Below are 55262 nucleotides of genomic sequence, written 5' to 3' on the forward strand. Positions count from 1 at the left end.
CGAGGCAGGTCCCCTTGGCCGGAAAGCGGCTTTCCGTTTTGGAGAAGCCGAGATCGTGCCGGATGAGGTTCATCAGATCGGCGCTGTCTTCGCGGTCGTGAATGGTGAAATCGGCATCGAGGCCGATCTGCTGGGCGTAATCGCGCAGCAGCCGCGCGCCGATGCCGTGGAATGTGCCGGACCAGTTGAGCGCATCGGCCATGATGCCGGCATTCGAACCCAGCACATCACGGCAGATGCGCTCGACGCGCCGCGCCATCTCGGCGGCTGCCCGACGCGAGAAGGTCATCAGCAGGATGCGGCGCGGATCGGCGCCCTTGACGATCAGATGGGCGACGCGATGCGCCAGCGTATTCGTCTTGCCGGAGCCGGCGCCGGCAATGACCAGCAGCGGCCCGGCAATATGGCTGCCGTCAGTGAGCGTGCCGTGCTCGACGGCCATGCGCTGCTGCGGATTGAGCTTTTCGAGATACATCCAGCCGTCCGGTCGGGCTCCCGCAGAATCACTCCGGGAAGATTAGATGTTCCTTGAATGTTCGCGATTTTAGCCGCTGTCAAGCGGTTCGAGACCTTAATCGGGGAAATCCGGGCCGATCACGCGCCGCACCAGTTTCAGGCTGCGGTCGGGCTGGAGGATATAGGTTTCCTCCACGCGCTGGCCCGTCTCGTTGTAGAATTGATGATGGACGGCGCTGCCGATCGGCGACTTGGTGAGCTTGGTTCGCGGCTGGCCGCCATAGGTGATGCTGCCGGGGATGGGTTCGAGCGCGGCCGTATCGGCCGAGGAGCAGCCGGCCAGCAATGCCCCTGCAAACAAGGCGGGCAGAAACCCTTTCATCATCGTCGTCCTTCTCAGCTGATATGGAACGCGCAGCCTCTTTCGCCAAGAGCTGCTGCCCGTCACGTTCTCGAATGTTTCGTGCGCCGGCGCAGCGATGTCGACGGGGGCCGAGATCGCGGAAAGCATCGCCGGCTGAGGCTATGTTGCAGCGCCTGCTGCGGCGCTGAGGGAACCAAAGCACTCTCCAGGTGTTGAAATGCCGGACCCGAAACGCTGGAGACCATCATGCAGACGCTTCTTCGCCTCTGGGCGTCCACCTTGATCATCGGCTGCGGCGTCTTTGTCGGCTCAGCCTATGCCTCGCTCGAGACGGGCATGGATTATTCCGCCTTGCCGAAGGATCAGATCGCCCTCAACGAATATACCGGCAGTGTCGCTTGTGAGCCGGCAGAGCCGCACTACCTGCCGTCCTTCATCCGCGCGGCCGACGGCACGATCATCGGTGTGGGATATATCGAGATGGAGAATGAGGCCGGTGCGGATTGCTGAAGCCGATCCGCTCGAACGAGGCTCGCCTGCGTTTCCGGATGACGAGCCTCTGACCGTCATCATGACGGCTGGATGTTTTCTATCGAAACAGCTGGCTCAGGCGCAACGCCCTTTGCGCCAAAACCCGGCACCTGCTCGATGCAGGGTTAAGTGAAAATTAAACAATGTATCGTTCCGGCACGGTTTGCTGACCAAACCGGAAACGGCCGGACGTCTGCTGCATCAATGCAGCTTCAGCTTCGCCTCTTCGGCGGCCGCCAGGAACTCGGCTCTAGCCTCCTCCATGCTTTTGCGACCGTCCAACGCAGCCCGGCAGGTGCTGCGGGCCTTGATGTAACGAAGCCCGCGCGAACTCGGCCAGAGATCTGCCAGGCATTTCAAGGCATCGAACGGCCCGTTGACCGTTCGCGCATCGGCTCCCTCGAAACCGACCGTGACCGGGCTGTTCCATCGTTCAGTTGCCATCGATTCTCCTCCACGATTGTCGACAGAAACAGGGTGCAGCGCCTCCCATTCTCAGGACGGACGCCGCTATGATAGGCATTCTAGCGCGATTTTTGCCGTCAACAATGGTGAATCGTTCGTTGCTGATGAGGCGAAATGCCAGCTTGGGTGAGGCGGATCGCCGGGGGTGCGCACGCCAGGGGAATGTTGAGCAGTCGCAGATAAGTTTTATGGAACTTGCGCGCTGGAGCCGCTAGGCACGGGGAGAGGTCGCGGCTTGGTCTCTTCGCCCCGTTCATGGGGAGAAGGTGGCGGCGGCCGGATCAGGGGTAGCCGGGCGCGTGAGAAATGATGTCCGGGAGAAAACTGGTGCTGCCGAGTGGGATTGAACCACCGACCTCACCCTTACCAAGGGTGTGCTCTACCACTGAGCTACGGCAGCATTACCAGATCCGCATGGAGCCGGGCGGCTCAATTGCAGGAACGGGGCGGCTATTGCCACAGCTTGACGACAAGCGCAAGCCGCAAAATCCAACTTCGCGTGGATAGAGATGCAAGGGCCTTTTGGATCGGTGCGAATTCGGCTAATTCTGTTGACATGAACGACAAGACCGAAACCGGCCAGAAGAGCCGTAAAGAGGCGATCGAGGCACAGGCGAAACTGCGCCGCGAGCGCGCCGCCGAAAAGCTCAGGGAAAATCTCTCGAGACGCAAACAGCAGGTGCGTGCCCGCCGTTGCGGCCAGGCCGACGAAACAAACGGGCTGCCCGCCGCAAAAATGGACGAATCGTAATGTTCCGTCCCGGACGAATTGAAGCCTCTGCATAAATCCCCTAAACACCTCACTCCTTCTTTCAAGGCAGAACTTTCAGGAAGTAAGCGCACATGGATCGTATCAGAATTGTCGGCGGTAATGAGCTGAATGGCATCATTCCGATTTCCGGCGCCAAGAATGCCGCACTGCCGCTCATGATCGCCTCGCTTCTGACCAGTGACACGCTGACGCTGGAAAACGTGCCGCATCTGGCAGACGTCGAGCTTCTGATGCGCATTCTCGGCAATCACGGCGTCGACGTCGCCGTCAACGGCCGCCGCGAGCGCCAGGAGGATTCCTACGCCCGCACGATCCACTTCACCTGCCGCACCATCGTCGATACCACCGCTTCTTACGAACTGGTCTCCAAGATGCGCGCCTCCTTCTGGGTCATCGGGCCACTCTTGGCGCGTGAGGGCCATTGCCGCGTGTCGTTGCCGGGCGGCTGCGCCATCGGCACGCGCCCCGTCGATCTTTTCATCGACGGCCTGACGGCGCTTGGCGCGACGATGGAGATCGATGCCGGTTATATCAACGCCAGGGCGCCGGATGGCGGCCTGATCGGCGCGCGTTACACCTTCCCGAAAGTCTCCGTCGGCGCCACCCATGTGTTGATGATGGCCGCGACCCTTGCCCGCGGCACGACTGTCATCGGCAACGCCGCCCGCGAACCTGAAGTCGCCGACCTCGCCAACTGCCTGAACGCCATGGGCGCCAAGATATCAGGCGCCGGCACCTCGACCATTACCATCGAAGGCGTCACCTCGCTCTCGGGCGCCCGTCATCGCGTCCTGCCGGACCGCATCGAGACCGGCACCTACGCCATGGCCGTCGCCATGGCCGGCGGTGACGTCGTGCTCGAAAATACCGATGTGTCGCTGCTCGAAACCGCACTGGAAACCCTGCGCCGGGCCGGCGCTGATATCTCGGCGACCAATAACGGCATGCGCGTCAGGCGCAACGGCGCCGGCATCAAGCCGGTCGATATCGTCACCGATCCTTTCCCGGGCTTCCCCACCGATCTGCAGGCACAGTTCATGGCGCTGATGACCCGCTCCTCCGGCATCTCGCATGTCACCGAGACCATCTTCGAAAACCGCTTCATGCACGTGCAGGAGCTTGCCCGACTCGGCGCCAGGATTTCGCTCTCCGGCCAGACCGCGAAGATCGAAGGTGTCCAGCGCCTGCGCGGCGCGCCCGTCATGGCGACCGATTTGCGCGCCTCCGTCTCGCTCGTCATCGCCGGCCTCGCCGCCGAGGGTGAAACCACGGTCTCCCGTGTCTACCACCTCGACCGCGGCTTCGAGCGGCTCGAAGCGAAGCTGACCCGCTGCGGCGCCGTCGTCGAGCGCATCAGCGAGTAAGAGAGACCTTCATTCCGGTTGCGTAATCGGTCGCAGCATCTTATTTGCCTTGTCTGACGCATCGCCATTCCGGCGATGCCTGTTAAATAGCAAGAGCATGATGTCGTCCGAAAATCGCTCGCACTTTCGGCATCCTGCTCTGGGGATTGAGCCTGAATGACCGACCTGAAGCTTGTTGCGCTTGATGACGAGGACCTCGCGATCATTTCTGCGCATATGCAGGATAGCGTCTTCAAGGTCGGCGATATCGACTGGTCGCCGCGCGGCGCCCAGTTCGCGCTTGCCGCCAATCGCTTCGTCTGGGAAAGTGCCGCGCGCAAGCGCAGAGGTTTCGAGCGCCGCCGTGCCGTTCTGGCCTTCAAGCGCGTGCTTGCCGTCCGTTCGCTCGGCGTCGATCGCGGCAATCGTGATCAGGTATTGTCGCTGCTGGCGCTGCGTTTCGACAGGAAGGGCGAGGGGCCGGATGGCACGATCGAGCTGGCGCTGTCGGGCACTGCCTCGATTGCGCTCGACGTCGAATGCATTGAGGTCCAGATGGCCGATATCGGCGGCGCATGGCAGGCGGCTTCCAAACCCCGCCACCCCTGAATGGCTTGACGCCTGAAGTTTGAACATCGCGGTTCGAGTTGAGAAGGAATATAGGTCTTGGCAATCTGGCTGGATCAGGCACTGGAAGGTTTCGAGCAGCATTTTGCCGCCTTTCTGACGACGAAGCGCGAAGTGTCCGAGGATGTGAATGCCGTCGCCCGCTCTATCATCGATAATGTCAGGGCGCGCGGCGATGTGGCGCTGGCCGAATATTCGCTGAAATTCGACGGCATCGATTTTGCCGTGGTACCGATGCGCGTGACGGCGGAGGAGATCGACGCGGCGATCGAGGCGGTGCCCGCCGAAGTGCTGGGTGCGCTGAAGCTCGCGGCGCTGCGCATCGAAAGCCATCATCGCCGGCAGCTGCCGAAGGACGATATCTACGAGGACGATCTCGGCGTCCGTCTCGGCTCGCGCTGGACGGCAATCGAGGCGGTCGGGCTCTATGTTCCGGGCGGCACCGCGAGTTACCCGAGCTCGGTGCTGATGAATGCCGTCCCGGCCAAGGTCGCCGGCGTCGATCGCGTCGTCATCGCCGTTCCTGCCACCGGCGGCGCCGTCAATCCGGCGGTGCTCGCCGCCGCCAGGCTGGCCGGCGTGACCGAGATCTATCGCGTCGGCGGCGCCCAGGCGATCGCCGCTCTCGCCTACGGCACCGAGACGATCGCTCCTGTCGCCAAGATCACCGGTCCCGGCAACGCCTATGTCGCCGCCGCCAAGCGCCACGTCTTCGGCACCGTCGGCATCGATATGATCGCCGGCCCCTCCGAGGTGCTGGTGATTGCCGACAAAGACAACAATCCTGATTGGATCGCCGCCGATCTTTTGGCGCAGGCCGAGCACGATGTCAGCGCCCAGGCGATCCTCATCACCGACGATGCCGAATTCGGCAAGGCGGTGGAGCAGGCGGTCGAACGCCAGCTGAAGACGCTGAACCGCGCCGACACGGCAGCGGCAAGCTGGCGCGATTTCGGCGCCGTCATCCTGGTTGCCGATCTGAAGCAGGCCATCCCGCTTGCCAATCGCATCGCTGCCGAGCATCTGGAGCTTGCCGTTGCCGATCCCGACCGGCTGCTCGACGGCATCCGCAATGCCGGCGCTATCTTCATTGGCGCTCATACGCCTGAGGTTATCGGCGATTATGTCGGCGGCTCGAACCATGTGCTGCCGACGGCGCGTTCGGCGCGCTTTTCCTCCGGCCTGTCTGTGCTCGATTTCGTCAAGCGTACCTCGATCCTGCGCCTGGGGCCGGGTGAGTTGCGCACCCTCGGCCCGGCGGCGATCGCGCTTGCGGTCTCCGAAGGCCTCGATGCCCATGCGCGGTCGGTCGCGATCCGCCTCAACCTCGATTAGGTGTGAGGGGATGGCGGCGGGCGATTTCCGGCTTTGCGACGTCGTCCTCGACGATACGATCGGCCGTTCGACGCCCGATGTCGAACATGAGCGTGCCGTCGCCATCTTCGATCTGATCGAGGAGAACAGGTTCGAGCCGCTCGGCCATGCCGGCGGTCCCTACCGGCTGAACATCTCGCTGATGGATTCGAAGCTGGTGTTCGCCATCAAGACCGAAGAAGGCGGCGATGTTGCCACCCATATCCTGTCGCTCACCCCCTTCCGGCGGATCGTCAAGGATTACTTCATGATCTGCGAAAGCTATTACGAAGCGATCCGATCGGCCACGCCAAGCCGCATCGAAGCGATCGACATGGGCCGGCGTGGCATCCACAACGAAGGCTCGCAGACGCTGAAAGACCGGCTGGCCGGCAAGATCGAGGTCGATTTCGACACCGCCCGGCGCCTTTTCACGCTGGTCTGTGTGCTCTACTGGCGCGGATGACGGCGATGGAGCTTGCCGCCGACGTCGAGGACGCAAAGAGGCCGGGCGCCATTCTTTTCATGTGCGGGCTGAACGCCATCCGCTCGCCGATGGCCGAAGCGATCGCCCGTAGCATTCTGCCTGCCAATACCTATATAAGGTCCGCCGGCGTTCGCGCCGGCGAGCGCGATCCTTTCGTCGATGTCGTGCTCGAGGAAATCGGGCTGTCCCTCGGGCGCCGCCAGCCGCAGACGCTTGATGAACTCGAGGACGATTATTTCGATCTGATCATCACGCTGTCGCCGCAGGCCCATCACGCCGCACTCGAGCTGACGCGGTCGAACGCGATCGACGTCGTCTACTGGCCGACCATGGATCCGACGGTCGTCAGCGGCACGAGGGAGCAGATACTGCACAGCTATCGCGAGGTCCGCGATCACCTGGCCGGCCTCATCGAAAGCCGGTTGCTCAAACGAAATGGCATCGCCGCGCAATCGGCATGAAAACAAATAAAGGAAAGCCTGATCAACAAGGTTCACAAACCTGCCTTGATTGTGTAGTTTCCGCCCAAATTTAAAGGCGCGCGTTGCGCTGCCTCTGCAACCCACAGGAAGAAAACCACTATATGCCGAAAGAAGAAGTCCTCGAATTCCCGGGAATCGTCACCGAACTTCTGCCGAATGCGACGTTCCGCGTGAAGCTTGAAAACGAACACGAGATCATCGCCCATACCGCCGGCCGCATGCGCAAGAACCGCATCCGCGTTCTCGCCGGCGACAAGGTGCTGGTGGAGATGACGCCCTACGATCTGACGAAGGGCCGCATCACCTACCGTTTCAAGTAAGTCTGCCCGCTCCCGTCCGCCGATGGTCGAGGTTTCATGGCGCTGAAATACAAGCTCATTCTGGCCTCGGGCTCGCCCCGTCGCGTCGACCTCCTCAACCAGGCCGGCATCGAGCCTTCGCGCCTGATGCCGATGGATATCGACGAGACGCCGAAGAAGTCGGAGCATCCGCGTTCGCTCGCCCGAAGGCTATCGGCCGAGAAGGCCGAGGCCGCACTTGCCGCCATCAAGGGCGATATCACCTGGAAGGGCAGCTATATCCTCTCCGCCGATACGGTGGTCGCCGTCGGCCGGCGCATTCTCGGCAAGGCTGAATTCGCCGACGAGGCGCTGAGCTCGCTACATCTCTTGTCGGGACGCAACCATCTCGTCTATACCGGCATTTGCCTGGTGACGCCCGATCGCAAGATCCGCCAGAAGATCGTCGAGACCAAGGTGCGCTTCAAGCGGTTGTCCGGTTTCGAGATCGAGAATTATCTCGCCTCCGGCCAGTGGCGCGGCAAGGCTGGCGCTTACGGCATCCAGGGCATTGCCGGCACTTTCGTGCAGAAGATGGTGGGTTCCTACACCAATGTCGTCGGCCTGCCGCTCTATGAAACCATTCTGCTTCTGACCGGCGAGGGCTTCGATGTGCATAGCCGGTGGCCTGAGGGCTGACCGACGGCCGATGCTTAAAGCGCGTCACGATCTTTCAGATCCGCGCGTCGCGCTTTAAGGCTTTTTTCTCGCATGTCGTTGTTGCAACACCGCTGACACTGTTGCGCGCCATGCTCTAGGACGGACCGATCATGCCCGAAGACAAGAAAGCCGCCGCCAAGGTCGAACCGCTGCGCAAGACGCGCCCTTGCCCGGAATGCGGCAAACCATCGAACCGCGAACATTACCCCTTCTGCTCCAACCGCTGCCGCGAGGTCGATCTCTCCCGCTGGCTGACCGGCTCCTACGCCATTCCGGTGGCCGACGACGAAACGAAGGCCGATTACCCGGATGAGGAAAACTAGGAGATTTCCTCCCCGAAGCTCTTATTTTTCCACATGAATCCGCAAAATTGGCAAGACCGTCAAAAAAGAGTCATTTGACGCTTGCCATGGCCGAACAAGATGCTATAACCCCGCTCGCTTCCGGGGCGAACCAAGGCCCCGCAGTTCTTTTCATCAAGAACACCCTCGCGAAGCAGGTTGGCCCAGGTAGCTCAGTTGGTAGAGCAGCGGATTGAAAATCCGCGTGTCGGTGGTTCGATTCCGCCCCTGGGCACCATTCAGTCTTCGGCCCATTCTAAAAAACAGCCTCCATGCGTGGTTAATTTGATCTGCCCACCCGCTTCCCGTCGCCTTTCGGTCAGCACCTGATCGTTCGCGACCTGTGTAATCTTCGCTATCCAGTGCAAGGTGGTTCCGAGATCGGTGTTGATCGCCGACAGCCGGCGCGCCTCAAAGCGTCTGCGTGGTCGAGAATTCACGAGGTCGACTGTTCACGCGACCAATCCTGCGATGCGTGGAACAAGCCACAACATCGCCGCGGTTCCGATAATGTAGGCGCCGACCTGGCGGGCTTGTGCGGGTTGGACGGTCACCAGTGCTCCTGCCAATCCGAGCAAGACCGAAGCCGCGGCCACGAAGATCAGTTGTCCCGCCTCGACGCCCAGGTTGAAGGTTAGCAGGCTCAGCGGCACGTCGGATTGTGGCAATCCCATTTCCATCAGGGCGCCGGCAAAGCCGAAGCCATGCAGCAGACCGAATACGAAGGCTACCACCCATGGAAGCCTTTCGGAAAGCCGTGTCTCACCTGGCTTCATTCTAACAAGTTCGCTCGCAACGAAAGCGATGCTGAGAGCAATTGTCGCTTCGACCGGCTTCTGCGGCAGACTGAAATAGCCGAGCGAGGCCCCAGCCAAGGTGATGCTATGGGCAATCGTGAAGGCGGTGATGGTCTTGATCAGCATCCCGCGCTCTCGAATGAGCAGCAGAAGGGCGAGAACGAAGAGCAAATGATCGAGACCGGAAAGGATGTGTTCGACTCCCAGCAAGAAATAGATTCGAGCGATGTCGAGGCTGCTCTTTGCACCTGCCACGGCGAAAGAGGGTGCAGCCGGCATGAGGCGCACGACCTCTGTGTCGCCGTTTTGATATGCGATGCGAACGAGCGCTTCCGTCATGGTCGACCTGAGTCCATCGATGGTGATCTCGCCGCCTTTCAGTCCGCCTGCACAGATGACCGTCCAGCGCTGGAGATAGGCGCTGCCGCCGATCGATCTTGCTCGGTCTGTTTTTTCGACGCATGGCTTCGGCAGTATTGCATTGAGACTGAGGCGCATGTTGCCCTGCGCCGGCACCTTCCAGATGACCGCGAACTCGTCGCGTGCCGTTTCGCGCAGGTCGAGATAGGCAGGCCTGATTTCGTGAGCAATACCTGAGGTGGCCAGGAACAGCGGGACAAGCACCGCCAGCAATGCGCCGAACCGCATCATCGGCCGGCTTCCGCACTGACAGGGAATTCGATGCTTACCATATAGTGCTTGAGCAACTCGGCAAATCGCCCGTCTTCCAAGGCCCGCCGCTTGGCGTTCGTCCATTCCCGCGCAACGGCATCCCGCACCTCGTCGAGCGCTGGCACTCGGCCGGGCATGCGTCTGGACACCCGGACCAGATGGAGCCCGAAACTGCTGGCGATGGGGCCTGTCCATTGATCCAGGGGGGCCTTGTCGAGTTTCTCGGGGAATTCGACGCCGAAGGTTTGCCCGATCGCCGTCTTGCTCGAAAGCGGTAGGTCGGAAGGAAGCAGCGTCGGGTCGCCCAATAGGCTAGGATCCGCGGCGGGATTGGCCTGCAGCGCTTCGAGGATGGAGGCTGCGTCCCGAGCGGTGCTGTCGCCGTGCCGCTGCGGGTTGAGATATACTTGCTGGAAGGCAAGCATCGGATCAATCTCGAACGTGGCTGCGTTGATCTGCAGATAGGCTTGGAGGTCTGCGTCGGTCGGCGTCAGAACGTCGGCGGCGGCGTCGACGAATTCCATTTTCTGACGCAAACGGCGGCGAACGACCGTGTCGTCTCTGTCGAGCCCGAGCGCCAGCGCCTCGCGCACCAGGACTTCTTCTTTCACATAGTCGTCGATCAGGCCCTTCAATTCCTCCGAGGTCGGCGGCCGCTGCCAGGTCTTGGTGAATAGAATGGCCATCTGCTCGATCTTCGGCGCCGTGACGACGATGCTGCCCGGCTTGTTTTGGATATCCGCGCCAATGAGCCGGTAACCGGCGAAGATCACCAATGCGAGCAGCAGGAAATGAACCAGCGGCTCCCTTAGCATGGATTTCAGCCAGATCGTTCCTGTTCGTTGGCTGGAGGGTGGAGCGGTCGGTCCGGCGGCCTGTTCAGCCGCGGTCATGGCGTATACCAGATCGGCGAGGTGTAGGCGCGCTCGGTCACCGTCATCCGCGTTCCCTCGAGCGGCTTCGTTCCGTACCGTTTGGCATCATAGGCAGTCCATCGCGGCGTCGGAATTTCGATGACGCGCCCGTAGTAAAAAGCCTTCTGCTTGGGATCGAAGCTGGGATCCTTCCAGATGGCGATCAGTTCCGGAGCGCCGATCGTATTGGTCCATGTCGCGTTTTCGACGTTCACGGTGCTGCCGACCGGCGGCAGCTTGCCGTCGGCGCCTGGTTTGCGGTCCCCGCTCCAGGCGACATCGTACACCTGCTCATGCGTCTCGCCCTTGTCGTCCAGCCAGCCCTTGACGATCTGGTAGCGGTCGAGATTGGCCCCGATCGGGTCCCGCAGCGCGGCGACGAGGAACGACGGTGCCTTTCCTTCCGGCGCTGCTCTGAGATCGCCACCCATGGGAACGCCCTTGGCGTAGCCGATTTCACCGGGGTTGCGGGTCTCGGCGTCGGCTTGTTCGAAATTCCAGCCGCCGAAGAAGCGTACGGCCATGCGCGATCCCGTTGTGGCATAGGTCTCCTTGCGTTGCATGGCGTCCCATATCGACTCGCGCGTATTTTCAACCGCCCAGACAGCCGCGTATCCCGACGCGCCGACTTCCCAGTCCATCACCGTGATGCCGGTCTTGTCGTCCTTGACAAAGGTTGCAGTCAGACGCTCGGGGCTCGGCTCCTGCGGCGTGGTCTTGCCGAAGAAATTTTCCTCCTCCATCGCCGAAAGGCCCGTGTGTGCATCGGAGCTGCCGACCAATCCGAACTTGTAAGGGTTCGTACCGAGCTCGGCTTCGAGTTTGAGGCCGTTCTTCAATGCAGACCGTGCATATTCGAACTCGAGCATAGCAGGCGTCTTGCGTTCGCTGGCATCGAGATTGCCGAAATCCCAGATCTCGAAATCAGCAAACTCATCGTTCGGCGACAGCAACGGGTGTGCCTCTCCGGTCCCCTTCGTCTGGGTCGTTTCGTAGAGGCGTTCCCACCTGGCGCGCTGCTCGACATAGGTCTTGTCGACCGGCTTGCCGGTGAAGGATTCGATCAGCGGGAACATGCGCCCATTGGAGAGATTGCCGTTGTGCGCAATCGCCAGCACGTTGCCGCCGGTCTTGTCCTCATAGGCCTGCATCCACTGCCATAGATCGCGCGGGTTGTCGCTGCCCAGTGGTTTCAGCGTGGTATAGGGTACGACCTGGGCGGCCTTGTCGGCATTGTCGCGGAAGATGACGTTGCGATGGAGGTTGTTACCTGCCGTATTGGACGTCCATTCATAGCCGATGAAAGCCGTGAACCGCCCCGGATCGTTATATTCCTCGGCAGCCTTTATCGTGTCCTGCCATGCGTTCTTGTAGGGACGCGTGTCCGGCCCATAGATCATGCTCTGTGGAAGCGTTCCCTTGCCGAAGCTGAAGATGATTTGAAGCGCCGCGGTAGCGCCCTGGCCTGACTTGATCATATCGTACCAGGTCTTCGCCTGCGGATCGGCGATCACTTCGGCCTTGCCGGCGAACAGATCGGGGAACATGCCCATGTTGTCGGAGTGATCGGCCACGACCAGAAAGTCGAGCGGCCGTGACAGCTTCGCAGGCTGGCCGCTTGAGGCCATGACCTCCTCGCCACGGGCGAAGCGGTAAGCGTCACGTGGCGTCAACCTCGCGCCGAACGCGCCGGCGTCGAAGGAGGCTCCCGTATGCAAATGCGTGTCGCCAAAAAGCGGGCGGGTCGGAAAATTTCGTCCCGCATAGGGCGAGTAGAGAGGTTTACTGGTGAATACCCGTCCAGCCGCCCCGCTGTCCAGAGTGCCGATATCGGTGGCCTGCTGAGCCACGGTCGGTAAAGCAGAACCGAGGCTTATCAGCCCGGCAATCAAGAGTTTCCCAGGTGTCCGTTTCATGGCTCTCCCCCTCCACTGTGCGAACATTACACTATCGAAGCGGCGCGCTCCTTGATTAGCATCAATGACCGGAGCCCCTGTCCCGGCGAAATCAGCCTTGATATCCTCTGAGGCCGGCCCTGGCGTGCCGACCGCATACATGCCGGTCGGCAGGGTGATGGAGGTCCGACTGGGCTCCCCTTACGGGCGTTCAGTCCTTCGTTGAAACTTGCTGGTGCGACTCTTGCGCCTCGGCTAATATGCAATGGTGAAGCGCGGCAAGGGGGAAATAAGAAGAGCAGATTTGCTTCAACAATAAAGGTCAATCCGGATGATACCGGTGATCACTGCAACCGTTGAAAGAAGGTTCTCGAAGTACTGGAGGGGGAAGATGAAACGTAGAACTGCGCTTACCACGGCGTTCATTGGGGGGTTTCTATTCAGCGCTGGCGCCATGGCCGCTGACATCAAATCGCCGCTGACGCCGGAAGCTCATCAAGCTGAAACCGAAACGGGATGGACATTCGCATTCGCGCCCTACTTCTGGGCGGCAGGATTATCCGGCGATGTCGCGCAATTCGGACTGCCGACTGTCGATGTCGACATGAGCTTCAGCGATATTTTTGACCATCTCGACTTCGGGGCCATGGCTATTGGCGAGGCCCGCTACGACCGCTACAGCATTTTCGGCGACATCATATACACCAAAATTTCCGGCTCAGCAGGTACGCCCAGAGGGTTCATTGCCTCCGACGTAGAAGTTTCGACGGAGACATTCGCAGGCTTGCTCGGCGTCGGCTACTCGGTCATCGATGACAACACCTCGCGACTTGATGTCGTCGGAGCGGCGAGGGTCTGGTCTGTCGACACCGATATTTCGTTCAGCGGTGGCGTTCTGGATGGGGTGACGCGAAGCGATGGCGAGACATGGGTGGACGCGATGGCCGGCTTTCGCGGAAACTACTCCATCACGCGCGAGATCTATCTGACCGGATGGGGCCTGATCGGCGCCGGCCAGGCCGACCTCGATTGGGACGTCGCTGCTGCGATCGGCTACCGTTTCGGCGAGACCGTTTCAGCAGTCGTCGGCTACCGTGCCCTGGGCGTCGATTTCAGCAATGACGGCTTCGTCTTCGATGTAGTGCAACAGGGCCCGATTCTGGGATTGGTCATGCATTTTTGACCTGGTTTCAGGCAGACTTTCGAGCCAATGTCGAGGGCTAAGCCCATGCCGAGCCCCGCGCGGAAGTCCATCGTAGCCTTCAGCGGGCGGAGTGGCTGGCGCTGCGCGCAAAAACGAAAATTTGACGAACCGGCCCGGCAACTTCAGAATCGCTTCACAACCACGCATCTACCCGATGCTCGCCAAAACTTCGGATATAACGGAGAATTTCGTAGCCTGCCACCGTCTGTAGTCGAGGACGAATTTTGCGGAAATCCAGCAATCTCCGGTCATTTGGGCAGCCTCCCACCCGAGTAGTCCTTGATTTTGCGCGGCCGCCAACAATCTGCCGGCATGACTGCGGGAAATGACATATTCGGCCGCCGTCAATCGTGCGGAGACATCGCCCACCCAGGTGCGTTCACCTACGACCGGCGCGAGTGGCACACGCGACATGAGGTCATGCAATATATTGCTTCCGGATTCGGACCTCACGAACAGCGCGATGCTTTCTGGCGGACTGTACCAATCCGGATTGTTAAACAGCCGGCGGGCGATACGCGGCTGAGCGCGATAGAGAATTGTCTCATCCGCCTCCGACCGGCTACAGCGGTCTCCCGCGTCCATGCCGTCCAGGGAACGAAGGTGCCCTTCGAACCATTGTCGGATCAAGGCTTCAGCATAGGCGCTTGCCTGTAACGGGTTGGCGCGCCGATCCGTCGTCGCCACGGGCTCGAATAGTTTGTAATAGGCCATCTCCTTCAGATGGGCGACCGCGGTGTTATGGCTGGCGACGTGATTCTCGACCAGAAACTTTGCAAGGTTGGAAGCGGTCAAAGGAGGACGGGACGGGTCGAGCTTCCGCTCAAAATGCAATGCCAATGCCGCCTGGCTGAGCAGCCACTTCTGCAGATCGGCAACGTAACGCACTATTCTGGGCGCACTGCGATGGATTGCCAGCAGCTCGGAGGCGGATTCGCGCAGAGCCGCGGCAAAGGCGGCGTCCGCCATGAGATCTTCAACACTGTAGCTGCGGCATCTGGTCTGCAGTGAGGCTGAACATAAAGATATCGACATTTTGAAACCGAAGTGCATGCGATGCTGGCGCGAGATAATAAAAACCGCGGATGGTCAAAAGTCACTGCGAGAGTCAGTAACTGGCAAGCTAATTGCCGGTCGAGTGCGCGGCACCGTCGACGGAAGCTGCAGCGTCTCTGGCCCCGCTGCGTCACGATCGCCGGTTGAATGTTGCGAGCATCGCCGCGCCGACCAGACCGGACAGCAGAGATCCCAGCAGGATGCCCATCTTCACATGGTCTTGGACGGTGGGGTCGTTGAATGCCAGCAACCCGATGAAGAGGCTCATGGTAAAGCCTATGCCGCAGAGGGCGGCCACGCCGATCATTTGCCCCCAGCTCGCCTTCGCGGGAAGGTCGGCCAGGCCGAGTTTGACGAGCAGAAAGACCGTGCTGAGAACGCCGGCCAGTTTTCCAAGTAGCAGGCCCGCCGCCACGCCGAGCGTCAATGGTTCTGTCAGCGTGGCTGCCGAGGCGCCGATGAAGGAGACGCCGGCATTGGCAAAGCCGAAGATCGGAACGACGATGAATGCGACTGGCCTGTGGAGGATGTGCTCGAGGTGGTGCAACGGCGACTGGTCGTGGCTTGCCTCGGGCGTACCAGGCGTCACCTTCAGCGGAATCGTCAGAGCGAGAAGAACGCCGGCCAGCGTCGCGTGGATGCCGGATGCGAAAACGAGCACCCACAGCACGGCGCCGAGCAGCAGATACGGCCAGAGCTTCAAAATCCTGGCGCGGTTCATGCCGTAGAGCGCCGCAAGCACTGCCGCAGCCCCTGCAAGCGCCAGGAGGTTGAGATCGTTCGTGTAGAACAGCGCAATGATCACGACCGCCCCCAAGTCATCGATGATCGCGAGTGCCGCCAGGAAGATCTTCAACGAGGCAGGCACCCGTGGGCCGAACAGCGAGATGACGCCGAGCGCGAATGCGATGTCCGTCGCGGTTGGGATCGCCCAGCCGCGCAGGGCGGCCGGGTTTTCCCAGTTGAACAGGATGTAGAAGAGGGCGGGGAAGAGCATGCCTCCCATTGCCGCCGCGCCCGGCAGGATGCGGCGGCTCCAGCTGGAGAGCTGGCCATCGAGCATTTCGCGCTTGATCTCGAGCCCGACGAGGAGAAAGAAAAGCGCCATCAGCGCGTCATTGATCCAGTGCAGCAGGCTGAGCGGCCCCAGATGGATGTGAAGCGCGTGGAAGTAAGCCTCTGCGAGTGGTGAGTTCGCCGTCACGATCGCCGCCAAGGCGACTGCCATCAGCACGAGACCGCCCGACGCTTCGCTGTCGAGGAACTGACGAAGGGTGGATCGGATGAGGCCTGGAGAGATTGGCGACGACACCGGTCAGCGCTCCCTTTGTTTTGGAAGGTTGATCTTCAGTCTCCGTCGATTTCGGGAAAGCCCGCGGCGCACGCAGCACACGCCATCCCCTGCAGGATAAAGGGGCCGCATCGCCATTTCCAGCGAAATCGACCCGATCCGGAAAGATCATGGAGAGGCGCAGGGTTCGTTGGACCTGCCATTCGCTTCATTTTCACTGAAACGAGTAACCAGCCGGCACCATCTGCGTTTCTATCGTGAAGGTGACGATGTCGCCGAGTTCGGGGATTGCGAAATCCAGCCCCCAATCGCTGCGACGGATGCTGCCGGTCGCCGAGAAGCCGATCTTCGGGACGCCCATCATCGGGTGCTCCGCCATTGAGCCGTTGAAGGTCACGTCGAGCGTTGCCGGGTGCGTCACGCCGCGCACGGTCAGGAGGCCTTCGACGGTGCCGGTCTTCTCGCCCGTCACGTGGATCGTCCTGGAAACGAAGGTGATCGGCTTGGCTGCAAGGAAGTTCTCGTCTCCGCCGATCTCCGCATCGAAGTTGACCTTCTCAGGCCAGGGATAGTCGGTGCGGACCGAAAGCGGATCGATCGTGACCGAAAGCGTGGAGGTTTCCGGCTTTTGCGGCTTCCAGTCGAGCCGCGCATCGACTCCGGTAAAGCGGGCCGTGTAGTGGGACAGGCCGGAATGGTCGAAGGACCAATTGAAACTCGAATGCGAAGGATCGGTCTTGTAGGCACCGCCCGGTGCAGGATCGGCGGCGGCGGCAGAGGTGAAGGCCGTGCTCAAGGCCAGAGCAAGGGTGCATGCGGTTGTACGAAGCATTGATAGTTCCTCGGATGTGAAATGATGTGGCTGTCGGCTCAGGCCGCCTTGTCGCGGTGGATCGTCTGGAGGCGCTCCCAGACGCGGCCGGGCTGGGGGATGTCGAGATCGAATACTGCCTGGAATGTGTCGCCGAGATGGCTCGCGCTCGTAATGCGCTCCTCGCTGAGGCTGTTCGCCGTCACACGGCGCAGACGGTCGTTCTGGAGGGCGACGTAGCCGTCCGCCGTGTGCCGCAACACCGCGAGCGCCTGGGTGAACGGCGAGCCGGGATCTTGCATCAGCCAGCCTTGTGTTGCGGCCATCGCGGCTTCGTCGCTGTGGTCGAGCCGGAAATCGAAGCTTTTCGCGATGCCGAGCACCTGATTATTGAAGCGCAGCCAGCTCCCGTCGGCCGGCATGATGGAGAAGTCAAAGCCGCGTTGGCTGATCGGCCCGGCCACAAGCGGCACCGGCTCGATGATGGCGTCGGCTACGCCGACCTCGGCGAGATAGGAACGGTCGAGGTCGACCCGCAGCGTCAGATGATTGCCGATGGCGATGTCGCCGAGCTTTTCGCGATCGACGGCGCCGCAAAGGCGGGTCACACGGAAACCCAGGGCTGCAAGCGCGGCGCCGAAGAGGCCGTTCATCTCATAACACCAGCCGCCGCGCCGCCCCTCGACCATCTTGGCGAATGCCGCAGCCGGGGTGATCTGGGAAGGCCATCCCATGAAGGCGTCCAGTGCCTCCCATGTAAAGCTCATGAGATGGGCGCGGTGCAACTGCGACAAGCTGTCGATGTCGAGGCGCGACGGCCGCTCGACTCCGATCCGGGCCAGATAGGCATCTATCTGTTGGGCTGTCAGGGGCATTGCGTTTTCATTTGAACGTGCATGTGTCATCGTTCGGTCTCCTTTCATTGGACCGTTGCTCAGGTCCGGCGGTGCGACTCCGTTGGTTCAGGCGACCTTGCGGCCGTCCTCAGGTGGGAAGGTCAGCCCGAAACTTTTGGCGACCGAGGCGACCTGCTCAGGTGTTTCGGGCTTGCAGAGTTCTACGATCGAAAAGAAACTTTCGAACCCGCCCGGTGTGACCACGACCATGAGGCGGCCCTCCGTTTTCCCCACATTGCGGAAACGGTGTGGCACACCACGCGGCAATGCGATGCAGCCGCCTTCCGCAAGTTCGACATAATCTCCGGCGCACCAGAAGCCGAAGCGCCCGGCAAGCACGCGGAAGAACTCGTCCTCGCGCTCGTGTACGTGCAGCGGCGGTCCTTCGCCGGCCGGCACGAAAGCTTCGAACATGCCGAGCGAACCGCCAGTATTGGCCGCCATTATGCGGATGACATGCTTGCCGAACGCCATTGCCGGCGTCCCACGCCCGGACGGCGAGACCGCAGCTTGGGTGAATGTCATCATGTCGGGTCTCCTTTGCTTGAGTACGCCCCACCGATTACTTTGCGCCCTCTCCTATGATAAGAGGGATTAACTGACATCATTGTATGGATAATTGTACTCATGAAAACGCTTGATCCGCTTGACGGGATTGCCGCATTCCTAACGGTTTCCACGCATCTGAGCTTCACGAAGGCGGCCGAGGAACTGAGCATGGCGCGGGCGACGGTCGGCGCCCAGGTCAGGCAGCTCGAGGATCGCCTTGGCATCCGCCTCTTTCAAAGATCGACGCGCAAGATCGTCCTGACGGAGGCCGGGGCAGCCTACAGGGAAGCGCTTTCGGGAATTCTGCCGCAGATAAGAGAGGCCGAACGGGCCGCAATCTCGTTTCAGAAGGAAGCTGTCGGGCGATTGCGGGTGTCGGCGCCACCCGACCTCGGGCAGCTCGTGATCGTGCCGGCAGTTTCGGAGTTCCTCAAACTCAATACGGCTGTGTCTATCGAACTCGACCTGTCACATCGGCCCGTGAACTTGGTCGAGGATGGCTTCGACCTTGCAATTCGAGGCCGCCTTGAGGTCGATATCAATCTCATCACCCGACAACTGGCGACATCGTCAATCGTAATTTCCGCTTCACCGGCCTATATTGCCGAACACGGGGCACCAATGACGCCGCACGACCTCGCTCACCACGCCTGCCTCCACTTCGCCGAACTAAGATGGGGGCGGATTTGGCCGTTCAGCAGGGACGGTGAGGAGTTTCGCATCCCCATCGTACCCCGCCTGGAACTTAATCACAGTCTTGGTCTGCGCGACGCCGCCGTGCTCGGACTCGGCATTGTCCTTCTGCCCGACTTTATCGTCGGGGAAGACCTCAGGCAGGGCCGGTTGGTCCGTCTTCTCCCCGATTGGGATATCAGTACGATACAGTTGCAAGCGGTCTATCCGGCCAATCGCCATATCGCGGTAAAGGTCCGACGCTTCGTCTCGTTCCTGGCAGGCAAACTGCGACTATAGACGAGGTCCCAATCACCTATGGCATACAGCCTATCGAGACGCTGCTGAGCCCGTTCCCTGTCTCGAAGTATGCGGCTACTCCACCGGAATTTCGACCCCGATCGCGCCGATCATTCATCACCGCGGCGACGAACGAGCTTTACATCGTGAAGGGTGTTGCCGGCATTCCGCTGCGCCTGATGCTCGACTGGCATCTGAGCGATGGCAGAAGCGAGTTCACGAACCGGGAAACGCGGTTGACCGCCGGCGCACGCATGCCGGAGATCAAGGACAATCTCGAAACCCGGCTCTTGCTGTTGCGCCGCCGGCTTGAAGAAAAGCAGGCGCCCATCCGCCTCGCCCGCATCGGCAGGGGCCGCGTCAGGCTGGAGGCGGAAGGACCGCTGTTCCTGGAAGCCGTCGCAGGGGAATCCCCCTAAGCTGAGTGCCGGCGCAATCCTCCGGCGGCGCCTGCGCCAAACGAGCACCACCACTGCCCCACGAGCAAAGCCGTACCATCGTGCGAAGGCCGATCACCAATTCGTGTTCGTCATGCCTGTAACAAGCGGGATCGTCGGCTCGAAAGAGGGATTACGCGGCCGATGACCGGTGCGCGGATATTTGCAAGAGGAGACCATCCATGAACCGTTCCACTCTCACCCTCGCCCTCGCAGGCTCGCTCGCCACTGCGATTTCATCCGCTGCCTTCGCCGCGCCGCTGCCGGCGGAGAAAATGGTGGGCAACGAGAAATGCTATGGCATCGCGCTCAAGGGTCACAATGATTGTGCCGCCGGTGCCGGCACGACCTGCGCCGGGACATCGACGATGGATTATCAGGGGAACGCCTGGAAGGCCGTCCCGGCCGGCACCTGTGTCAGCATGAATGTCAACGGCCACATGGGTAAGCTCGAGCCGACCAAAGGCTGACCCGAAAGCGGAGGCCCGACACCCGGGCCTCCATCTTTTCTGGCCAAATCGGGAGAATTGCGATGACCGCTTCAACAAACCGACCTGTCCTCCTGCCTGCGCGGGCCGGCCTCGGCTTAAAACCCGAGCATTACGACACTATTCTGGCCGATCTGCCGGATGTCGGCTTCTTTGAGGTCCATGCCGAGAACTACATGGGCGCAGGTGGGCCGCCGCATTGCTATCTCCAAGCCATCACGGAACACTATCCGCTGTCGCTGCACGGTGTCGGCTTGTCGATCGGCGCGGCGCGCGGGCTCGACACGGCGCATCTGAATCGACTTCGCAGCTTGATCGACTGCTATCGGCCGCAGAGCTTTTCCGAACATCTGGCCTGGTCGACGCATGAAACGGGATTTCTCAACGATTTGTTGCCGCTACCCTACACGGAAGAAACGCTGGCACGCGTCGTCGACCATGTCGATGAAACGCAACAGGCGCTCGGGCGACAATTGCTGCTGGAAAACCCTTCCACCTATACACTATTCGCCGACAGTACGATCGATGAAGTGGATTTTCTGGGGGCGATCGCGCAGCGGACGGGCTGTGGCCTTCTGCTCGACGTCAACAATGTGATGGTCTCGGCGGTGAACCACCGGCTCGATGCCGCCACCTATATAGATCGTTTTCCGGTCGAGCTCGTCGGCGAGATTCACCTTGCCGGCTACGACGAAACCGTCGACTCCACCGGCGACCGGCTGCTGATTGACGCGCACGCGACGGCCGTGAAGAGCGATGTATTGGCGCTCTACGAACATACCCTCGCGCGCACCGGCGCACTCCCGACGCTGATTGAATGGGACAATAATGTTCCGGATTTCGCCACACTGTATTCAGAGGCGAAACGTGTGGATGCGATGCTCGCCGCCGAAACGTTTCGCCGCGGCGGGCACCGGACCCGGGCGGCGTGACGATGGATTTCCCAACTTGCCAAACCGCCTTCGCCGATGCCTTGCTGCATGCCGAGCGGCCGGTGCCGGACGGCGTGATCAATGCACGCGGCAAGCCCGACGCGGCGCGGTTTGCCGTATACCGCAACAATGTATTCGTCGGGCTGACAAAGGCGCTGGCGCAACGCTTTCCGGTGACGGAGAGGCTCGTCGGTTCGGAATTCTTTGCGGCCATGGCGCGGGCCTACGCCCAGAATCATAAGCCGGCCTCGCCGCTGATCATGGAATATGGCGACGATTTCCCCGACTTCATCACAGCTTTCGAGCCTGCAGGCACGCTTGTCTACCTGCCTGACGTCGCCCGGCTCGAGGCCGCTTGGACGGAGGCTTACCACGCCGCAGACAGCGCGTCTCTCGATCCTGCGGCACTGAGAGCCGTGGCGCCCGAGATTCTTTCGGATTTGCGGCTCGTCCCGCACCCCTCGGCGCACCTGATCCTATCGAATTTTCCGGTTGGTTCGATCTGGAGCGCACATCAAGAGGAGATGGTTTCGCCGGTCTCCGACTGGGGCGGCCAAGCGGTCCTGGTCGTGCGACCGGAGATGTCGGTGAATGTTCATATCCTGCCGCCGCGGGACGCCGTTTTTGCAGCCGCCTTGTTCAATGCCGCCACTCTTGGCGAGGCGGCAGAGGCGGCATTTGCGGCTGCCCCCGAATTCGATTTCGGAACGGCGCTGGTCGGCCTTGCCGGTCTCGGCGCGTTCAGCACCCTTCAACAGTATAAAGGAAACTCCACATGAAAACCGAAATGGTCCCTTCGTACGGCTTTGGTGCTGCCGCTGCCTCCCTCGTCACGCGTGCGGAAGGCCTGCTCGCCTCCGTTCCCAGGTCGCTGCCGCTCTTGGCATTGCGTTTTGCGCTGGCTATTCCCTTCTTCAAGTCGGGGCTGACGAAATGGGACGGCTTCCTGACGCTTTCATCGGGCGCAAGATATCTTTTCGAGCAGGAGTTCAAGCTTCATGTCTTCGGCAGCGCAGTCGCCTACCCGTTTCCTCTGACGATGGCGACGGCCGCCGGAATCGGAGAATTGGCCCTGCCAATTCTGCTGATCCTCGGCCTGGCCACACGCTTCGCTGCTCTCGGTCTGCTTCTGATGACGGCGATCATCCAGCTCACCATCCCGGATGGCTGGGCGAATTTTCACTTGCCCTGGGCGGCAATGGCGCTGGCATTGGTCGTGTTCGGTGGGGGCAAGATCGCGGTTGATCCGTTTGTCTTTGCAGCGCCGCAAATGACGCGGCGGCCACACGCGTCATCTCCCCGAGGCGGCGCTCAGCCGGGATGAAGCCTTGCGCCGGACCGGAAAGATGCTGGCGTAGAACTGTCCGGCGTCAATGGCGTCGGCGGCTGCCACGCTCTCGACCATCTCATGGTCCTGCGATCCTGCCGCAGTGCTGGCATCCAACACGCTAGCGGCCGGTGCTGTGATCAACGTCAGCAATGGAAGGAACTCGAAGCGCAGCCGGAACCGACCAGCGTTTCGATCTCAGCCCCAGCCTGGGCCTTGCCCCGTCCACCGGATTGGCCGGGCCGAGGCGCTCCGGTTTTCGAAGCGAAGTGTCTCCGCCGCTCCCCCGAGCGCGGCGGAGACACGCAGCGCGCCAGCTATGCTGCGGACTGGTCCCGCGCTGCGAAGATGCTCGCCTCTCCTGCGATATCGAGCACTGTGCGGCCCTCGATCGTTCCCGCTTTGAGATCGGCAAAGATATCGTTGATGTTGTCGAGTGGCGCCTTGGAGATTTCGGCGCGAACCTTGCCTTCGATAGCGAAAGCCAGCGCCTCATCGAGATCGCGGCGCGTGCCGACGATCGAGCCGCGTACGGTGATGCGCTTCAGCACGACATCGAAGATCGGTGTCGGGAAGTTGCCCGGCGGCAGGCCGACGAGGCTGACGGTGCCTTTGCGACGCACCATGCCGAGCGCCTGCGAGAAAGCGGGCGGCGAGACGGCGGTGACGAGAACACCATGCGCACCGCCGCTTGTTGCCTTCAGCACCTTCTCGACGGTGTCTTCAGCGCGTGCGTTGAGCGCGAGATCGGCGCCGACCTGGCGGGCAAGGTCGAGTTTGGCGGCAGCGACATCGAGAGCAACCACCTTGAGACCCATCGCTTTGGCATATTGGATCGCAACATGGCCGAGGCCGCCGACGCCCGATATCGCCACCCATTCGCCGGGCCGCGCTTCGGTTTCCTTCAGCCCCTTATAGGTCGTGACACCGGCGCAGAGGATTGGCGCGATCTCCGCGAAATCGACACCGGCAGGAAGGCGGGCGGCGAAAGCGGCCGAGGCAATGACATATTCGGCAAAGCCGCCATTGCAGCTGTAGCCGGTATTGTGCTGGTGTTCGCAGAGGGTTTCCCAACCGGTTTCGCAATATTCGCAGCGCAAGCAGGCATCGTGCAGCCAGGCGACGCCGACGGCGTCGCCTTCCTTGAATTCGGTGACGCCGGGACCGAGAGCAGCAACGACCCCGGCCGCTTCGTGACCGGGAATGAAGGGCGGCAACGGTCTGACCGGCCAATCGCCCTCGGCGGCATGCAGATCGGTATGGCATACTCCGCAGGCAGCGACCTTCACCAGGATTTCACCTGGGCCCGGAACAGGCACTGGCACGCATTCGATTGCGAGCGGCTTGCCGAACTCCCGAACCACTGCCGCCTTCATCATCTTGCTCGTCATGATCTTCGTCCCTTCACGATGATTATCCGGCTCGGATAATGCAGGCATCGCACACTCGCCACATTGACCCATCGCAAAGAGCGGCCCCGTTGACCCAGAGGGAAGGGGGGAGACTGTTCTGGCAGCCATCAATAAGAGAGGCCGGATACGAAACCGGCATGTCTGGAGGCACCACGGGAATGGGAGCGGCCATGAGATGTCTCCTGCACGAAAGTGCCGGCAGCCTGGCGCACATCACCCGGGAAGGCCTTAGCCGGCCTCGTCGAGGGACCTTGCCGCTTCAAGCAGAAGCTGCTTCATTTTCTCGCGAACCGTCTGAGCGCCAATCGCGGCGTCTGCGCTTCCAAAAAGCTGAACCGCTCTCGGTAACGCAGGCGCAGCGCCTGTAGGCAATCAAAACAGAAGGAGCGATGCCAGAGACAGAATGAGCGCGGGGAACATGACGACGGTTCCGAGTTTTAGAAACGTCCAGGCGCCGATATGCAGGCCTTCGCGGCGCAGCGCAGACAGCCACAAGATCGTTGCCAGCGACCCCGTCACCGACAGATTGGGGCCGAGATCGACGCCGATCAGCACGGCGCCGGCGATCTTGTCGGAGACGCCGGCCGCCTGAACCACGCTGCCGGCAAGCAGTCCGGCGGGAAGATTGTTCACGAGGTTGCAGATCACGCCGACGAGAAGGCCCGCCACGCCGATCGCCTGCGATTGCGAGGACGAGGCAAGCGCAGCCAGCTGATCAGAGAGAATGTTCGTCAGGCCGGTGTGATCGAGAGATTCGACGATGACGAATAGGCCGGCGACCAGCGGCAGAACGCTCCAACTGATGCCCTTCATCGTCTCGGCCGGGCTTTGCCGCGTGAGCATCAGAACGATCGCGGTGGTGATCGTGCCTGCAACAAAGGTCGGCACGCCGAGATCGACATGCATCGCCGACGCCGCGATAAGAATAATGGCCGTCAGCAGGATTCCCCATCCCGCCAGCCGGGCGCTGTGGGAGAGGGGCGCCCGTTGCGTGTCCGCGGCAAGAGTGTCTTCTGCGAGGGCGCTGCGCTGCGTCCAGTAGAGGCAGAGGAACGTGGCGACGATCGAAATGATCGACGGCAGCATGAATGTCGACAGCCAACGGGACAGCGGCGGCATGTCACCGCCGGCAAAGATCACCAGATTGGCCGGATTGGAAATTGGCAGAACGAAGCTTGCGGCATTGGCGATGAAGGCGCAGATCAACAGATATGGCATCGGGTCCTTCACCCGCGCCGTCCGGCAGGCGGCATAGACGGCCGGTGTCAGCACCACGGCTGTCGCATCGTTGGAAAGAAAGACGGTGACAACCACGCCGACAAGATAGACCAGCACGAAGAGACGCCGAGGTGATCCTTTGGCGTAGGCGATTGCAATGGCGGCGATCCAGTCGAACAGGCCTTCGCGCCGGGCAAGTTCCGACAGCAGCATCATGCCGATCAAAAAGAGATAAACGTCGCCGCCCTTGGCGACGCCTGCCAAGGCATCATGGGGGCCGAGCAGGCGGAAGGCGAGCAGGAGCAGGGCGCCGAAGACGGCCCAGATCGCTTCCGGCCACCGAAAGGGACGGACGACGACGCCCATCGCAGTGAGGCCGGCGATCCCCCAGGTCATGGCATGTTCAATCATTTGCAATCGCGTTCGGTTGGGGCGCGGCAGAACAGCCGCCAAGGTTGATGCAAGAGCTTTTCGGGATCGAATACATGTTTGGTCGGGCAGTGACAAATCCGATTATCTTGAAAAGCCGCTAATACCAGAAGCAGCAGCTCAATCGGCCAACGGAACAATCACAGCAGGATCTGGTTTAACTCGCACCACGTATCTCCGGCGGAGGTGACGATGTGGGCAGTTCTGATTGGCGCCGCTCTCATAATTGGCGGCCTTGTTTTTCTCTTGCGGCCGACGCTTCGTCGAAAGCCGAGTGATCCGCACCTGATGCCGCAAGGCGGCGCCACGCTCGAACCGCGGCGCCAAGGGCTGAGATTTCTCAGCTTGGCGCGGAACTGGCCGGCCCTGGTTGTCATCGCGGTCGGTGCGGTTTTTCTGGTTTTCGGGAGCTACTGGTGACAGACACAGTGTTGGCCCACTCCGCAGCGCATCGCTCCCATCAAGATTCCCGGTTTGCCGCCGACGCCTTGAGAAGGCCTGCAGCCAAGGCGCCGAAGGCCTCGACAGCTTTCGGCAGCACATCCTGCGGCTCGTCACTGGCAGCGATCCAGAGGGCGGCATTGAGCGCGGCACCGTTGAGCAGCCGGGCGGCTGCTTCCGCGTCGACCGGCTTGAGGGCGTCCTGCGCGATAAGGCGATCGATTGTCTGCCTGGTTGCCTGAAGGCAGCTGCTCTGGCTCGGCCATTGTGACGGATCACCCAATACGGCAGGCCCGTCGAGCAGAACGATGCGTTGGACCTCCGGATCAAGCGCCATTTCGATATAAGCCGCGCCCTCTGCGAGCAGACCTTGCCAGTCATCACCCGCACGGGCGCCGATCTCCTGGGCGCGGGACGCCATTTCCGTGTCGATCTGATCGACGACTGCCGCAAGCAGCCCGCGCTTGTCTCCGAAGTTGTGGTACAGCGCTCCGCGCGTCAGGCCTACCTCTGCGGTCAGCTCATCCATCGACGCGGCCGCGTATCCCTTCTCGGCAAAAGCCTTTCGCCCGGCCGCGATCAGCTTCATACGATTTTCCTCCATCGTCTCGCTGCGCCGTTTGACCATCTCGTCTCCAAATTTTGGTATACGTTCCGTATATGAACTTGACATACGGCCCGTATGCAGGCATTTCATATACGCACCGTATATCAGATAACGCGGCGGGCTGTGAAGCTCCTTAGACGGCCTGCTGCTCATTGGTGTTCCATCAACGACAAGGATCGACAAATGACCCAACGCGAAGCAATCTTTCCCGCAGGCAGGAATGCCCTTTACGAAAAACACGGCTATTCGGCCGCCATCCGAACTGGCGATCTTCTGTTCGTCTCCGGCCAGGTCGGCAGCCGTTCCGATGGTACGCCTGAACCCGACTTTGAACGCCAGGTTCGGCTGGCTTTCGAGAACCTGAAGGCAACGCTGGATGCTGCAGGCTGCGGCCTCGACGACATCGTCGATGTAACGACGTTCCATACGGACCCCGAAAACCAGTTTGAAACAATCCTGGCCATCAAGCAGGAGCTTTTCAGCAAGCCACCCTATCCGAACTGGACGGCGATCGGCGTGAACTGGCTGGCCGGCTTCGATTTCGAGATCAAGGTCATTGCCCGCATCCCTTCCACCGCCCGATTTTAGGATGATGCCAGGCATCCCGTTCGGGCTGCATGGTTGGGCTGTGACAATAGACGGGTGCCGGACGATGCAATCATCGTTCGACTCGCGACCTATCGGGGGAAGAGCTCCGGGATGATCCTGCGGGCGCGATCGCGCAAAAACACCGCCTCTCGCTCGTCGACAAAGCGGTAAGGCCATCTCAGCCTGGTCGTGACCGGGCCCCAGTTGCCGATCACAGCGAGCAGTTTGTCGAGGGCGGCATTTGAATAGCCGCGGTCACGGCGAAACGGGACGATGTGATTGTCCATGAAGGCGCAGATGCGGCTTTCGATGTTGAGCGCCGCCTCGAGATCCCTGCGCATCAGCTCTGTCCAGGCCTGCGCGCCGCGGGGATGGAGACAGGCAACGTTCGAAAACGCCCCGGCGGCCACGCCCTGCTTCATGCCGGTTGCGAGATGGTGGCCTGGAATGAACAGCGAAAATTCGGGAAGGTGTGCTCGCGCCTGCGAAAACCAGGCATCGTCTCCATCGGCGACCTTCATCCCGACCACTGACGGGCAGGGGCCGCAAACCTCGCTGAGCTCGGCTGGCGACAGGACACGTTTCGCATGCGGCGGATTGTAGAGGATGAGCGGGATTCCTTGGGCGACGTCTGATGCCCGTTTCAGGAAATCGATGGCTTCGAGATTGGTGAGCGGCCACCAGTCGGGGAGGATTACCTGAAGCGCCAATGGCTTATGAACGGTTGCACGGCGCAGCCGATCGAGCATGATCATCGGATCGGGCTGGCAGGCGCCGATGACGAACGGCATTCCGGCCGCGCGGCAACGCGAGACCAGCACGTCCTGAATTCGCTCGTACTCCGCTTCGCTCTGGTTGTGGAATTCTCCCGCCGTGCCGTTCGAATAGATGCCGTCGACCCCGGCGGCGATCAGTATGTCAATTTCCTCGGCGAGCTTTTCGAAATCGATGCTGTCGTCGTCGGCGATGGGCAGCAGCAGGCTTGCCCAGTTGCCCGCGATCGGGTGGCGGCGGGTCGTGGTGGTCATCGCACGTCCTTCAATTCAGGTCATCACGGATGCAGGCCTTGAAATGACCGGGCTTCATTTCGCGCAGCTCCGGCACGGTCTCGCCACAGGCGGGCAGAGCGTTTGGACAGCGCGTGCGGAAGACGCAACCGCTCGGCGGATTGGCGGGGTTCGGAATATCGCCCTTCAGGATCTGGCGATCGCGCGGCGCATCGGGATCGGGCGAGGGGATCGCGGAGAGAAGCGCCCGCGTATAGGGATGCAGCGGCCTGGCATAAAGCGCGGCACTGGGCGCGATTTCCATGATCCGGCCGAGATAGAGCACGATCACCCGGTCGCAGATATATTCGACCACGGCGAGGTCGTGACTGATGAACAGCATGGCCAGATCAAGGCGCTGCTGCAGGTCGCGCAGAAGATTGATCACCTGCGCCTGGATCGAAACATCGAGCGCCGAGACCGGCTCGTCGGCGACGATGAATTCGGGCGCGAGCGTCAGCGCGCGCGCGATGCCGATCCGCTGCCGCTGGCCGCCCGAGAATTCGTGGGCATACCGGTTGACGGCGTCCGGCGGAAGATCGACCTGTTCGAGCGCCTCGCGGGCACGTTCTAATCTCTCTCTTGCCGTCCCCAAGCCCTGGATCCTCAGCCCCTCGGTCAGGATTTCGCCGATTGTCATGCGCGGCGACAGGCTCGCGAACGGGTCTTGGAAAATATATTGCATCCGGGGCCGCAGACGCCGCATTTCGGATGAGGACAAGGCGGTGAGTTCGGTACCGTCGAAGCGGACGCTGCCGGCCGACGGTTCGACCAGCCGCAGGACCGATCGGCCGATCGTGGTCTTGCCGCTGCCGGATTCGCCGACCAGCCCGACCACCTCGCCCTTGCCGATATCGAAGGATATGGCCTGCAGGATGGTCAGCCTGGTTCCGCGGGACGTATAGTGCTTGCCGAGATCGCGGACGGAGAGAAGGGGCTCGCTCATCTGATCTCCTGCCAGCGAATGCAGCGGCTCTGGTGGCGCGGATTGACCTCGGCCAGCGGTGGCACCGCCGGGCGGCAGGAGTCGATGGCAAATTTGCAGCGTGGCTGGAAAGCGCAGCCGGCCGGCATGTTCATCAGGCTCGGCACGACGCCGGGAATGGCCGCCAACCTTTCGCCCGCCTGCTTCATCCGGCTCGCATCGCCGAGTTTCGGCATCGAGGCCAGGAGGCCGATCGTATAGGGATGTCTCGGATTGCGGAAAACCTCGGCCACCGGCCCGGTCTCGACGATCCGGCCGGCATACATCACCGCCACCCGATGCGCGATTTCGGCGACGACGCCGAGATTATGGGTGACGAAGAGCATGGCCATGCCGCGTTCGCGTTGCAGCGTCTGCAGAAGGGCTAGAATCTGCGCCTGGATAGTGACGTCGAGCGCCGTCGTCGGCTCGTCGGCGATCAGCAGCGTCGGGTCGCAGGCAAGGGCCATGGCGATCGTGGCGCGCTGGCGCATGCCGCCGGAGAGCTCGTGCGGATATTGACCGGCGCGGCGCCCGGCATCGGGAATGCCGACGCTGTCGAGAAGGGCGACGGCCACATCCATGGCGGCCTTCCGGGCCGCCCGGCGATGGATGCGGATTGGCTCCGAAATCTGGTCGCCGATCGTGTAGACCGGGTTGAGGCTCGACATCGGCTCCTGAAAGACCATGCCGATGTCATTGCCGCGAATGGCACGCATGTCCTCTTCGATGAGCGCGACAAGATCGCTGACCGTACCGTTCTTGCGCTTCAAATGGATGCTGCCGGCGGCGATCGCACCAATATTGCGGGTCAGAAGCCGCATGACCGAAAGGCTGGTGACCGATTTGCCTGAACCGGACTCGCCGACAAGCGCAAGCGTCTCGCCGGCAGTCACCGTCAGATCGATGCCGTTCACCGCCGTCACTTCGCCCGAGCGGATACGGAAGACGGTCCGCAGCCCTTTGACGTCGAGAATGGTGTCGGCGGTCTGTTGCATGGCATCCATCAGGAAAGCAGGCCGGTCGCGCGCAGGATTTCGTCGATCCTAGTCGTTTCAGTCTCGTCGAGAGCCGCCCTCGGACGCGGCATCAGCGCCGTGTCGATGATGCCGAGGCTCTTCATCGCCGCCTTGAAGGCGCCGATGCCGGCGGCGCCGCCGCTGACGCGGCCCGCCCCGACTGAGACGATCTCGAAGAGCCGGCAGAGGCGCTCCTGCTCCTTGCGGGCCGCGACCCAGTCGCCACGCTGGGCGGCGTTCCAGAGCCTGACGTAGCCATGCGGATCGACATTGGCGATGCCGGGCACGACGCCATGGGCGCCCATCTGCAGTGCCGTGTCGACGACGATTTCGGAGCCCGTCATCAGGAAGACCTCGTTGTTGCCGGCGAGATCGAGCAGCACGTAACGGAAGTTGCCGTCGTCGCCGCTCGAATCCTTGATGCCGACGATCGTTCCCTCCTTCGCCAGCGTCACGCTGGTCTGGCGCTGCAGTTTCACATGCACGCAGACGGGAATGTCGTAGGCGATCAGCGGCACGTCGACGGCATCGCGGATATAGCGGAAGTGATCGATGATCTCGGACTGGCTGGTGACGGTGTAGAACGGCGCCGTGACGACAACCGCGTCGGCGCCGGCCGACTTCGCGATCCTGGCATGGTTGATGACCCTGTCGGTGGTTGGGTCGATGACGCCGACGATCAGCGGTACGCGACCATTGATGACTTTGGCCGAGTGCTCGATGATTTCCTTCCGGGTCCTTTCGTCGTGGAAGATCACCTCGCTGGTCGAGCCGAGCACGAACAGGCCATGGCATCCGGCCTCGATCAGGTTTTCGAGCACCCGTGTGTAGGACGGGTAATCGACCGTGTAATCCTTGTTCAGCGGGGTTATGACGGGAGGAACGACACCCTTGAATTTGCTCATTTTCGCTTTCTTTCGATCGTCAGTTTAGTTCGGTGCGAGGGTCGAAGGCATCACGAAGACCATCGCCAATGAAGTTGATTGCAAGGACGGCAAGCACCAGGAATCCGCCGGGAAACAGCCATTGCCAGGGATATTGTTCGAGCACGGCGGTAGAGCGGGCAGCATTCAGCATGTTGCCCCAGCTTGCCGCCGGTGGCGCAATGCCGAGACCGAGGAAGGAAAGGCCGGCCTCGAGCAGGATGGCATTGGCGATCTGCAGCGTCGCGAAGACGACGAGGATGTCGATCGAGTTCGGCAGGCCGTGGCGGAAGAGGAGATGCGGCAGACCCGCCCCCATGCCTCTCGCGGCCATCACGAAGTCACGTTCGCGAAGTTCGAGCAGCCGCGAGCGCACCATGCGCGCCAGCAGAGGCCAGGAGAGAAGTGAGATGACAAAGACCGTCGGCCAGATGCCGGTGCCGGCGATCGAGGCGAGCACCAGCAGGAAGATGACCGGCGGCAGCGTCATGACGAGATCGACGAACCGCATCGTGACCGCATCTGCAAAGCGGCCGGCAAGCGCCGAGACGGCGCCAACCAGGAAACCGATGATGGCGGACATGACGGTCGAGGTGAGGGCCACCAGCAGCGAAATGCGACCGCCGTCCAGGACCCGGGCAAGGATGTCGCGGCCGACCCCGTCAGTGCCGAACCAGTGTCCCGGCCCCGGCTGCGCATTCATTGCCATGAGATCGATGTCGTTGGGTTTGAAGCTCCACCACAGCGGATAGGAAAGGATTGCGACGATCATCAGCGCGATCATGCCGAGGCCGAGCAGCGCGGTCCGGTTGAGCAGAAAGCGATGCAAGGAGCGTATGATCGGGCCCGGGCTGCGGGCAGGGCTTCGTGCCAGCATCGCTCACCCCACCTTGATCCGCGGATCGACCACCGCATAGGCTAGATCGGTCAGAAGATTGACGACGATGACGCAGGCACCGATCACCAGCGTCGAACCCATGATGACCGGATAGTCGCGGCCCTCCACCGCATCGACCATGAGCAGGCCCATGCCGGGCCAGTTGAAGACGCTTTCGATGAAGATCGCGCCACCGATCGCAAGGCCGATGGTCGAGCCGATCAGCGTAATGACGGGAAGCAGCGCGTTGCGCAGGGCGTGCTTGGTGATGACCCAGAATTCGAAGACGCCTTTGGCGCGCGCGGTACGCACATAATCCTGGCTCAGAACCTCCAGCATGGAAGCGCGCATATAGCGCATGATCAGCGCTGTCTGGGCGACGGCCAGCAATGTCGCGGGCAGGATCAGGTGATGGAGAAGGTCGGCGATGGAGAATTCCTGGCCTGGCGTCAGCATGCCGCCCGAGGGCATCCAGTTGAAATAGACCGAAAAGAGATAGAGGCCGACAAGAGCGCTGAGGAAGGGTGGACTTGAAATACCGGTGACGGCGAAGACTGACAGGGACAGGTCCGCGACGGAATTGCGGCGAACCGCGCTGATGACGCCGGTGGCGATCCCCGCAACGATCGCGATCGCAATCGCCGATCCCATCAAGAGCACTGTCGGGCCGACGCGCGAGAGCACGAGGCCGAGCACTGGCTGGTCCGGCCGCTTGATCGAATAGCCGAGATTTCCCGTCAGCGCCTGCCGCAGCCAGCCAAGATACTGCACCGGCAGCGGCTGATCGAGTCCGAGCGTGGCGCGCAGCTCGGCAAGATCCGACGACGACATCGGAATATTGGGATCGATATAGGCGTCGATCGGATCGCCGGGCGTGAGGCGCAGCATGGCGAAGATCAGCACGCTCAAGGCAAGCAGCATGCCCACTCCGATCAGCAGGCGCCGGAGACTGTATCTCAGCATGAATTCCGTTCCCGTGCGGGCGGGCCACTGCGCCTCGGAAGACGCGTGGCGCTGCAGTGACCCGGCCGCCCTTTGCTTCTCAGGATGCGTGACGCCCTATTCGGCGATCGCCCATTTCTCCGGATGCGCCTGGTAAGGGCCGCCACCGGGAGCGGGCGTCCAGATGAAGTCCTTCAGCCTGGCGGAGGCGACGCCATATCGTTTCGCCACCCACAGCGGACCCCAGGGCAGTTCCTTGTTCATCACCTTGCAGACATCCTGATAACGGGCGGAGCGCTTTGCGGCATCCGTCTCGCCAAGCGCTGCGTCTAGAGCAGCCGTCAGCACCGGCATGCGCACGCGCGCGACGTTCGGGCCGGCCGGCGGGATCTGCTTTTCGTTGAGGCCGACATTGATGCTGCCCGGATCCGGGCCGTTCTGAAGTCCGGCATAGACCATCTGGAACTGCGCGACATCAGGCGTCGGATTGAGCACGATGCTGTTATAGGTCGGCGTGTCGACGGCACGCGGCGTTACGTTGATGCCGACCTGGGCGAGCATTGCCTGGACCGCCGCCATGACATTGGCGGCAAGCGGCGTCGTGTAATAGGTCAGCAGGGTGACCGGCTTGTTGCCGTTGATCTCATCCCAGCCGGCGTCCTTCAGCAGCTGCTTGGCCTTTTCCGGATCATAGGCATAGGTCTCGATGCCTTTCGGCACCACCTGATCGGCGACATAGGCGCAGTTTGCCGGTTCGGCGGCGCCGCCGTAAAGGCTCTGGATGATGGCATCGCGATTGATCGCGTACATCACTGCCTGACGGACCCGAACATCTTTCCAGATCGGCGAGTCGTGGTTGAAGCCGAGATAGTTGACGACGAAGGAGTTGCCTTCGATGACGCGGAAATCCTTGTTGTTGTCGAAGGCCTTCAGATCGTTGGAATCGACGTAGGTGAACTGGATTTCGCCGGCACGAAGTGCGGCGATCGCCGCTGCCGGATTGGCAAAATAGCGGTTGATGATCTTTTCGAGCGTCGGTTGGCCGCCTCGGTAGTCGGTATTGGCGACAAGTTCGACATATTGATCGGTGACATATTTGCTGAACTTGAACGGCCCGGTGCCGATCGGCGCGGTGGACCACCATGTGTTCTTGGCGAGCTGATCGGCCGGGATCTGCGAAAGTGCGTGTTCCGGCAGCATCATCACCTTCGTCAGGGTGTCCATCAGGCTTGCGGACGGGGCGGAGAGCTTGATGATCAGGGTCTTGTCGTCCTTGGCCTCGACCGAGGAAACGGCGCTCAGCCGCGCTGCCAGAACGGAGCCGGTCTTGGCGTTCTTGGCGAGCTCGATGGTGAACTTGGCGTCCTTTGCCGTGAAGGGCTTGCCGTCATGCCATTTCGCGTCGACAAGCGTGAAGGCGTAGGTCAATTGGTCGGGACTGACCTCGTAGGACGAGGCGAGCTGGCCGACCACCTTCTCGAGCTTCGCGTCATAGGTCACCAGCGGCTCGAAATAGACGCTGAGCCATGTGAAGCCGCCCGTTGCGGCAAGCGGATTGAAATTGCCCTGAAAACCACCCGGGCCGACATCGAAGCCGCCGGACAGCGTGGCTGCCTTCGCTGGGCCGATGAAGGCCGGGGCAACGGTCGTCGCCATCAAGGCACTCAATGCGATGGCCGATGATAGTCTTTGCAGTCGTTTCATTGTGCTCCTCCCACATTGGCACTTTTCTTGTTGGCTGCGATCACCCGGGAAATGCCGTCATAATGGCGGTCCAGGCGCTTCTGCGCTTCCGCGACATCCCTTGCCTCGATGGCATCGACGATCGCCGCGTGATCCCTCCAGGTGGCGACGGGGTCGACATTGTCGAGGTTGACGAAATCGGACGCCTTGTAGAAGGCGAGCCAGAACACGTCGATCAGCCGCGCAAGGGTCTCGTTGTTCTGGCAGCGGAAGAGCAGGGTGTGGAAAAGCTGGTCTTCGTCGGCAAAGGATTGACCTCGTTCCGCATGGACCCGCATGCGCTCCACCGTGGCGCGCAGCTCGGCAATATCGTCGTCGCCGATCATCTCAACCGTCTTGCCGATCAGCCCGACTTCCAGCGTTCGCCGGATCTCGATCACTTCTTCGATCTGGCGCAAGGCGCCGCCGAGGCCATAAGCGAGATTGTCGAGCAGCGGCTCGAATGAGAATGCCTTGACGAAGATGCCGACACCACGGCGCGATTCCAGCACGCCGAGCGATTCCAGCGCCTTGATGCCTTCACGCAGGGAATTGCGGCTGACGCCGAGCTGGTTCGCCAGGTCGGATTCAGGCGGAAGCAGCGTGCCGGGCTTCAACCCGTTGTCGCTGATATAGGCCCGCAGGCTTTCCTGCACGGAGACGTGAAGTAGGGGCGCGCGGGCGAGGGGTTTCATGGATTTCAGCGACATGCGTTCTCATTCCGTCCGCAATGGAGATGTTAGAGAGATATCCACTTGTAGGATATCCGTCAACAGCATTCCTCCGCTTCGGAATGTCGGCGAGAGGTCGGACGCGCACGCTCCGAGCGCTGGCAGTAGTCATTGTGGTGATGGAGGATCGCTGCGCGTTGCGACGGATACGCAGCTCGCGTCCGCGTGAGTAGTAGCGGAAAACCATACGAACGGCCCGGCGCTCAATCGGGTTGCGGGGGAGCGGTCGTTTCCCCCTCCGAAAGCTCGCAAGCGAGCAGGATCGGGTGGTCGAGGTCTGGCGTCGGTTGCCTGTTCAGCAGGACGGCGACCGCTGCTGCGGCAATCTTTTGGATCGGCTGCTTGACGGTTGTCAGGCGCGGCGTGGTCATGCTCGAGAGCGGGATGCCGTCGAATCCGACGATCGAAAGGGCTGCGGGTATCGGTATCCCCAGATCATGTGCCGCTCTCATGCAGCCGATCGCCTGCTGATCCGAACTTGCGAAAATGGCTGTCGGCCGCTCGCTGCGGGCGCGTGCCAGCAGATAGTTTCCCGCCGATCGTCCGCTTTCATAGTCGAAAGCCGCCTCTGCGATCAGCGGCGACCCTGTTTGTCCGCCGTCGTCGGGCTGCCCCATGGCGTCAAGGTAACCTGTAAGGCGATCGTTGGCAGGCACGGAATGTCTCGGTCCCGAGATGAAGCCGATGCGGCGATGGCCGAGCTTCAAGAGATGCTCGACGCCGAGACGCACGCCGGCCCGGTGGTTTGAAGCGATCCCGGAATATCCTGGCATGAGGCGGTCGACGACGACGATCGGCAAGCCCTTCGGCAGCTTCAGCGTATGGAAATCATTGCTGGGAACCAGGATGATGCCGTCCACTTTTCGGCTTGTCAGCTGACCTATGCGGTCTGCTTCCTTGGTCGCATCGTCAAACGAAGTCATGACGATGATGTTATAGCCATGGCTTGCCGCCGCCTGCTCGGCCGACTGCACGAGTTCCGAGAAGAACGGATTGGTAAGATCGGGAATGACGATGCCGATGAGCCGGCTGACCTTGCTGCGCATGCTTCGGGCCGACGGGTCGGGCCTGTAGCCGAGCTCGTCGATGATGCGTCTGACGCGTGCCCTCAGTTCATCGGTCACGGCGGGGTGGTCATTCAGCACCCGTGAGACGGTCCCGGTGGAAACGCCGGCAAGTTTGGCAACGTCTCGAATTCCGACCTTTGGCATAATGGAAGAATATGTCCCTTCATTTTGGGTCTCGGGGACGCGGAGGCACCCGATGAGGCTTCAGCTAATGGTCTCCATCGCCTTCGTCAAAGGGCCGCAGTCAATTTGACGGCGTTTGCATAACACGAGGAACGCCGGCATTCAATGGAAACGGTTCATCAACGGACGCCTCATTCTTCCATATGCGGCCATTTTGGCTGCCTTGACAATCCTACGGGGCGTTGTTACCCAAGTGCTGTTGGAAACGGTTCATTTCGAAGGCACTCAGGTGAGGATAGGCCCGGAACCGTTCGGAGGAGAGAAATGTCCCAATCTACGAAGCGTGATTCCGTCCTGATGCGTACGCCGCGCCGTGCGGCATTGAAGCTTGGACTTGCCGGCACGTTGGTGCTCGCACTGTCTTGCGGCGTGTCGCCCGCTTTTGCGGCCGGCAAGCCGAAGGTCGGCCTGATCATGAAGTCTCTGTCGAATGAGTTCTTCAAGCAGATGAAGGCCGGCGCCGATAAATATGCGGCTGAGAACAAGGACAAGTTCGACTTCAAGGCCGTCGGCATGAAGGACGAGCGCGATTTTGCCGCCCAGGTCGATGCCGTCGAAAACTTCGTGACGCAGAAATACGACATCATCGTCGTCGCCCCGGCCGATTCCAAGGCGATGGCGACGCCGCTTGCGAAGGCCGTGAAATCAGGTGTCAAGGTCATCAACATCGACGTGCCGCTCGATGCCGATGCCAAGAAGGCAGCCGGTATCGACCTGGCATTCTTCGGTCCGGACAACCGCGAAGGCGCAAAGCTCGCCGGCGACGCGCTGGCCAAGGATCTGGGCCCAGGCGCCAAGGTCGTCATCCTCGAGGGCAATCCCGAGGCCGACAATGCCAAGGAGCGCAAGGAAGGTTTCATGGCCTCCGTCAAGTCGGGCAAGCTCGAGCTTCTCGACAGCAAGACCGCCCATTGGGAGACCGAAGAAGCCAACACCGTCATGACGAACTTTCTGACCAAATATAAGGATATTCAGGGTGTCATGGCGGCCAACGACTCCATGGCGCTCGGTGTCGTCAAGGCTCTCGATGCAACCGGCCAGGCCGGCAAGATCAAGGTTGTCGGCTTCGACAACATCCCGCCGGTCCAGCCGCTGATCAAGGACGGCAAGATGCTTGCCACTGTCGAGCAATATGGCGCGCAGATGGCGGTCATGGGCATCGACTATGGTATGCGTGAACTGGCCGGCGAAAAATTCACCGGCTGGGTCAAGACCGACATCAAGCTCGTTACCGCCGGCGACCTCAAATAATCGATATTGCCGAGCTAGGACGAAAGGAGGCGCCGGCTGCCCGCCGGCGCTGACAGCTGCCAACCGATTGCGTCTACTCCCGATGAGGCTCGTTGCGGGCCTTTGGGAGTGTGCATGTTCGGATGGCGGCCATCTCGAATTCAAACAGATCATGCACGAGGTGGGACGTGTCAGACGCAGCAGATGACCACATCCTGAAGCTGGAGGGGATCGGCAAGCGCTTCCCGGGCGTCGTGGCGCTCAGGAATGTTTCCATGCGGATCGGCCGCGGCAAGGGCCACGTCCTGCTGGGCGAGAATGGTGCCGGCAAGTCGACCCTGATCAACCTGCTGGGCGGTGTGTTCAAGCCGGACGACGGGCAGATTACATTTGACGGCGGGCCCTATCATCCTGCCTCGCCGCTGGAGGCCTTCAAGGCCGGCATCCGCATCATCCACCAGGAGCTCCACCCCCTTTCCAATCTCAGCGTCGCCGAAAATCTGCTCTTCGAACATCTTCCGCGGCGATACGGCCTGGTGGATTACCGGCAGATGAACCGCCGGGCGGCCGAATTGCTGGCGGAAGTTGGCCTCGATGTGGCGCCGACGACGCTCGCCAGCCGTCTCAGCGTCGCGCAGTTGCAGCTGCTCGAAATCGCCAAGGCGCTCTGCTATGAAAGCAAGCTGCTCGTTCTCGACGAGCCGACGGCAACCTTGACGTCCAAGGAAGTTGACCGGCTGTTCGAAATTCTGAAGCGTCTGAAGGCGCGTGGGGTGACGACGCTTTACATATCCCACAGGCTCGAGGAGATTTTTGAAGTCGGGGACGATGTGACGGTGCTGCGCGACGGCCAGCATGTCATCACGCGACCGGTGTCCGGCTTGGCCATCCCCGACATCGTCGAGCTGATGGTCGGGCGAACGCTCTCGGATCATGGCGTCTTTCGCAGTGACAGCGCCGTGTTCGGCGAGGCGCTCGGCGTTTCCGGTCTGAAAGTGACCCGAAACAGCCCGGAATTGTCGTTCTCAGTGGCCAAGGGCGAAATCGTCGGCATTGCCGGCCTTGTGGGTAGCGGCCGGACAGAGGCGGTCCGCGCCATATTCGGCGCCGACGCCAAGGCCGGGGGCGAAATCCGCATCGACGGCGAACTGGTTGCGATCCATTCGCCGAAAGATGCGGTTGCCGCCGGCCTGTGCCTGGCGACGGAAGACCGCAAGCTGCAGGGCCTGATGCTCGACATGAGCTGCGCAGAAAACACCACGGTTACCGATCTCGCCAAGATTTCCCGCAAGGGGCTGATCAGCCGCAGGATGGAGAACGAAAACGCGCAGCGTCTCGTGCGCGAGTTGCGCATCAAAACACCATCCGTCCATCAGCGGGTCAGGACGTTTTCGGGCGGCAATCAGCAGAAGGTGGTGATCGCCAAATGGCTGTTCCGCGGCCCCAAGGTGCTGATTTTCGATGAGCCGACCCGCGGCATCGATGTCGGCGCGAAAGCCGAAATCTACGACCTTCTCTGGAAGTTTGCCGCGGAAGGAAAGGGTGTTCTGGTCGTATCCTCGGATCTGCCGGAGCTCATTGGCATCTGCCATCGCATCATCGTCCTGTCGGACGGCAAGATCGCCGGCGAAATCGCACGGGATCAATTCGAAGAGAGCAGGATCCTCTCACTCGCTTACAAGGAGTACAGTCGTGTCCGGCAACATTGAAACCAAGGTCGAAGCGAAAGAGACGGGCTTCTGGGACAAGCTGATCCGGATCTCGATGAAAGAGGCAGGCGTTGCCATCGCCCTCGTCCTGATCGTCGCCTTCTTCTCGGCGACGGCGCCGTATTTCGCGACGCCTGAGAATTTCCTGAAAATCTTCGTGCAGATTGCCATCAACACCGTGCTTGCCTCGGGCATGACCTTCGTCATCCTGGTCGGCGGCATCGACCTCTCGGTCGGCTCGCTGCTGGCGCTATGCACGGTCATCGGCGCGACGATCATGATCGACCCCAGGCTCTCGCCCTGGCAGGCGATCGTGCTCGCTTCGCTCGCCTCGATGGGCACCGGCGCGATCCTTGGCGCCATCAACGGCTGGGTCTGCGAAAAGTGGAAACTGCCGTCCTTCATCGTCACGCTCGGCATGCTGAATGTCGCCAGCGGCCTGGCCCGCGTCGTCAGCGACAACTCCACCATCACCGGCCTGCCGCAGCCTTTCGTGGATTTCGGAAACCTGATCTTCTGGGGCGTCTTCCCGTCGATCTTCCTGATTGCCATCATCGTCGTCCTCGCCGGCTGGTTCGTCCTGCGTTATACCGTGTTCGGACGTTTCGTCTTCGCGATCGGCACCAACGAAGAGGCTGTGCGGCTGTCGGGGCATGAGCCGAAACGCTACAAGATCGCGGTGTTCACAATCTCGGGCCTGACCGCCGGCATCGCAGCCATGGTTTACCTGCTTCGCCTCAATGTCGGCAGCCCGGTTGCGGGCATCGGCTATGAGTTGAACGCCATCGCCGCGGTCATTATCGGCGGAACCAGCCTCTCGGGCGGCAAGGGCTCGATTGTCGGAACGCTGGTCGGTGCCTGCATTCTGCAGGTGCTGTCGACGGGATTGCAGCTGCTGGGCGCCGACGACAACATCAAGCCGATCGTCATCGGCGCCGTCATCGTGCTTGCCGTTATCCTGGACAGCTATCGCGGCCGGTTGATGCGGATACTCGAAACGCGGTGACCGATCGCAAGGCGTGGGCCTCTGAGGTCGCATGGCGGCGTGCAAAGTCGAGGCAGGCCGTCAAACTCCTGCCACATGCCCTGCATTAATTCGACGCGACTGCGTATGTCTTAGATCGGAATTGATTTAAGGATAATGCTGCAGCAGCTCAAAGCCCAGCCGCACCCTTGGCGCATCTGAGACGATGCGCGGCGCTGCGGTAACCGCGTCGATGGAGATCCGATGCCCGCAGTCCTGCGAAAAAAAGTTCACGGCGCGTCCACCCGGGCTGAGGTCATCGACGGTGCAGAGGATATCGGCGTCGCCTATCAGGTGTTTTCCGACACGGTGGTCGAAGACGTCGTCGTCAAGAACTCGCCTCGTGGCTTCAAGTTTCACAACGGCAGCAACCTCGTCGTCAGACGCTGTGAAACGGAGAATGTCAGGGGCGATGGCCTTTATCTGACGAAGACGAAGAACGTTCTTCTGGAAAACAACCGTATGGGGGCGGCTCCGGGCGAGGGCGCGGACTGCTGCCAGTTCGCCTATCAGAACAGCGACGACAATATCAGTTCGGACGTGGTGATCCGCGGCAACCTCTTCCTGCAGTCGCCGACGAGCACCTCGAACAAAGGCGCCCTGGTCTGCGATAAAACCCGGAAATATCTCGTCGAGTACAACTTCATCGGCGGCAAGAATTTCTCCTTTTCATCGATCGGCGACGATGCCGTGGTGCGCAGCAACATCATGCGCGACGGCAGGATGAACGACTATTCCTTCGGTTACGGCATCGGCGACAAGGCAGACCGTACCGGCCATCACGTCTATGACAATTGGATCGAGAACAACAATCGCGGCATTAGCCTGAGCGGCTTTTCCGACCAGGAGCGGGCATTTCGCAAGGACATCGACATCCACGACAACGTCATCAGCGGCTGCGACATCGCCTTTTTCGCCAATCGTCCATGGTCCGGGAGCCTCCGGCGCAACATATTCATTCGATGCGGCCAGGACTTGGTTCTGTCGGGAAAGGGCAAGAGCACCGCCGGCGAGATCGACAGCAATTACCATAATGACGGCAGCTTCTTGAACCTTGTGGCGCCGCCGCTCCGCTTCAATACCTACGGCAAGGCCTCCGTCGCCTCGGGTGAATGGACATCCGAGCCCGATGAGATCGTCATCCAGTGGCGCGACAAGGGATTGGATATTCCTGGCGCTAACCGCCCTTCCATTGCCGTCGAGCCTGGCATGGAATTGTCCTGCGTGCTGTTGGCCCGCAAGGGCCGCAATTGGATGCTGGCGATCGCCGAGACCGCTTATGACGAGTTCACGCCGCGCGCATGGCAGGAAAAGATGCTGCCGTGGCAGAAGCGGTATCTCTCGATCTGAACCAAGTAATCCCGGTATGCCAGGCCCGGAACCAAAGGCCGGTTTTGCCGTTGACTGCCAAGTTCCATCGGTCCGGGAGGGCAGGACAGTCGTGGCACGTCAGGCGTTCTGGAAAGGTTATCTCAAGCTCTCGCTCGTCACCGCCGCCGTTTCGCTGACGCCGGCAACGACCGAAAGCAACAAGTTGCGTTTCCACGTCCTCAATCGCCAGACGAAAAACCGGGTCGAAAGCCGCTATGTCGACAGCGTTACCCATAAACCAGTGGCCGACAGGGACCAGGTCAAGGGCTATCCGCGCGGCGAGGACGATTATGTTCTTCTCGAAGACGAGGAGATCGAGGAAGTCGGGCTCGACAGCACCCGCACCATCGATATCGACAGCTTCGTACCGCGTGGCTCGATCGATTGGGTGTGGTACGACAAGCCGCATTTCCTGGCGCCGGAGGACAAAGTCGGCGTGGAAGCCTTCTGCGTCATCCGCGAGGCGATGAAGGCAAACGACGTCGTCGGCATTGCCCGCCTGGTTCTCTATCGGCGCGAGCGTGCCGTGCTCCTGGAGCCGCAAGGCAAGGGCATCGTGCTCTGGACCCTGCGCTATGGCGACGAGGTGCGCGAACCGTCGGCCGAAATCGACGACAAGGCGGAGATCGACAGCAAGCTGCTGACGCTGATGAAGCGGCTGGTGAAGGAAGAGACGAAGGATTGGAGCCCGGCCATGGTGCAGGACCCGATCCAGAAGCGCCTGAAATCGATGATCCGCGGCAAACAGAAGAGCCTGAAGAAGGCAGCGCCTGCCAAAAAAACCGCACCGGAAAAATCGACCGGCAACGTCATCAACATCATGGATGCGCTGAAGAAGAGCCTGGTTTCGCAAAGCGGGCGGAAGTCGCGTTAGAGCAATTCCAGGAAAAGTGCGAAGCGGTTTTCCCAGGCAAAGCGAAGCGCTTTGCCTGGAATTGCGCAAATCCAAAAGGTCAGAGCGGGATGATTTTACGCTCTAACGCTTCTTCTTTTCCAACGGTTTCGCTGCAGCGAAAAATCCGTCCCAGGGATCTCGCGGCAACGCGTTGAGCCGCGTCGGCGTATTGTCCACCGTGAAATAGGCCGGTCCGACGTCGGCGGTGAGTTCGCTCCACTCCAGCGGCATCGAGACCGCGGCGCCTCGCCGTGCCCGTGTCGAATAAGGCGCGACCGCCGTATTTCCGCGGCCGTTGCGGAGATAGTCGATGAAGATCTTCCCCTTGCGCTTGGCCTTCGTTGCCGTCGCCAGATAGCGGTCGGGATCGTCGGCGGCCATGCTGTCGGCGAGCCACTTGGCGAAACCCTTCACTTCGGCCCAGCTGGCCTTCGGCGTGAGCGGCGTCACCACATGCAGCCCCTTGCCGCCCGAGGTCTTGACGAAGGCGGCGAGGCCTTCGGCCTCCAGCCGCTCCTTCAGTTGGTAAGCAGCGGCGATCACATCTGCCCACGCCACCCCGTCATCGGGATCGAAGTCCATGGTGATCATATCGGGCTGTTCCCAATTGTCGGTCGTTGTGCCCCAGGGGTGGATTTCCAGCGCGGCCGATTGCACCAGCGCCACGATCCCGTCGAAATCGGTAATTCTGAGCAGCTTCTCCCCCTGCCTGTCCTTGGGATCGGTAATCTCCTGGATATGCGGGTTCATGCCCTTCCAGGCGTGCTTCTGGAAAAACCGCTGCCGGCCATTGATCCCGTCCGGCAGGCGCAGGAGCGCCAGCGGCCGGTTGACGACGTAAGGCGCCATGAAGCGCCAGACCTGGGCGTAATAATTCGCCAGCCCCTCCTTGGTAACGCCCTCGTCCGGCCAGTAGAAGCGGTCGGGATGGGTGAGTGTCACAGCCGATTTCGGCAGAGCAGGGGCCATGGTCTTTTCCGTCTCGCGCGTCACGTCCTTCGCAGGCTTGTCTTCTCGCAGACCGCGGAAGGCGGCATGGCGCAGATTGCCATCGGCCGACCAGGCGCGGAACTCGACCTCGCCAACCAGCTGCGGCTTCACATAGATCAGACCGCGCCGCTCCTCCGATGTCAGCTTGTCGTCGAATGATGTCTCGTTCTGCGTCAGGCGCGACAGTTTCTCATAAAGCATCCGCGCGGTCGCCGCCGTATATCCGGTGCCGACGCGCCCGACATGTTTGAGTTCGCCGTCCTGGTAATAGCCCATCGCCAGCGAGCCGATCGCATTCTTCATCGATGTCGACGGCACGTAGCCGCCGATGACGAATTCCTGCCGGTGCGAACATTTCGATTTGATCCAATCGCCTTTGCGTCCCGACGTGTATTTGCTATCGCGCAGTTTGGAAATCACCCCTTCGAGGCTGAGCCGGCAGGCATGGTCAAGCACCAGGCCGCCGCTTTCGTTGAAATGCGCGCTGTAGCGCAGCTTGTCGTTATTGTCGGGCAGCAGGCTTTCGAGCAGCTGCTTGCGATCGGTGAGCGCCACATTCACCAGGCTGTGGCCGTCGAGGTGGAGAAGATCGAAGGCATAGAAGACGAAGCGATCGTCGCGGCCCTCGCTCAGATCGCGTTGGAGCGCCGAGAAATCCGAGGCGCCGCTATCGCGCTCGACGACGATTTCGCCGTCGATCACCCCCGATTGCACCGGCAGGGCGGCAAAGGCCTCGAGCACCTCGCTGCCGAATTTCTCCGTCCAGTCGAGGCCGCTGCGGGTCAACATTCTGACCTTGCCGTTCTCGACCCTGACCTGCAGCCGGTAGCCGTCGAACTTGATTTCGTGGATCCAGCGATCACCAGCCGGCGGCTTCGTCTTTAACCTGGCAAGCGCCGGTTCGATGAAATCGGGCATTGCGGCCTTGCGAGCACCCTTCGGCCAGTCGCGTTCTCCTGGTGCGGCGGCTTCGGCCTTTGAAGCCGGTCTTTTAGCGGCAGCCGGCTTGCCGTCTTTCGACTTGGAGGTCCAGGTCGTATCCGGATTTCCCGCCACCTCTTCGAGCCGGCGGCCGGTCTTTGCCGATTCCGGCCGCTCCTGAAGAATGTCGCCGTCGTGGCGCGCCGCGGCATCATCTCCCTTGATCAGCAGCCAGTTCTCCCGCTTTTCCCCGGGCCGGCCATGCATGCGCACGAGGTGCCAGCGGCCCTTCAGCTTTTCGCCATCGAGCTCGAATTCCATATGGCCCTCGCGATAGTCCTTGTGCGCATCGCCGAGGGGCGTCCAAGTGCCGCGATCCCAGACGATGACAGTGCCGCTGCCATATTGACCTTTTGGAATGATGCCTTCGAAATCGCCATAGGAAAGCGGGTGATCTTCGACGTGTACGGCAAGGCGCTTGTCCTCGGGGTTGAGGCTCGGCCCTTTGGTCACGGCCCAGCTCCTCAGCACCCCATCCATCTCCAGGCGGAAGTCATAGTGCAGCCTCGTTGCATCATGCTTCTGGATGACGAAACTGTTGCCGCTGCTGCGGCCCAAGCGACCACGTGGCTCCGGAGTGAGTTTGAAATTGCGCTTCGCCTCATAGGTCTCGAGGGCCATCTCAGCCTGCCTTCTTCCTTAGGCTATCGCCGCGCGCCGGCGCCTTCTTCTTTGCCGACGCCTTCTTCGCCGTCTTGCCGCTCATCCCCGCGCTTTGGCGCAGCGCCTCCATCAGGTCGACGACCTTGCCTTCCGGCGCCGGTTCCTTCTTCGGCGCTGCCCGGCCCTCGATCTTTGCTTTCACCAGTTCGACGAGGGCCGCTTCGTAGCGATCCTCGTAGGCACTCGGATCGAAGCTGCCGCGCTTGGTTTCGATGATGTGACCGGCGAGTTCGAGCATCTCCTTGTCGAACTTGACGTCGGGAATGTCTTTGAAGACCGAGTCGGCCGAGCGCACCTCATAGTCGAAGTTCAGCGTGGTCGCGATGATGTGGCCGTCATGAGGCCGGATCAGCAGCGTTCGGATGCGCCGGAAAAGCACGGCTTCGGCGAGCGCCGCGACCTTGCCGTCGCGCATGCTGCGGACGATCAGCGACAGCGCCTCCTCATCATGTTCGTCGACAGGTGCGAGGTAATAGGGACGATCGAAATAAAGCTTGTCGATATCGTCATAGGCGATGAAAGCTTTGACGTTGAGCAGCTTGTCGCTCTCCGGCACGATCTCTGCGATCTCGTCTCCTTCGATGACGACGTAGTCGCCATTCTCCATCTGATAACCTTTGACCTGCTCGTCCCGCTCGACCGGTTTGCCGGTCTCGCTGTCGACGAATTGCCGTTCCACCCGGTGTCCCGTCCTGCGGTTGATGATGTTGAAGGAAACCCGGTCCGAGGAGAAGATGGCGGTATAGAGCCCGACGGCGCAAGCAAGGTCGCCTACCTTCAGATGACCTTTCCAGCTTGCCCGCGCGGCCATGCCATCCTCCGTTGCAAATCACAGACGACTGTTGCTCTTATCTGTTTCGAGTTCCTGAAACGCCCAGCCGCCATCGGGTGAAGGATAGGCGAGCAACGCGTCGCCATCGCCGATTTTCTGACGTGACGCAGCATCCTTGGCGTGGACAATCGCTTCCTCAGCCGTCGCATAGGTTTCCGACAACGTGTCGCCGAGCTTGTAGGCCCAGCCATTGTCATGCGGCACGACCTGATAGGTGATGTCAGCCATTTCGGATCTCCTCTTTTCAGTTCGATGGCGGCATGAAGCCGGTCGAAAACCGCGCACGCTTCGGCATCACGCCTAGTTCCGATGTGGTTTGCGTCTTTCATCGAGCGCGATGATTTTCTCCAGGGAGGCGATGTCCTCGCTGGTGACGACGGGAACCGGATCGGCCGCGATTGCCTCAAGCACCTCCTGCGAGATGGCGCCGTTGCGGATGGCCCATTCCAGCGTCTCGCGCGTTTCCCGCTCGGCCTTCAACTGTGCATAGAGCGCGACAATCAGCCGGTCGCGGGCGTCCATCCGCCGGTCCTGACGATGCATGTTGCGGGCATGCGGCATCGCTATGCACCTTTGTCACTGATTTCGTTCAGGTGTAGTCAACTGATGACGGAAGGAAAGGTTCCGTCACCAAGCATCCCGCCGTCATTGCGGGCCGAGGCGTAACTCGCTATTTCTGCGAGGCTGTTGTCAGAGGATTTTTTCATGGCCGATCTCAAGGCTCGCCCCCGTCCGACAGGTGCTATCGCCACTCTCGGCCGTACCGGCTTTCCGCATGTCACGTCCACCACCAAGGGTGAGATCGATATCGTCACCGCCCCTTCTCAGCCGGGCTTCAGCCCGCTCGATCTGCTCTATGCCTCGCTCTCGGCCTGTCTCGTGCTCAGCGCCCGCATTGCAGCCAGTCAGATGGGGGTTCTCGACAGGATCAGCGAGATCACCGCCGACGTCACCGGCGAGAAGGCGGTGGAAGGGCTCTCACGCGTTGCAAAATTCAACATCGTCTTCTCGATCAAGGGCGATGTCGACGAAGAGACCCGCCGCAAGATCGTCGATGCTGCCGAAGAGGAGATCTGCACAGTCAGCAACACCATCCGCGGCAATCCCGAATTCTCGACCACGATAGTGGGATAGAGGTCGCACTCGAAACCCAATAAAATTTATAGACAATTCGCGGTGAGGGAGATTGCGCGGGAAATGTCCGGCATTTATGCTCGGCCATCGCAAGTGAATATCCCGGCCGTCATGCATCCGAAGCCTCTCCCGAAGTCCGAACGATCCGTCGTCGCCATTATCGGCGGCGGCCTCTCCGGCGCGGGCGTCGCCTATCATCTCGCCAGGGCAAATTGCGGTGAGCGCCCCATCATCATGGTCTTCGAACCGCGCGCGGAGCTCGGCCGCGGCCTTGCCTATGACACGGACGATCCGGCGCACCGTATCAATGTTCCCGCCGCCAAGATGAGCCTGCAGCCCGACGACCTGGGCGAATTCCAGGCTTGGATCGAAGCTCGCGACGCCGTCGCGGACGATCCGGGGGCGAGGCAACCGGACGGCATGCTCTTCCCCCGGCGCCGGCTCTTCGGCGAATATGTCGCCTCCCTGCTGAAACCGCTGCTGGAAGAGGGCGTCGTGCTCCACAACCGCGCCCGCGTGACCGGTCTCGAGCGCCGGGGCGGCCGCTGGTCGATCCAGGACGACAAAGGCGGGGTGACGGAGGCCGATATAGTTGCGATCGCCACCAGCCATCCGCCGCCGGCAGCGCCGGGCCGGCTTGCCGCCAGCTTGGCCGCCCATCCCCGCTTCGTCGCCGATACCACCAAGCCGGGCGCGCTCGGCGTGATCCGTCGGCATGACCGGGTGCTGGTCATCGGCAACGGCTTGACGGCCGCCGATGTCATCGCCTCTCTTGCCGAGTGCGGTCATGATGGCCCTGTGACGGCGATCTCGCGCCGCGGCCTGCGTTCGCGCGGCCATTCGCCGGAACCGCAGCAGCTCTTTGGAGACTTCGTCTTCCAGGCCGCGCATTCCGCCCTTGCGCTGCTTGTCAGGATCCGCGCCGACATAGAGGCCGCGAAGGCGCAGGGCATAAGTTGGCACGGCGTGATTGATCAGGTGCGGGCGCAGGGATACGAACTCTGGCAGGCGCTGCCGATCGCCGAACGGCGCCGTCTCGTCCGCCATCTGCGTCCCTATTGGGATGTGCATCGCTTTCGCATCGCGCCGCAGGTGGAAGCCGTGCTCGACGCGGCGATTGCCGCCGGCCGCCTGGAAGTCCTTGCCGGGTCGGTCGCCGATGCGCGCATTGAAGGAGAGCTTGTTCTTTGCACCCTGCAGCCGCGCCATCGGCGTCAGTCCCTGGAGCGGAGCTATGACGCCGTCGTCGTCACCACGGGCCCGGCGCATGGCGGCATTCTCGAAACTCAGCCCTGGCTCGCGGCGCTTGCTGCAAGCGGCCACCTGTCGCTTGACCCGACAGGCCTCGGCCTTGCCTGCACCGAGCAGTCGGAGGCGATCGGCCCGTCGGGAAAGGCGGATCCTTCGCTACTGATCTCCGGTCCACTGGCGCGCGGCACTTTCGGCGAACTGATGGGGCTGCCGCAGGTGACCGAGCATGCCTTCTTCGTTGCAGGCGAAATCGCCGCAAAGCTGCGGCTGGCCGAGACGAACACCCGCCCGGCCTGATTTTCCGTTCCGATGTCGTTCTTCGACTGTCGCCGGCACATGACTTCTGCTACGCACGCTCCAGTCAATGTCCCGCCGCCAATGTTCGGGCAATCAAGAAAATCGAGACCATGTCGCAGACCGCTTCCACTCTCTCCGAAGCCTCGCCTTCCAACCGTCTGGCGCTGGCCGCTCTTGTTGTCGGCGGGGCGGCGATCGGCGGCTCGCCGATCTTCGTTCGGCTGTCCGAAGCCGGGCCGATGGCCACTGCCTTCTGGCGTGTGGCGCTGGCGCTGATCCCGATCTTCATCGTCTCGCTCATGAAGAAGGATAGGGGGCCGAAGCCGCAAAGCCTCTCCGATTATGGGCTGCTGGTTCTTCCGGGCCTCATGCTGGCGCTCGACCTCGCCGCCTGGCATCTTTCGCTCACCATGACCTCGGTCGCCAACGCGACGCTGCTCGCAAACCTCGCGCCTGTTTTCGTCACGCTGATCGCCGTCCTGTTTTTCAAGGCGCGAACCAGCGGTGTTTTCCTGCTGGGGCTGGTCCTGGCGCTTGCCGGCGTCGTTATCCTAAAAGGCGGACCGGCAGGGCTCGGCAATGGCGGCTTGAGCGGCGACGGCACCGCGATGATCGCCGCTTTCTTCTATGCCTGCTATATCCTGGCGATCGGCAGGCTGCGCAGCCGGTTCGATACGATCCGCATCATGCTGTGGAGCACGGCATCGGCTGCCGTCTGCATCTTCCCGATCGCCTTCTTCTTCGAAGGGCAGATGCTGCCGGCGACCCTCTACGGCTGGTCGATCCTCTTCGGCCTCGCCTTTGTCAGTCATGCCGGCGGGCAGGTGGCGATCACCTATGCGCTGGCCTATCTGCCGCCCGCCTTTTCATCGCTGACGCTGCTGTTGCAGCCGGTCGTCGCCGCAATCCTCGCCTGGGCGCTGCTCGACGAGGCGATCGGGACGATGCAGGCGCTGGGCGCCGGGGTGGTGCTCGCCGGCATCATGGTTGCCCGAACGGCTCGCTCGCCGGCCTGACCGCTTGCTGCTCCAGCGGCGCTGGATCGTCCCCCATTCTCTGAAGCAGCCACTTTTGAATGATCGGCACATCGGCGTCGCCGAGATCGTGGCCGCCGGGGATGACGTCGGAATCGACGGTGGCGCCGGAACTCTTCAGCCGTTCCTCCAGGTCGCTCGCATATTTGCCGTAGGCATCGGTCTTGCCGCTGATGACGAGCAGGTCCGTGCCCTTCAGATCGGCATGCGGATAGTCACTGAGCACAGGCATGGAGCGCAGCAGTACCGCCTTGTGAACGAGGTTCGGATGCAGGTAGAGCAGCGAGTTCAAGAGGTTGGCGCCATTGGAATAGCCGACATAGACGATCTTCTTCGGATCGAGGCCGTAGGATTTGACGGCGCCTTCGATGAAGGCCGCAAAGGCTTCGGCCTCGGTCTTGATGTCGTTCTGGTCGAAAGAGAAGGGTGTAATGCGCTTGTACCAGCGCGGAAAGCCTTCTTCCGTCGCCCGGCCCCGCACGCCCATCAGTGTTGCGCGCGGTGCCGCCTTGTTGAGGAGCGGCATCAGCGTCGTCTCATTGCCGCCCGAGCCGTGCAGAAGCACGAAGACACTGCCGTCAGGATTCGGCGGCGTGTAGAAGCGATGAACGAACGGCAGCTCGCGGTAATTGATGCGCGGCTGGCCGGGCAACGAAAATTGCGGCAGAACCACCTTGAGGTCGTCGAGATTGGTGATCGCTTCCGGCGGCGCGAAGAGCTTGGTGCCGAGGGCTGCATGCTCTTCGTCAACAGTCATGCCGGGCTTGTCGGTTGAAAGCTCCACCAGCGTGCCGCCGGGCTCGCGGGCATAGAGCGAGCGGAAATACTTGCGGTCGTGCATGTTGGTCGGCGATGCATCGGTCTTCTCCAGCCCCTTGGATACCGAAAGCAGCGCCTCCTCATCGGCGGCCCGGAAAGCGACATGATCGACCGTGCCGGTCCCCGGCGCACCGGACCAGAAGCCGCGTGCATCGCGCACATCGATGACATCGCCCGATTGCGACACCAGCCTGTCGATCGTGCCGCGGTTGGCCAGGAAGCGGTAGCCGAAATGGCGCTCGAGGAAGCTGCGGCTCTCCGCCGGCTTTTCCGTCAGCATGGTTGCGCCGCGCACCCGCTGGACGGCATGCCCGACCGGGATCGCGGCGCCGTCCCAGACAGCCGGCGATGTCAGGTCCTTTGCGCCCGCGAGCTTGAGGATGATGTTATCGGGATCCTTCAGCCTCAGAACAGGCTCGCCGAATTCATCGGCGGGTCCTTCCGAGCGCAGGCCGAAGCTCATGGCGCGCGTCAGCCAGTAGCCGATGCTCGCCGGATCGATCGCCAGCGAAATTTCGCTGATCTGGCCGTAGCCCGCCCGGCCGGGCGCGCCATCTTCCCAGACGAGGAAGCTGACGAGCGAACCCGGCGTGCCTGCCGAATCGCCGTAGAAGAGATGGAGCTGCGTCGCATCCTCGTAGCCGGCCGTCTGCTTGACGAGCCGCATGCCGAGAAAGCCGGCGTAAAAATCCACGTTCGCCTGCACCTTTCGGGTGATGGCTGTAACGTGATGTATGCCTGATACCATCGAGAGCAGTCCTGATTGAAGCGGCGTCGTCAGGAGCGCGAGTATGAGAGCTGCGAAAGTCATACCGTTGCCAATGACCACCGCTTAGTTTTGTTCCGCGCAAAGCGCAAGCGAATCGCCGCGCTGGAGCAGTTCCAGATGGTCGACATCTTCGAGCGCCTCTTCCAGTTGCTGCAGGGTCGGCGGCTTCACCATATAGGCGCGCGCGCCGAGATTTCTGGCCCGCTGCATGTCGGTCTCATCGCTTGAGGTGCTGAGAATGCAGACGGGAATCCGTTTCAGACGGGCATCGGCCGAAAGCGCGTTCAACACCTCGAAACCATCCATGATCGGCATGTTGATGTCGAGCAGCATCAGGTCGATCTGCGGGACGTCGGCTATGCCGGCGCGCTCTTCGAGCAGCCGCATCGCCTCGCGCCCATTGGTGGCGACATGCAGGTTGAAGGCCACCTTCTCCCGCCGCATCAGCTTGATCTTCAGAATCTGGATGTCGGCGGGACTGTCTTCGACCAGCAGCACCTCGGCAAGCCTGCCGGAACCCTCGCCCGGCTGCTCCGCCGGCTTCAGGCTGGGCGGAACGGCTGATGCGGCGGGCGGCGCGGGCCGTGCCGCGGCGAGCGGCATCTCGACGACGAAGGTGGCGCCAGGTCCCTTCTCCGGTTCGCACCAGATCGAGCCGCCATGCAGCTGCGCGATGCGTCGGCAGATGGCAAGGCCGAGCCCGGTGCCCTCGATGCCGCGGCCGACGAGCCGTTTGAACGGCTGGAAGATCAACTCGCGGTGCTGGGGATCGATGCCCGGTCCATTGTCACGCACCGTCAGGCGGCAGCTATTCCCATGCGCTTCGCCCGAGATCTGGACCTCCGGAACCTTTTGATCGCAGTAGCGGATGGCATTCGACACCAGGTTCTGGAGAAGCTGGGTCAGCAGTGTCGCATCGCCCATCACCTCCGGCAGCGGCCCGCGGATGATGACGGCCCCGCGGCTCTCCATCTGCTGGCGCAGATTGTTCTCCACTTGGTCGAGCACATCAGACAGCGAGACCGGCGTCAACTCCGGCCCGCCATAGGCTTCGAGCTTGGTGAAGTTCGAAACCTTGACGATCAGGTCTTCCATATGGTCGGCGGCGCTCAGGACATAATCGAGCAGCTCGCGGTCTTCCGCCGGAAGCACTGCAGAACCGTGCAGGATCCGGCTGAAGGACTTGATCGTCCTCAGCGGCTCCTTCAGATCATGCGCCATGGCGCGTGTGAAGATCTCCAGCGATTGCCGCTTCTGCTCCAGCTGGCCTTCCAGCATGCCGTGCATGATGGCGTTCTGGATGCAGCGATGCAGCGTTTCGGGTGAAAGGGAATCCTTGGTGAGATAGTCGCGCGCGCCGCTCTTCATCACCTCGACGGCGACGGTTTCGCTGCCCTGGCCGGTCAGCATGATGACGTTTGCGGCGGGATCGTCCTCCAATATATCGGCAAGAACGCCGAGTCCGTCGCGCCCCGGCAGCGAATAGTCGAGCAGGATGCAGTTCGGCCGTTTCCGGCTGTTCAGCGCAAGTCCCTCTTCACCGGTCTCCGCCTCGAGGACGGTATAGGCCGTGCTGGAGACACGTCGAAGGATGCGGCGATAGACCTCGCGGTCGTCGATGTTGTCGTCGATGATGAGAATGCAGCAGTCTTCCGCCAAACTGTCAGTCCTCGAGCGGCAGGATCGCGATTTCGAACCAGTATTCCTTCAGCCGCTGGATCGCGGCGAAGAGGCCGTCGAGATCGACCGGCTTCTGCACATAGGTGTTGGCGCCGAGCGCGTAGCAGCCTTCGATGTCGCGTTCATCGTCTGACGTCGTCAGGATCACCACCGGGATCTTGCGCCAGCCGTCGTTCGACTTGATCGCCTGCAGCGTCTTGCGGCCATCGAGACCCGGCATGTTGAGATCGAGCAGGATCAGCCCTGGTTTCGGCGCCATCACGGCGAGCATGTCGAGGGCTTCCTGACCCGAGGCGGCCCATCGGATCGAGTTGCGCAGGTTGGTCCGTTTGAAGGCGCGCATCGTCGCTTCGAAATCGTCTTCACTGTCTTCGACGATCAAGATCGGTTGCGTGTCACGCTGCTGCATTCTGCCCCTCGCGCTTTCTTCCCAGGGTGAAATAGAACGTGGTGCCGACGCCGACTTCGGACTCCAGCCAGATATCGCCGTTGTGCCGCGCGATGATCTTGCGGACGAAGGTGAGGCCTGCTCCGGTCCCGTCGTCGGAATCCTGCGACTTTTCGAGCCGTTTGAAAATGCGGAAAATGTCCTCATGGAATTCCTGGGGTATTCCCTTGCCGTTATCCCTAACGAAAAACACGTTGCGGGCAACCGTGCCGTCCTTGCCGACGAACCGTTCGAGATAGCCGATCGAGACTAACGGCGCCGGCTTGTCGTTGTATTTGATCGCATTGGTGATGAGATTGCGGAACACTTCGGTCAGCCGCGGCGCGTCGCAGACCACGTCAGGCAGCCGGCCGTCGGTGACGACCCTGGCATGCCGCTCTTCCAGCAACAGCTCCATCGTCGCGACCACATCCTTGACGATCAGGCCGATATCGGTGCGTTTGACTGCCAGCTGCTGCCGACCGAGCCGGGAGAAGTAGAGCAGGTCGTTGACGAGCTTCTCCATCCGCTGGCTGAGACGCACGAGCCGGTTCAGCCGGCGCACGCCGTCCACGTCGAGCTTGTCCTCATAATCCTCGAGGAGGAAACGCGAGTGGTTGTGCAGGCCACGCAGCGGCTCCTTCAGATCATGCGAGGCAATATAGGCGAATTCGTCCAGGTCGTGGTTGCTGCGCTCGAGCTCCGCCGTATAGGCCTCGAGCTGGGCAAGCGTCGTTTTCATCCGTTCTTCCTGCCGCACGCGCTCGCTGATATCGCGTACGATGCCGACGAAGGTCTTGGTCTCGCCGCTGACGACAACGCTGATGGACACTTCGATCGGGAAGACGATGCCGTTCTTGCGCCGACCGGAGACCATCCGCGTCGTTCCGATGATACGTTCCTCGCCGGTCTGCCGGTAATGGGAGAGATAGCCGTCATGCTCGGAATGATAAGGCTCGGGCATCAGCATCTTGATGTTCCGGCCGATCGTTTCCTGCGGCGAATAGCCGAACATGATCTCGGCTGCCGGATTGAAACTCTTGATCGTTCCACGTCCGTCGATGACGAGGACGGCATCCGGCGTGCTGCGCGCCAGCGCGCCGAAGCGAACGCGTTCGGCTTCCAGGTTGTTGTTGTTGCGCAGGAAATAGAAGATAAGGATGGCGATCAGCCAGAGGGTGGCAGCGGTGATGGTGCGGTTGGCGATCTCCTGCCAGAATGCCGCCTCGTCATGCCTGACGGCGAAGAAGCCGAGCATGAGGAGCACGGTGCAGGCAAAGGCGAAGAAGAGCGGCGCATTCCTGTTGCCGAACCAGAGGGCCGTCAGCACCAGCGGCACATAAAGAATGCCGTTGGCAAGGCCGAGCGGCGTATAGAGATCGACGACAAGGCCGGTGAAGCAGACCGCCGCCGGAATCCAGAGCGGAATCTGCGCCCGGTTTGTCGGCTGCATCCACCAGGAGCGGGCAAGCAGGCCCGCGCCGAAAAGCACCATTCCGATCGCCGTGTGCAAAGCCATCGCCGCAT

58 protein-coding genes and 2 tRNA genes (2 of these 60 cut by a window edge) are annotated in these 55262 nt (G+C 61.5%); 28 read left to right on the top strand and 32 right to left on the bottom strand.

Features of this window, described 5'->3' with window-relative positions:
- Positions 1-475: the beginning of an ATP-dependent helicase gene (locus tag HJC04_RS09825; RefSeq protein ID WP_221122737.1), read on the bottom strand. The gene continues 1586 nt to the left of window position 1, outside the view; the window shows 475 of its 2061 coding nt (coding positions 1-475); its start codon is at positions 473-475; its stop codon lies beyond the left edge, outside the window.
- A 96-nt stretch (positions 476-571) separates the two neighbouring features.
- A complete protein-coding gene (locus HJC04_RS09830; RefSeq protein WP_210629282.1) occupies positions 572-838 on the bottom strand; it encodes a hypothetical protein in 267 nt (88 codons plus the stop codon).
- Between the two features lie 228 nt (positions 839-1066).
- On the opposite strand from HJC04_RS09830, the gene HJC04_RS09835 reads away from it, so the two are divergent.
- Positions 1067-1330 carry a hypothetical protein gene (locus HJC04_RS09835; protein WP_210629281.1) on the top strand — a complete coding sequence of 88 codons (264 nt, stop codon included), beginning with the start codon at positions 1067-1069 and terminating at the stop codon, positions 1328-1330.
- 222 nt (positions 1331-1552) lie between these two features.
- Here HJC04_RS09835 and HJC04_RS09840 read toward each other — a convergent pair whose 3' ends face one another.
- Both HJC04_RS09840 and HJC04_RS09845 read right to left on the bottom strand, forming a co-directional pair.
- Positions 1553-1795: a DUF982 domain-containing protein gene (locus tag HJC04_RS09840; protein WP_210629280.1), complete on the bottom strand. Its 243-nt coding sequence runs from the start codon at positions 1793-1795 to the stop codon at positions 1553-1555.
- 346 nt (positions 1796-2141) lie between these two features.
- A tRNA-Thr gene (locus tag HJC04_RS09845) sits at positions 2142-2216 on the bottom strand.
- A 156-nt stretch (positions 2217-2372) separates the two neighbouring features.
- On the opposite strand from HJC04_RS09845, the gene HJC04_RS09850 reads away from it, so the two are divergent.
- The 10 genes from HJC04_RS09850 to HJC04_RS09895 all read left to right on the top strand — a co-directional run bounded on the left by HJC04_RS09850 (position 2373) and on the right by HJC04_RS09895 (position 8457).
- Positions 2373-2567: a hypothetical protein gene (locus HJC04_RS09850; RefSeq protein WP_221146028.1), complete on the top strand. Its 195-nt coding sequence runs from the start codon at positions 2373-2375 to the stop codon at positions 2565-2567.
- Between the two features lie 92 nt (positions 2568-2659).
- On the top strand, positions 2660-3952 hold the full coding sequence (gene murA / locus HJC04_RS09855; protein WP_210629279.1) for a UDP-N-acetylglucosamine 1-carboxyvinyltransferase: 1293 nt from the start codon (positions 2660-2662) through the stop codon (positions 3950-3952).
- 156 nt (positions 3953-4108) lie between these two features.
- On the top strand, positions 4109-4540 hold the full coding sequence (locus tag HJC04_RS09860; RefSeq protein WP_210629278.1) for a DUF2948 family protein: 432 nt from the start codon (positions 4109-4111) through the stop codon (positions 4538-4540).
- A gap of 57 nt (positions 4541-4597) precedes the next feature.
- Entirely contained in the window at positions 4598-5893 is a 1296-nt protein-coding gene (gene hisD, locus HJC04_RS09865; RefSeq protein WP_221122738.1) for a histidinol dehydrogenase, read from the top strand.
- A 10-nt stretch (positions 5894-5903) separates the two neighbouring features.
- Positions 5904-6377, top strand: a complete 474-nt coding sequence (locus HJC04_RS09870) for a UPF0262 family protein (protein WP_210629276.1) — start codon at positions 5904-5906, stop codon at positions 6375-6377.
- Positions 6374-6859 carry a low molecular weight phosphatase family protein gene (locus HJC04_RS09875; protein ID WP_210629275.1) on the top strand — a complete coding sequence of 162 codons (486 nt, stop codon included), beginning with the start codon at positions 6374-6376 and terminating at the stop codon, positions 6857-6859. Before HJC04_RS09870 ends, HJC04_RS09875 begins: the two co-directional genes overlap by 4 nt.
- A 122-nt stretch (positions 6860-6981) precedes the next feature.
- Complete coding sequence (infA, locus tag HJC04_RS09880; protein ID WP_003545338.1) at positions 6982-7200, top strand: translation initiation factor IF-1; 219 nt, start codon at positions 6982-6984, stop codon at positions 7198-7200.
- A 36-nt stretch (positions 7201-7236) separates the two neighbouring features.
- Positions 7237-7857: a Maf-like protein gene (locus tag HJC04_RS09885; RefSeq protein WP_210629274.1), complete on the top strand. Its 621-nt coding sequence runs from the start codon at positions 7237-7239 to the stop codon at positions 7855-7857.
- A 131-nt stretch (positions 7858-7988) separates the two neighbouring features.
- Positions 7989-8201 carry a DNA gyrase inhibitor YacG gene (gene yacG, locus HJC04_RS09890; protein ID WP_064800614.1) on the top strand — a complete coding sequence of 71 codons (213 nt, stop codon included), beginning with the start codon at positions 7989-7991 and terminating at the stop codon, positions 8199-8201.
- 180 nt (positions 8202-8381) lie between these two features.
- Positions 8382-8457: transfer RNA gene (locus HJC04_RS09895), tRNA-Phe, on the top strand.
- A gap of 214 nt (positions 8458-8671) precedes the next feature.
- On the opposite strand, the gene HJC04_RS09900 is transcribed toward HJC04_RS09895, so the two are convergent.
- Genes HJC04_RS09900 through HJC04_RS09910 form a run of 3 tightly spaced genes read right to left on the bottom strand, consistent with a single transcriptional unit; the run spans position 8672 to position 12518 of the window.
- Positions 8672-9667, bottom strand: coding sequence for a HupE/UreJ family protein (locus HJC04_RS09900; RefSeq protein ID WP_221146030.1), 996 nt, complete (start codon positions 9665-9667; stop codon positions 8672-8674).
- Positions 9664-10581: a peptidylprolyl isomerase gene (locus HJC04_RS09905; protein ID WP_259668835.1), complete on the bottom strand. Its 918-nt coding sequence runs from the start codon at positions 10579-10581 to the stop codon at positions 9664-9666. The genes HJC04_RS09900 and HJC04_RS09905 overlap by 4 nt, the downstream gene beginning before the upstream one ends.
- Complete coding sequence (locus tag HJC04_RS09910) at positions 10578-12518, bottom strand: DUF3604 domain-containing protein (protein ID WP_221122739.1); 1941 nt, start codon at positions 12516-12518, stop codon at positions 10578-10580. Before HJC04_RS09910 ends, HJC04_RS09905 begins: the two co-directional genes overlap by 4 nt.
- Before the next feature lie 433 nt (positions 12519-12951).
- Between HJC04_RS09910 and HJC04_RS09915 the strand changes: the two genes are divergently transcribed.
- Positions 12952-13680: a hypothetical protein gene (locus HJC04_RS09915; RefSeq protein ID WP_259668836.1), complete on the top strand. Its 729-nt coding sequence runs from the start codon at positions 12952-12954 to the stop codon at positions 13678-13680.
- A 168-nt stretch (positions 13681-13848) separates the two neighbouring features.
- On the opposite strand, the gene HJC04_RS09920 is transcribed toward HJC04_RS09915, so the two are convergent.
- The 5 genes from HJC04_RS09920 to HJC04_RS09940 form a co-directional block, all read right to left on the bottom strand.
- Positions 13849-14670, bottom strand: coding sequence for a hypothetical protein (locus HJC04_RS09920; protein ID WP_221145949.1), 822 nt, complete (start codon positions 14668-14670; stop codon positions 13849-13851).
- A 217-nt stretch (positions 14671-14887) separates the two neighbouring features.
- A complete protein-coding gene (gene nhaA, locus HJC04_RS09925) occupies positions 14888-16069 on the bottom strand; it encodes a Na+/H+ antiporter NhaA (protein ID WP_221122740.1) in 1182 nt (393 codons plus the stop codon).
- A 193-nt stretch (positions 16070-16262) separates the two neighbouring features.
- Entirely contained in the window at positions 16263-16880 is a 618-nt protein-coding gene (locus HJC04_RS09930) for a YceI family protein (protein WP_221145951.1), read from the bottom strand.
- A gap of 38 nt (positions 16881-16918) precedes the next feature.
- Positions 16919-17734 (bottom strand): arylamine N-acetyltransferase, encoded by an 816-nt coding sequence (locus HJC04_RS09935; protein WP_247241686.1) that lies wholly within the window; start codon positions 17732-17734, stop codon positions 16919-16921.
- 87 nt (positions 17735-17821) lie between these two features.
- Positions 17822-18283 (bottom strand): cupin domain-containing protein, encoded by a 462-nt coding sequence (locus HJC04_RS09940; RefSeq protein WP_210629267.1) that lies wholly within the window; start codon positions 18281-18283, stop codon positions 17822-17824.
- Positions 18284-18382: 99 nt separating this feature from the next.
- Here HJC04_RS09940 and HJC04_RS09945 point away from each other — a divergent pair, with 99 nt between their 5' ends.
- From HJC04_RS09945 to HJC04_RS09970, 6 genes are all read left to right on the top strand, one after another.
- Positions 18383-19276, top strand: coding sequence for a LysR family transcriptional regulator (locus HJC04_RS09945; protein ID WP_210629266.1), 894 nt, complete (start codon positions 18383-18385; stop codon positions 19274-19276).
- Positions 19277-19422: 146 nt separating this feature from the next.
- On the top strand, positions 19423-19695 hold the full coding sequence (locus HJC04_RS09950; protein WP_259668837.1) for a hypothetical protein: 273 nt from the start codon (positions 19423-19425) through the stop codon (positions 19693-19695).
- Between the two features lie 200 nt (positions 19696-19895).
- Complete coding sequence (locus tag HJC04_RS09955; protein ID WP_210629265.1) at positions 19896-20183, top strand: DUF2282 domain-containing protein; 288 nt, start codon at positions 19896-19898, stop codon at positions 20181-20183.
- 62 nt (positions 20184-20245) lie between these two features.
- Complete coding sequence (locus HJC04_RS09960; protein ID WP_210629264.1) at positions 20246-21133, top strand: DUF692 domain-containing protein; 888 nt, start codon at positions 20246-20248, stop codon at positions 21131-21133.
- A gap of 2 nt (positions 21134-21135) precedes the next feature.
- Positions 21136-21912, top strand: a complete 777-nt coding sequence (locus tag HJC04_RS09965) for a DUF2063 domain-containing protein (protein ID WP_221102922.1) — start codon at positions 21136-21138, stop codon at positions 21910-21912.
- A complete protein-coding gene (locus tag HJC04_RS09970; RefSeq protein ID WP_259668838.1) occupies positions 21909-22457 on the top strand; it encodes a DoxX family protein in 549 nt (182 codons plus the stop codon). The genes HJC04_RS09965 and HJC04_RS09970 overlap by 4 nt, the downstream gene beginning before the upstream one ends.
- A gap of 320 nt (positions 22458-22777) precedes the next feature.
- On the opposite strand, the gene adhP is transcribed toward HJC04_RS09970, so the two are convergent.
- Together adhP and HJC04_RS09980 are read right to left on the bottom strand one after the other, a co-directional pair.
- Positions 22778-23851 carry an alcohol dehydrogenase AdhP gene (adhP, locus tag HJC04_RS09975; RefSeq protein WP_210629262.1) on the bottom strand — a complete coding sequence of 358 codons (1074 nt, stop codon included), beginning with the start codon at positions 23849-23851 and terminating at the stop codon, positions 22778-22780.
- A 393-nt stretch (positions 23852-24244) separates the two neighbouring features.
- Positions 24245-25501 carry an arsenic transporter gene (locus HJC04_RS09980; protein ID WP_221145953.1) on the bottom strand — a complete coding sequence of 419 codons (1257 nt, stop codon included), beginning with the start codon at positions 25499-25501 and terminating at the stop codon, positions 24245-24247.
- 210 nt (positions 25502-25711) lie between these two features.
- Here HJC04_RS09980 and HJC04_RS09985 point away from each other — a divergent pair, with 210 nt between their 5' ends.
- Positions 25712-25939 carry a hypothetical protein gene (locus tag HJC04_RS09985; protein WP_184457179.1) on the top strand — a complete coding sequence of 76 codons (228 nt, stop codon included), beginning with the start codon at positions 25712-25714 and terminating at the stop codon, positions 25937-25939.
- Positions 25940-25979: 40 nt separating this feature from the next.
- Here HJC04_RS09985 and HJC04_RS09990 read toward each other — a convergent pair whose 3' ends face one another.
- Entirely contained in the window at positions 25980-26588 is a 609-nt protein-coding gene (locus HJC04_RS09990; RefSeq protein ID WP_210629260.1) for a TetR/AcrR family transcriptional regulator, read from the bottom strand.
- Positions 26589-26750: 162 nt separating this feature from the next.
- Here HJC04_RS09990 and HJC04_RS09995 point away from each other — a divergent pair, with 162 nt between their 5' ends.
- On the top strand, positions 26751-27155 hold the full coding sequence (locus HJC04_RS09995) for a RidA family protein (RefSeq protein WP_221145955.1): 405 nt from the start codon (positions 26751-26753) through the stop codon (positions 27153-27155).
- An 89-nt stretch (positions 27156-27244) separates the two neighbouring features.
- On the opposite strand, the gene HJC04_RS10000 is transcribed toward HJC04_RS09995, so the two are convergent.
- From HJC04_RS10000 to HJC04_RS10040, 9 genes are all read right to left on the bottom strand, one after another.
- Positions 27245-28183: a dihydrodipicolinate synthase family protein gene (locus HJC04_RS10000; protein WP_221145957.1), complete on the bottom strand. Its 939-nt coding sequence runs from the start codon at positions 28181-28183 to the stop codon at positions 27245-27247.
- Between the two features lie 10 nt (positions 28184-28193).
- Entirely contained in the window at positions 28194-29147 is a 954-nt protein-coding gene (locus HJC04_RS10005) for an ABC transporter ATP-binding protein (RefSeq protein ID WP_221145959.1), read from the bottom strand.
- Positions 29144-30163: an ABC transporter ATP-binding protein gene (locus tag HJC04_RS10010; RefSeq protein WP_210629256.1), complete on the bottom strand. Its 1020-nt coding sequence runs from the start codon at positions 30161-30163 to the stop codon at positions 29144-29146. The genes HJC04_RS10005 and HJC04_RS10010 overlap by 4 nt, the downstream gene beginning before the upstream one ends.
- Before the next feature lie 8 nt (positions 30164-30171).
- Entirely contained in the window at positions 30172-31089 is a 918-nt protein-coding gene (locus tag HJC04_RS10015; RefSeq protein WP_221145962.1) for a dihydrodipicolinate synthase family protein, read from the bottom strand.
- Between the two features lie 19 nt (positions 31090-31108).
- Positions 31109-31984 carry an ABC transporter permease gene (locus tag HJC04_RS10020; RefSeq protein WP_210629254.1) on the bottom strand — a complete coding sequence of 292 codons (876 nt, stop codon included), beginning with the start codon at positions 31982-31984 and terminating at the stop codon, positions 31109-31111.
- Between the two features lie 3 nt (positions 31985-31987).
- The gene (locus tag HJC04_RS10025; RefSeq protein WP_210629253.1) at positions 31988-32947 is read right to left on the bottom strand and encodes an ABC transporter permease; all 960 of its coding nucleotides are present in this window, start codon (positions 32945-32947) and stop codon (positions 31988-31990) included.
- 96 nt (positions 32948-33043) lie between these two features.
- Positions 33044-34630, bottom strand: a complete 1587-nt coding sequence (locus HJC04_RS10030) for an ABC transporter substrate-binding protein (RefSeq protein ID WP_221145963.1) — start codon at positions 34628-34630, stop codon at positions 33044-33046.
- The gene (locus tag HJC04_RS10035) at positions 34627-35358 is read right to left on the bottom strand and encodes a FadR/GntR family transcriptional regulator (RefSeq protein WP_210629251.1); all 732 of its coding nucleotides are present in this window, start codon (positions 35356-35358) and stop codon (positions 34627-34629) included. Before HJC04_RS10035 ends, HJC04_RS10030 begins: the two co-directional genes overlap by 4 nt.
- A 224-nt stretch (positions 35359-35582) precedes the next feature.
- On the bottom strand, positions 35583-36590 hold the full coding sequence (locus HJC04_RS10040) for a LacI family DNA-binding transcriptional regulator (RefSeq protein WP_210629250.1): 1008 nt from the start codon (positions 36588-36590) through the stop codon (positions 35583-35585).
- A gap of 303 nt (positions 36591-36893) precedes the next feature.
- Between HJC04_RS10040 and HJC04_RS10045 the strand changes: the two genes are divergently transcribed.
- From HJC04_RS10045 to HJC04_RS10065, 5 genes are all read left to right on the top strand, one after another.
- On the top strand, positions 36894-37880 hold the full coding sequence (locus HJC04_RS10045) for a sugar ABC transporter substrate-binding protein (protein ID WP_210629249.1): 987 nt from the start codon (positions 36894-36896) through the stop codon (positions 37878-37880).
- A gap of 167 nt (positions 37881-38047) precedes the next feature.
- The gene (locus HJC04_RS10050) at positions 38048-39568 is read left to right on the top strand and encodes a sugar ABC transporter ATP-binding protein (RefSeq protein ID WP_221145965.1); all 1521 of its coding nucleotides are present in this window, start codon (positions 38048-38050) and stop codon (positions 39566-39568) included.
- Entirely contained in the window at positions 39552-40574 is a 1023-nt protein-coding gene (locus HJC04_RS10055) for an ABC transporter permease (protein ID WP_210629247.1), read from the top strand. The genes HJC04_RS10050 and HJC04_RS10055 overlap by 17 nt, the downstream gene beginning before the upstream one ends.
- Before the next feature lie 222 nt (positions 40575-40796).
- Positions 40797-41942 (top strand): right-handed parallel beta-helix repeat-containing protein, encoded by a 1146-nt coding sequence (locus HJC04_RS10060; RefSeq protein WP_221145967.1) that lies wholly within the window; start codon positions 40797-40799, stop codon positions 41940-41942.
- 91 nt (positions 41943-42033) lie between these two features.
- Positions 42034-42837, top strand: a complete 804-nt coding sequence (locus tag HJC04_RS10065; RefSeq protein ID WP_221145969.1) for a Ku protein — start codon at positions 42034-42036, stop codon at positions 42835-42837.
- 102 nt (positions 42838-42939) lie between these two features.
- Here the strand turns inward: HJC04_RS10065 and ligD are convergent, their stop codons facing one another.
- The 4 genes from ligD to HJC04_RS10085 form a co-directional block, all read right to left on the bottom strand.
- Positions 42940-45450: a DNA ligase D gene (gene ligD, locus HJC04_RS10070; protein WP_221145972.1), complete on the bottom strand. Its 2511-nt coding sequence runs from the start codon at positions 45448-45450 to the stop codon at positions 42940-42942.
- A 1-nt stretch (position 45451) separates the two neighbouring features.
- Positions 45452-46303: a Ku protein gene (locus tag HJC04_RS10075; protein WP_221145974.1), complete on the bottom strand. Its 852-nt coding sequence runs from the start codon at positions 46301-46303 to the stop codon at positions 45452-45454.
- A gap of 18 nt (positions 46304-46321) precedes the next feature.
- Complete coding sequence (locus tag HJC04_RS10080) at positions 46322-46552, bottom strand: DUF2188 domain-containing protein (RefSeq protein ID WP_210629242.1); 231 nt, start codon at positions 46550-46552, stop codon at positions 46322-46324.
- 72 nt (positions 46553-46624) lie between these two features.
- Positions 46625-46885 (bottom strand): hypothetical protein, encoded by a 261-nt coding sequence (locus tag HJC04_RS10085; protein ID WP_210629241.1) that lies wholly within the window; start codon positions 46883-46885, stop codon positions 46625-46627.
- A gap of 144 nt (positions 46886-47029) precedes the next feature.
- Between HJC04_RS10085 and HJC04_RS10090 the strand changes: the two genes are divergently transcribed.
- From HJC04_RS10090 to HJC04_RS10100, 3 genes are all read left to right on the top strand, one after another.
- Positions 47030-47458, top strand: a complete 429-nt coding sequence (locus tag HJC04_RS10090; RefSeq protein ID WP_221145976.1) for an OsmC family protein — start codon at positions 47030-47032, stop codon at positions 47456-47458.
- 63 nt (positions 47459-47521) lie between these two features.
- Positions 47522-49006, top strand: a complete 1485-nt coding sequence (locus HJC04_RS10095) for an FAD/NAD(P)-binding protein (RefSeq protein WP_221145978.1) — start codon at positions 47522-47524, stop codon at positions 49004-49006.
- 110 nt (positions 49007-49116) lie between these two features.
- Positions 49117-50022 carry a DMT family transporter gene (locus HJC04_RS10100; RefSeq protein WP_210629238.1) on the top strand — a complete coding sequence of 302 codons (906 nt, stop codon included), beginning with the start codon at positions 49117-49119 and terminating at the stop codon, positions 50020-50022.
- Here the strand turns inward: HJC04_RS10100 and HJC04_RS10105 are convergent.
- The 4 genes in view from HJC04_RS10105 to HJC04_RS10120 are tightly spaced (at most 21 nt apart) and all read right to left on the bottom strand, a layout consistent with a single transcriptional unit that may run on beyond the window.
- Positions 49988-51670 (bottom strand): VOC family protein, encoded by a 1683-nt coding sequence (locus tag HJC04_RS10105; RefSeq protein ID WP_259668839.1) that lies wholly within the window; start codon positions 51668-51670, stop codon positions 49988-49990. The two genes, HJC04_RS10100 and HJC04_RS10105, sit on opposite strands and share 35 nt — an antisense overlap.
- Positions 51671-51691: 21 nt before the next feature.
- Positions 51692-53287 (bottom strand): response regulator, encoded by a 1596-nt coding sequence (locus tag HJC04_RS10110; RefSeq protein ID WP_210629236.1) that lies wholly within the window; start codon positions 53285-53287, stop codon positions 51692-51694.
- A 4-nt stretch (positions 53288-53291) separates the two neighbouring features.
- Positions 53292-53717, bottom strand: coding sequence for a response regulator (locus HJC04_RS10115; protein ID WP_210629235.1), 426 nt, complete (start codon positions 53715-53717; stop codon positions 53292-53294).
- Positions 53704-55262 carry the 3' portion of a PAS domain S-box protein gene (locus tag HJC04_RS10120; RefSeq protein ID WP_210629234.1) on the bottom strand. Its footprint extends 586 nt past the window's final position, so the window shows 1559 of its 2145 coding nt (coding positions 587-2145); its start codon lies off the right edge, out of view; it ends in the stop codon at positions 53704-53706. Before HJC04_RS10120 ends, HJC04_RS10115 begins: the two co-directional genes overlap by 14 nt.

The organism is Rhizobium sp. NLR8a (genome assembly GCF_019685235.1).
In the GTDB taxonomy this organism is placed as follows: domain Bacteria; phylum Pseudomonadota; class Alphaproteobacteria; order Rhizobiales; family Rhizobiaceae; genus Rhizobium.

Coding starts and splice junctions, on each gene's coding strand:
- HJC04_RS09915 (WP_259668836.1), top strand. CDS start 12,952: ATGGCCGCTGACATCAAATCGCCGCTGACGCCGGAAGCTCATCAAGCT.
- HJC04_RS10025 (WP_210629253.1), bottom strand. CDS start 32,947: ATGCTGAGATACAGTCTCCGGCGCCTGCTGATCGGAGTGGGCATGCTG.
- HJC04_RS10005 (WP_221145959.1), bottom strand. CDS start 29,147: ATGAGCGAGCCCCTTCTCTCCGTCCGCGATCTCGGCAAGCACTATACG.
- HJC04_RS09830 (WP_210629282.1), bottom strand. CDS start 838: ATGAAAGGGTTTCTGCCCGCCTTGTTTGCAGGGGCATTGCTGGCCGGC.
- HJC04_RS10010 (WP_210629256.1), bottom strand. CDS start 30,163: ATGCAACAGACCGCCGACACCATTCTCGACGTCAAAGGGCTGCGGACC.
- HJC04_RS10015 (WP_221145962.1), bottom strand. CDS start 31,089: ATGAGCAAATTCAAGGGTGTCGTTCCTCCCGTCATAACCCCGCTGAAC.
- HJC04_RS10085 (WP_210629241.1), bottom strand. CDS start 46,885: ATGCCGCATGCCCGCAACATGCATCGTCAGGACCGGCGGATGGACGCC.
- HJC04_RS10095 (WP_221145978.1), top strand. CDS start 47,522: ATGTCCGGCATTTATGCTCGGCCATCGCAAGTGAATATCCCGGCCGTC.
- HJC04_RS10060 (WP_221145967.1), top strand. CDS start 40,797: ATGCCCGCAGTCCTGCGAAAAAAAGTTCACGGCGCGTCCACCCGGGCT.
- HJC04_RS10075 (WP_221145974.1), bottom strand. CDS start 46,303: ATGGCCGCGCGGGCAAGCTGGAAAGGTCATCTGAAGGTAGGCGACCTT.
- HJC04_RS10035 (WP_210629251.1), bottom strand. CDS start 35,358: ATGTCGCTGAAATCCATGAAACCCCTCGCCCGCGCGCCCCTACTTCAC.
- HJC04_RS09985 (WP_184457179.1), top strand. CDS start 25,712: ATGTGGGCAGTTCTGATTGGCGCCGCTCTCATAATTGGCGGCCTTGTT.
- HJC04_RS09850 (WP_221146028.1), top strand. CDS start 2,373: ATGAACGACAAGACCGAAACCGGCCAGAAGAGCCGTAAAGAGGCGATC.
- HJC04_RS10115 (WP_210629235.1), bottom strand. CDS start 53,717: ATGCAGCAGCGTGACACGCAACCGATCTTGATCGTCGAAGACAGTGAA.
- HJC04_RS09965 (WP_221102922.1), top strand. CDS start 21,136: ATGGATTTCCCAACTTGCCAAACCGCCTTCGCCGATGCCTTGCTGCAT.
- HJC04_RS10045 (WP_210629249.1), top strand. CDS start 36,894: ATGTCCCAATCTACGAAGCGTGATTCCGTCCTGATGCGTACGCCGCGC.
- HJC04_RS10040 (WP_210629250.1), bottom strand. CDS start 36,590: ATGCCAAAGGTCGGAATTCGAGACGTTGCCAAACTTGCCGGCGTTTCC.
- HJC04_RS09970 (WP_259668838.1), top strand. CDS start 21,909: ATGAAAACCGAAATGGTCCCTTCGTACGGCTTTGGTGCTGCCGCTGCC.
- yacG (WP_064800614.1), top strand. CDS start 7,989: ATGCCCGAAGACAAGAAAGCCGCCGCCAAGGTCGAACCGCTGCGCAAG.
- HJC04_RS09990 (WP_210629260.1), bottom strand. CDS start 26,588: ATGGTCAAACGGCGCAGCGAGACGATGGAGGAAAATCGTATGAAGCTG.
- HJC04_RS09920 (WP_221145949.1), bottom strand. CDS start 14,670: ATGGCGGACGCCGCCTTTGCCGCGGCTCTGCGCGAATCCGCCTCCGAG.
- ligD (WP_221145972.1), bottom strand. CDS start 45,450: ATGGCCCTCGAGACCTATGAGGCGAAGCGCAATTTCAAACTCACTCCG.
- HJC04_RS09900 (WP_221146030.1), bottom strand. CDS start 9,667: ATGATGCGGTTCGGCGCATTGCTGGCGGTGCTTGTCCCGCTGTTCCTG.
- HJC04_RS10080 (WP_210629242.1), bottom strand. CDS start 46,552: ATGGCTGACATCACCTATCAGGTCGTGCCGCATGACAATGGCTGGGCC.
- HJC04_RS09835 (WP_210629281.1), top strand. CDS start 1,067: ATGCAGACGCTTCTTCGCCTCTGGGCGTCCACCTTGATCATCGGCTGC.
- HJC04_RS09995 (WP_221145955.1), top strand. CDS start 26,751: ATGACCCAACGCGAAGCAATCTTTCCCGCAGGCAGGAATGCCCTTTAC.
- HJC04_RS09955 (WP_210629265.1), top strand. CDS start 19,896: ATGAACCGTTCCACTCTCACCCTCGCCCTCGCAGGCTCGCTCGCCACT.
- HJC04_RS09910 (WP_221122739.1), bottom strand. CDS start 12,518: ATGAAACGGACACCTGGGAAACTCTTGATTGCCGGGCTGATAAGCCTC.
- HJC04_RS09840 (WP_210629280.1), bottom strand. CDS start 1,795: ATGGCAACTGAACGATGGAACAGCCCGGTCACGGTCGGTTTCGAGGGA.
- HJC04_RS09980 (WP_221145953.1), bottom strand. CDS start 25,501: ATGATTGAACATGCCATGACCTGGGGGATCGCCGGCCTCACTGCGATG.
- murA (WP_210629279.1), top strand. CDS start 2,660: ATGGATCGTATCAGAATTGTCGGCGGTAATGAGCTGAATGGCATCATT.
- HJC04_RS09930 (WP_221145951.1), bottom strand. CDS start 16,880: ATGCTTCGTACAACCGCATGCACCCTTGCTCTGGCCTTGAGCACGGCC.
- HJC04_RS09935 (WP_247241686.1), bottom strand. CDS start 17,734: ATGCCCCTGACAGCCCAACAGATAGATGCCTATCTGGCCCGGATCGGA.
- HJC04_RS10100 (WP_210629238.1), top strand. CDS start 49,117: ATGTCGCAGACCGCTTCCACTCTCTCCGAAGCCTCGCCTTCCAACCGT.
- HJC04_RS09860 (WP_210629278.1), top strand. CDS start 4,109: ATGACCGACCTGAAGCTTGTTGCGCTTGATGACGAGGACCTCGCGATC.
- HJC04_RS09945 (WP_210629266.1), top strand. CDS start 18,383: ATGAAAACGCTTGATCCGCTTGACGGGATTGCCGCATTCCTAACGGTT.
- HJC04_RS10000 (WP_221145957.1), bottom strand. CDS start 28,183: ATGACCACCACGACCCGCCGCCACCCGATCGCGGGCAACTGGGCAAGC.
- HJC04_RS10020 (WP_210629254.1), bottom strand. CDS start 31,984: ATGCTGGCACGAAGCCCTGCCCGCAGCCCGGGCCCGATCATACGCTCC.
- infA (WP_003545338.1), top strand. CDS start 6,982: ATGCCGAAAGAAGAAGTCCTCGAATTCCCGGGAATCGTCACCGAACTT.
- HJC04_RS10105 (WP_259668839.1), bottom strand. CDS start 51,670: ATGACTTTCGCAGCTCTCATACTCGCGCTCCTGACGACGCCGCTTCAA.
- HJC04_RS09940 (WP_210629267.1), bottom strand. CDS start 18,283: ATGATGACATTCACCCAAGCTGCGGTCTCGCCGTCCGGGCGTGGGACG.
- HJC04_RS09885 (WP_210629274.1), top strand. CDS start 7,237: ATGGCGCTGAAATACAAGCTCATTCTGGCCTCGGGCTCGCCCCGTCGC.
- HJC04_RS10030 (WP_221145963.1), bottom strand. CDS start 34,630: ATGAAACGACTGCAAAGACTATCATCGGCCATCGCATTGAGTGCCTTG.
- adhP (WP_210629262.1), bottom strand. CDS start 23,851: ATGACGAGCAAGATGATGAAGGCGGCAGTGGTTCGGGAGTTCGGCAAG.
- HJC04_RS09875 (WP_210629275.1), top strand. CDS start 6,374: ATGACGGCGATGGAGCTTGCCGCCGACGTCGAGGACGCAAAGAGGCCG.
- HJC04_RS09960 (WP_210629264.1), top strand. CDS start 20,246: ATGACCGCTTCAACAAACCGACCTGTCCTCCTGCCTGCGCGGGCCGGC.
- HJC04_RS09870 (WP_210629276.1), top strand. CDS start 5,904: ATGGCGGCGGGCGATTTCCGGCTTTGCGACGTCGTCCTCGACGATACG.
- HJC04_RS10090 (WP_221145976.1), top strand. CDS start 47,030: ATGGCCGATCTCAAGGCTCGCCCCCGTCCGACAGGTGCTATCGCCACT.
- HJC04_RS09905 (WP_259668835.1), bottom strand. CDS start 10,581: ATGACCGCGGCTGAACAGGCCGCCGGACCGACCGCTCCACCCTCCAGC.